Annotated in this window: 50 protein-coding genes, 1 tRNA gene and 4 pseudogenes; 35 read left to right on the top strand and 20 right to left on the bottom strand. The window is 53.7% G+C overall.

The genetic code is table 11. The annotated features are described in order from the left end of the window. The first annotated feature begins 219 nt into the window (after window positions 1–219). Window positions 220–969 (top strand): C40 family peptidase, encoded by a 750-nt coding sequence (locus A7098_RS08455; RefSeq protein ID WP_123056751.1) that lies wholly within the window; start codon window positions 220–222, stop codon window positions 967–969. A 56-nt stretch (window positions 970–1,025) separates the two neighbouring features. On the opposite strand, the gene A7098_RS08460 is transcribed toward A7098_RS08455, so the two are convergent. From A7098_RS08460 to A7098_RS08500, 9 genes and pseudogenes are all read right to left on the bottom strand, one after another. Beyond that, window positions 1,026–1,382, bottom strand: a complete 357-nt coding sequence (locus A7098_RS08460) for a toxin-antitoxin system HicB family antitoxin (RefSeq protein ID WP_001030481.1) — start codon at window positions 1,380–1,382, stop codon at window positions 1,026–1,028. Further along, on the bottom strand, window positions 1,375–1,653 hold the full coding sequence (locus A7098_RS08465; protein ID WP_000598760.1) for a type II toxin-antitoxin system HicA family toxin: 279 nt from the start codon (window positions 1,651–1,653) through the stop codon (window positions 1,375–1,377). Before A7098_RS08465 ends, A7098_RS08460 begins: the two co-directional genes overlap by 8 nt. 104 nt (window positions 1,654–1,757) lie before the next feature. After that, window positions 1,758–3,852: pseudogene (gene flhA, locus A7098_RS08470) on the bottom strand (flagellar biosynthesis protein FlhA). Continuing rightward, entirely contained in the window at window positions 3,836–4,975 is a 1,140-nt protein-coding gene (flhB, locus tag A7098_RS08475) for a flagellar type III secretion system protein FlhB (RefSeq protein ID WP_105280643.1), read from the bottom strand. Before flhB ends, flhA begins: the two are co-directional and overlap by 17 nt. After that, complete coding sequence (gene fliR / locus A7098_RS08480) at window positions 4,965–5,747, bottom strand: flagellar biosynthetic protein FliR (protein ID WP_085460376.1); 783 nt, start codon at window positions 5,745–5,747, stop codon at window positions 4,965–4,967. The genes flhB and fliR overlap by 11 nt, the downstream gene beginning before the upstream one ends. A gap of 1 nt (window position 5,748) precedes the next feature. Further along, entirely contained in the window at window positions 5,749–6,021 is a 273-nt protein-coding gene (locus A7098_RS08485; RefSeq protein WP_000958542.1) for a flagellar biosynthetic protein FliQ, read from the bottom strand. A 2-nt stretch (window positions 6,022–6,023) separates the two neighbouring features. Further along, complete coding sequence (gene fliP / locus A7098_RS08490; protein WP_085460377.1) at window positions 6,024–6,776, bottom strand: flagellar type III secretion system pore protein FliP; 753 nt, start codon at window positions 6,774–6,776, stop codon at window positions 6,024–6,026. Then, window positions 6,773–7,144 (bottom strand): FliM/FliN family flagellar motor switch protein, encoded by a 372-nt coding sequence (locus tag A7098_RS08495; protein WP_105280644.1) that lies wholly within the window; start codon window positions 7,142–7,144, stop codon window positions 6,773–6,775. The genes fliP and A7098_RS08495 overlap by 4 nt, the downstream gene beginning before the upstream one ends. Further along, the gene (locus A7098_RS08500) at window positions 7,137–7,988 is read right to left on the bottom strand and encodes a FliM/FliN family flagellar motor switch protein (RefSeq protein WP_000922510.1); all 852 of its coding nucleotides are present in this window, start codon (window positions 7,986–7,988) and stop codon (window positions 7,137–7,139) included. The genes A7098_RS08495 and A7098_RS08500 overlap by 8 nt, the downstream gene beginning before the upstream one ends. Before the next feature lie 372 nt (window positions 7,989–8,360). Between A7098_RS08500 and A7098_RS08505 the strand changes: the two genes are divergently transcribed. Genes A7098_RS08505 through A7098_RS08540 form a run of 8 tightly spaced genes read left to right on the top strand, consistent with a single transcriptional unit; the run spans window position 8,361 to window position 15,230 of the window. Beyond that, the gene (locus A7098_RS08505; protein ID WP_105280645.1) at window positions 8,361–9,347 is read left to right on the top strand and encodes a sigma-54 dependent transcriptional regulator; all 987 of its coding nucleotides are present in this window, start codon (window positions 8,361–8,363) and stop codon (window positions 9,345–9,347) included. Window positions 9,348–9,361: 14 nt separating this feature from the next. Next, on the top strand, window positions 9,362–9,703 hold the full coding sequence (locus tag A7098_RS08510; RefSeq protein ID WP_089521203.1) for a flagellar hook-basal body complex protein FliE: 342 nt from the start codon (window positions 9,362–9,364) through the stop codon (window positions 9,701–9,703). 4 nt (window positions 9,704–9,707) lie between these two features. Next, complete coding sequence (gene fliF / locus A7098_RS08515; RefSeq protein ID WP_105280646.1) at window positions 9,708–11,354, top strand: flagellar basal-body MS-ring/collar protein FliF; 1,647 nt, start codon at window positions 9,708–9,710, stop codon at window positions 11,352–11,354. Then, window positions 11,332–12,342, top strand: coding sequence for a flagellar motor switch protein FliG (locus A7098_RS08520; protein ID WP_105280647.1), 1,011 nt, complete (start codon window positions 11,332–11,334; stop codon window positions 12,340–12,342). Before fliF ends, A7098_RS08520 begins: the two co-directional genes overlap by 23 nt. A gap of 3 nt (window positions 12,343–12,345) precedes the next feature. After that, window positions 12,346–13,056, top strand: a complete 711-nt coding sequence (gene fliH, locus A7098_RS08525; protein WP_105280648.1) for a flagellar assembly protein FliH — start codon at window positions 12,346–12,348, stop codon at window positions 13,054–13,056. Further along, entirely contained in the window at window positions 13,049–14,386 is a 1,338-nt protein-coding gene (gene fliI / locus A7098_RS08530) for a flagellar protein export ATPase FliI (RefSeq protein WP_105280649.1), read from the top strand. The genes fliH and fliI overlap by 8 nt, the downstream gene beginning before the upstream one ends. A gap of 2 nt (window positions 14,387–14,388) precedes the next feature. Beyond that, window positions 14,389–14,823, top strand: a complete 435-nt coding sequence (gene fliJ, locus A7098_RS08535; RefSeq protein WP_085460384.1) for a flagellar export protein FliJ — start codon at window positions 14,389–14,391, stop codon at window positions 14,821–14,823. Window positions 14,824–14,825: 2 nt separating this feature from the next. Then, complete coding sequence (locus tag A7098_RS08540) at window positions 14,826–15,230, top strand: adenylyltransferase/cytidyltransferase family protein (RefSeq protein WP_105280650.1); 405 nt, start codon at window positions 14,826–14,828, stop codon at window positions 15,228–15,230. 143 nt (window positions 15,231–15,373) lie between these two features. Here A7098_RS08540 and A7098_RS08550 read toward each other — a convergent pair whose 3' ends face one another. The 5 genes from A7098_RS08550 to flgA form a co-directional block, all read right to left on the bottom strand. Continuing rightward, complete coding sequence (locus A7098_RS08550) at window positions 15,374–17,845, bottom strand: glycosyltransferase (RefSeq protein ID WP_123056755.1); 2,472 nt, start codon at window positions 17,843–17,845, stop codon at window positions 15,374–15,376. Between the two features lie 178 nt (window positions 17,846–18,023). Then, complete coding sequence (locus A7098_RS08555) at window positions 18,024–18,953, bottom strand: lysine-N-methylase (RefSeq protein ID WP_105280653.1); 930 nt, start codon at window positions 18,951–18,953, stop codon at window positions 18,024–18,026. A 127-nt stretch (window positions 18,954–19,080) separates the two neighbouring features. Then, window positions 19,081–19,509 (bottom strand): flagella synthesis protein FlgN, encoded by a 429-nt coding sequence (locus A7098_RS08560; RefSeq protein WP_085460386.1) that lies wholly within the window; start codon window positions 19,507–19,509, stop codon window positions 19,081–19,083. Window positions 19,510–19,521: 12 nt separating this feature from the next. Then, window positions 19,522–19,800 (bottom strand): flagellar biosynthesis anti-sigma factor FlgM, encoded by a 279-nt coding sequence (flgM, locus tag A7098_RS08565; RefSeq protein ID WP_085460387.1) that lies wholly within the window; start codon window positions 19,798–19,800, stop codon window positions 19,522–19,524. An 80-nt stretch (window positions 19,801–19,880) separates the two neighbouring features. Next, a complete protein-coding gene (gene flgA, locus A7098_RS08570; protein ID WP_105280654.1) occupies window positions 19,881–20,618 on the bottom strand; it encodes a flagellar basal body P-ring formation chaperone FlgA in 738 nt (245 codons plus the stop codon). 81 nt (window positions 20,619–20,699) lie between these two features. Here flgA and A7098_RS08575 point away from each other — a divergent pair, with 81 nt between their 5' ends. The 12 genes from A7098_RS08575 (at window position 20,700) to A7098_RS08630 (ending at window position 31,010) form a co-directional block, all read left to right on the top strand. Next, window positions 20,700–21,035, top strand: coding sequence for a flagellar basal body protein (locus A7098_RS08575; protein WP_065228186.1), 336 nt, complete (start codon window positions 20,700–20,702; stop codon window positions 21,033–21,035). A 2-nt stretch (window positions 21,036–21,037) separates the two neighbouring features. Continuing rightward, a complete protein-coding gene (flgC, locus tag A7098_RS08580) occupies window positions 21,038–21,469 on the top strand; it encodes a flagellar basal body rod protein FlgC (protein ID WP_000010949.1) in 432 nt (143 codons plus the stop codon). After that, window positions 21,469–22,245 carry a flagellar hook capping FlgD N-terminal domain-containing protein gene (locus A7098_RS08585; protein ID WP_105280655.1) on the top strand — a complete coding sequence of 259 codons (777 nt, stop codon included), beginning with the start codon at window positions 21,469–21,471 and terminating at the stop codon, window positions 22,243–22,245. Before flgC ends, A7098_RS08585 begins: the two co-directional genes overlap by 1 nt. 159 nt (window positions 22,246–22,404) lie before the next feature. Beyond that, window positions 22,405–23,607: a flagellar hook protein FlgE gene (flgE, locus tag A7098_RS08590; RefSeq protein WP_105280656.1), complete on the top strand. Its 1,203-nt coding sequence runs from the start codon at window positions 22,405–22,407 to the stop codon at window positions 23,605–23,607. Further along, a complete protein-coding gene (locus A7098_RS08595) occupies window positions 23,607–24,344 on the top strand; it encodes a flagellar basal body rod protein FlgF (RefSeq protein ID WP_105280657.1) in 738 nt (245 codons plus the stop codon). The genes flgE and A7098_RS08595 overlap by 1 nt, the downstream gene beginning before the upstream one ends. Before the next feature lie 78 nt (window positions 24,345–24,422). Then, the gene (flgG, locus tag A7098_RS08600) at window positions 24,423–25,208 is read left to right on the top strand and encodes a flagellar basal-body rod protein FlgG (protein ID WP_105280658.1); all 786 of its coding nucleotides are present in this window, start codon (window positions 24,423–24,425) and stop codon (window positions 25,206–25,208) included. Window positions 25,209–25,411: 203 nt separating this feature from the next. Then, entirely contained in the window at window positions 25,412–26,077 is a 666-nt protein-coding gene (gene flgH, locus A7098_RS08605; RefSeq protein WP_085460393.1) for a flagellar basal body L-ring protein FlgH, read from the top strand. Window positions 26,078–26,091: 14 nt separating this feature from the next. Then, the gene (locus tag A7098_RS08610) at window positions 26,092–27,192 is read left to right on the top strand and encodes a flagellar basal body P-ring protein FlgI (RefSeq protein ID WP_123056752.1); all 1,101 of its coding nucleotides are present in this window, start codon (window positions 26,092–26,094) and stop codon (window positions 27,190–27,192) included. After that, a complete protein-coding gene (locus A7098_RS08615) occupies window positions 27,192–27,491 on the top strand; it encodes a rod-binding protein (protein WP_085460395.1) in 300 nt (99 codons plus the stop codon). Before A7098_RS08610 ends, A7098_RS08615 begins: the two co-directional genes overlap by 1 nt. A gap of 204 nt (window positions 27,492–27,695) precedes the next feature. After that, complete coding sequence (gene flgK, locus A7098_RS08620) at window positions 27,696–29,072, top strand: flagellar hook-associated protein FlgK (RefSeq protein ID WP_105280660.1); 1,377 nt, start codon at window positions 27,696–27,698, stop codon at window positions 29,070–29,072. Window positions 29,073–29,086: 14 nt separating this feature from the next. Beyond that, entirely contained in the window at window positions 29,087–30,016 is a 930-nt protein-coding gene (gene flgL, locus A7098_RS08625) for a flagellar hook-associated protein FlgL (protein WP_105280661.1), read from the top strand. Between the two features lie 16 nt (window positions 30,017–30,032). Beyond that, window positions 30,033–31,010 carry a flagellar hook-associated protein gene (locus tag A7098_RS08630; protein ID WP_105280662.1) on the top strand — a complete coding sequence of 326 codons (978 nt, stop codon included), beginning with the start codon at window positions 30,033–30,035 and terminating at the stop codon, window positions 31,008–31,010. A gap of 52 nt (window positions 31,011–31,062) precedes the next feature. Here A7098_RS08630 and A7098_RS08635 read toward each other — a convergent pair whose 3' ends face one another. Continuing rightward, window positions 31,063–31,905, bottom strand: a complete 843-nt coding sequence (locus A7098_RS08635; protein WP_123056753.1) for a winged helix-turn-helix domain-containing protein — start codon at window positions 31,903–31,905, stop codon at window positions 31,063–31,065. A 484-nt stretch (window positions 31,906–32,389) separates the two neighbouring features. Here A7098_RS08635 and lafA point away from each other — a divergent pair, with 484 nt between their 5' ends. The 13 genes and pseudogenes from lafA to A7098_RS08710 all read left to right on the top strand — a co-directional run. Continuing rightward, window positions 32,390–33,304 carry a lateral flagellin LafA gene (lafA, locus tag A7098_RS08640; protein ID WP_105280664.1) on the top strand — a complete coding sequence of 305 codons (915 nt, stop codon included), beginning with the start codon at window positions 32,390–32,392 and terminating at the stop codon, window positions 33,302–33,304. 265 nt (window positions 33,305–33,569) lie between these two features. After that, window positions 33,570–34,886, top strand: coding sequence for a flagellar filament capping protein FliD (fliD, locus tag A7098_RS08650; protein ID WP_105280665.1), 1,317 nt, complete (start codon window positions 33,570–33,572; stop codon window positions 34,884–34,886). A gap of 22 nt (window positions 34,887–34,908) precedes the next feature. Continuing rightward, on the top strand, window positions 34,909–35,301 hold the full coding sequence (gene fliS / locus A7098_RS08655) for a flagellar export chaperone FliS (RefSeq protein WP_085460402.1): 393 nt from the start codon (window positions 34,909–34,911) through the stop codon (window positions 35,299–35,301). A gap of 4 nt (window positions 35,302–35,305) precedes the next feature. Then, window positions 35,306–35,617, top strand: coding sequence for a flagellar protein FliT (locus A7098_RS08660; protein WP_085460403.1), 312 nt, complete (start codon window positions 35,306–35,308; stop codon window positions 35,615–35,617). Next, a pseudogene (locus A7098_RS08665) lies at window positions 35,614–36,680 on the top strand (flagellar hook-length control protein FliK). The gene A7098_RS08660 and the pseudogene A7098_RS08665 overlap by 4 nt, the downstream one beginning before the upstream one ends. A gap of 7 nt (window positions 36,681–36,687) precedes the next feature. Further along, window positions 36,688–37,155, top strand: a complete 468-nt coding sequence (locus A7098_RS08670) for a flagellar basal body-associated FliL family protein (protein ID WP_105280666.1) — start codon at window positions 36,688–36,690, stop codon at window positions 37,153–37,155. 19 nt (window positions 37,156–37,174) lie between these two features. Next, entirely contained in the window at window positions 37,175–37,891 is a 717-nt protein-coding gene (locus A7098_RS08675; protein WP_105280667.1) for a FliA/WhiG family RNA polymerase sigma factor, read from the top strand. A gap of 15 nt (window positions 37,892–37,906) precedes the next feature. After that, window positions 37,907–38,770, top strand: a complete 864-nt coding sequence (gene motA / locus A7098_RS08680; RefSeq protein ID WP_001169518.1) for a flagellar motor stator protein MotA — start codon at window positions 37,907–37,909, stop codon at window positions 38,768–38,770. 2 nt (window positions 38,771–38,772) lie between these two features. Then, window positions 38,773–39,696, top strand: a complete 924-nt coding sequence (gene lafU / locus A7098_RS08685; RefSeq protein ID WP_105280668.1) for a putative lateral flagellar export/assembly protein LafU — start codon at window positions 38,773–38,775, stop codon at window positions 39,694–39,696. A gap of 70 nt (window positions 39,697–39,766) precedes the next feature. Further along, a complete protein-coding gene (gene dinB, locus A7098_RS08690) occupies window positions 39,767–40,822 on the top strand; it encodes a DNA polymerase IV (protein ID WP_001226214.1) in 1,056 nt (351 codons plus the stop codon). Further along, window positions 40,819–41,271: a GNAT family N-acetyltransferase gene (locus A7098_RS08695; protein ID WP_105280669.1), complete on the top strand. Its 453-nt coding sequence runs from the start codon at window positions 40,819–40,821 to the stop codon at window positions 41,269–41,271. Before dinB ends, A7098_RS08695 begins: the two co-directional genes overlap by 4 nt. Window positions 41,272–41,587: 316 nt before the next feature. Next, window positions 41,588–42,301 (top strand): annotated as a pseudogene (locus A7098_RS08705) (RNA ligase RtcB family protein); the annotation flags it as partial. Window positions 42,302–42,321: 20 nt separating this feature from the next. Beyond that, window positions 42,322–42,816, top strand: a pseudogene (locus tag A7098_RS08710) (site-specific integrase); the annotation flags it as partial. Between the two features lie 14 nt (window positions 42,817–42,830). On the opposite strand, the gene A7098_RS08715 reads toward A7098_RS08710, so the two are convergent. From A7098_RS08715 to proB, 3 genes are all read right to left on the bottom strand, one after another. Next, window positions 42,831–42,906: transfer RNA gene (locus A7098_RS08715), tRNA-Thr, on the bottom strand. A 114-nt stretch (window positions 42,907–43,020) separates the two neighbouring features. Continuing rightward, entirely contained in the window at window positions 43,021–44,274 is a 1,254-nt protein-coding gene (gene proA / locus A7098_RS08720; RefSeq protein ID WP_105280671.1) for a glutamate-5-semialdehyde dehydrogenase, read from the bottom strand. An 11-nt stretch (window positions 44,275–44,285) separates the two neighbouring features. Beyond that, window positions 44,286–45,389: a glutamate 5-kinase gene (proB, locus tag A7098_RS08725; protein WP_032224567.1), complete on the bottom strand. Its 1,104-nt coding sequence runs from the start codon at window positions 45,387–45,389 to the stop codon at window positions 44,286–44,288. A 287-nt stretch (window positions 45,390–45,676) separates the two neighbouring features. Between proB and phoE the strand changes: the two genes are divergently transcribed. Then, window positions 45,677–46,732, top strand: coding sequence for a phosphoporin PhoE (gene phoE, locus A7098_RS08730; protein WP_105280672.1), 1,056 nt, complete (start codon window positions 45,677–45,679; stop codon window positions 46,730–46,732). Between the two features lie 99 nt (window positions 46,733–46,831). Here the strand turns inward: phoE and crl are convergent, their stop codons facing one another. After that, window positions 46,832–47,233, bottom strand: coding sequence for a sigma factor-binding protein Crl (gene crl, locus A7098_RS08735; RefSeq protein WP_000174686.1), 402 nt, complete (start codon window positions 47,231–47,233; stop codon window positions 46,832–46,834). Window positions 47,234–47,290: 57 nt separating this feature from the next. Continuing rightward, the coding region (locus A7098_RS08740; RefSeq protein ID WP_123056754.1) for an alpha/beta hydrolase at window positions 47,291–47,521 on the bottom strand (231 nt) is incomplete at its 5' end.

Genomic DNA, 47,521 nt, shown 5'->3' on the forward strand with positions numbered 1-47,521 from the left:
ATCAGAACGATTGTTCTGGAAAAACTCTAAAGCTGTGGCCAGTTTTTGTTGACCACTACAATTTTCAAAAGTCCGAAAAGCGTATGTATCGCGGATTAATTACTTATTTCCTAAGATTATGAAACCCCAATATTAATATGCAAATAAGCAATTAATAATCCCGTTTACTCCCTCGGTCTTTTAAAATTCTCACCTTCATTCAGCCGGTTTATGTCCTTCATGTCTTCGTTCTTTCACGGCAGATTTCTGCATCCAGGCGTGTTTTCGTTATGCGTTTTGCTTCCTGTACTCGCCAGCGCCACCACATCACACATCTCTTTCAGCTACGCCGCCCGCCAGCGGATGCAAAACCGTGCGCGTTTATTAAAACAGTACCAAACCCATCTGAAAAAACAGGTCAGCTATATTGTGGAAGGCAATGCCGAAAGCAGAAAGGCGCTGCGCCAGCATAACCGCGAACAGATAAAACAGCATCCTGAATGGTTTCCTGCGCCACTCAAGGCGAGTGACAGACGCTGGCAGGCACTGGCAGAGAACAACCATTTCTTAAGCAGCAATCATCTGCACAACATTACCGAAGTAGCGATCCACCGCCTGGAGCTGCAGCTTGGTAAGCCCTACGTCTGGGGCGGCACGCGGCCCGATAAAGGCTTCGACTGTAGCGGGTTAGTTTTTTATGCCTACAACAAGATCCTCGAGGCGAAACTTCCGCGCACGGCGAATGAGATGTATCACTACCATCGGGCGACGATTGTGGCGAACAACGACCTGCGCCGGGGGGATTTGCTGTTTTTCCATATTCATAGCCGTGAGATAGCTGACCATATGGGCGTGTATCTGGGCGATGGACAGTTTATCGAGTCGCCACGCACCGGGGAAACCATTCGGATAAGTCGCTTAGCCGAACCTTTCTGGCAGGATCATTTTTTGGGCGCGCGACGGATTTTGACGGAAGAGACAATTTTGTAAATGGGTAATATTGACGATCAGGCAAAGGGTCGGATGCCATGCGGCATCCGGCCTGTTTACATCTGGGCTGAAAACTCACGTTCTAAGACATCAACAATGAGCTGGTTTTTTGAAATGGAATGTTGCCTGGCGACGATGGTCAGCCGTGAATCGATGTGATGAGGAACGCGCAGCGTCAGGCGTTTTTGCTCTTCTTCTTCACGAAAAGGGGCAATGCCGTCCTCTTCACAATCTGCAATCCACTCATCCAGCGCGCTTTCACCTTCACGGTACAATGCTTCAATGCTTGTGGCCACAAAGTCGCAATAACCATTTACATTAAGGAATTTGCCGCGAAATGCGTTGATATCAGCTTCAAATGTCACTGCGGCTGGTTGACCTTTAATCGTAATAATGTTCGATGCTTTATTCATAATCTACCCCTACACAGTTAACAAACCACTCCTTAAGACCTGCTACTGCGCCTTTATCCATCACATTTTTTGGATGTGGCTCATGTGTACTGAATTTGGTCGTTCCAATCTGAAATTTCCGTCTGGAACCATTGTTATTTTTTATTGTTCCACCCACGGCTTTAATGAGTGCAACAACATCATCCCATTTAATTCCAGATTTTGGCGGCTCCGTCATAACATCGTCGAATGTTTTTCTATGGCGAGAGCCTAACGCGCTGACCTTAATCATACTATCAATCCATGACGTCATTGTATGGTGTCATCGTAGTCCGATTATAATATGACGTCAACTAATGGTGTCAGATTCTGCAAAGGGTGAAATAATCCCCCCAATCAACTCAACGCCCCCATAATCTTCAACTCCAGCTCATCCGGCACTTCGTTATACGACAGCACATGCAGCCCCGGCGCAAACAATCTCGCATAGCGCGCCAGCAAAGGACGTAACTGCGGCGGCACCAGCAACACCGGGTCTTTCCCCGCCGCTTTCATCTGCTCTTTCACCTGCGGCATCGTGCTCTGGAACTGGTTGAGCATATTCGGGTCGACCGGCACGCTGTCGAGCATCACTTTGCCGCCCTGCTGTGCCTGATTCACCACGTTGGTCAGCAGATTTTCCAGCTCATTGTTCAGCGTATACACCGTCAGCTCCTGCTTGCGCACGAACGGATGGGTAATGCTGCGCCGCAACGCCAGGCGCACATCAGCTGCCAGCAGAATATGATCTTTGGTCACCGTGCTACTGGCGACCAGCACGGTGGCGATGGTGACGATATCGCGCAGGGAAACGCCCTCGGTCAGCAGCGCCCGGTACACTTTCAGCAACTGGCTGTAATTCAGCGCCGCGCTTAAATCTTCCGCCAGGCGCGGCGCCATCGACGACAAACGGTTATGTAACTGCGTAATATCGTCATAGTTAAACAAATCAGGGATATAGCTGCGCACAATCTTGTTCACATGGGTGGCAATCACGCTGGCGCTGTCGATCACCTGATACCCCATATTCAGCGCCTTCGCTTTCTGCGCAGGCTGGATCCAGGTCACCGGCATCCCATACGCCGGGTCATTCCCCAGCACGCCGTCTATCTCGCCGTAAGTTTCGCTGGAGGGCAGGGCCATCAGTTTATCCGCCGGAATATCCGCTTCATCAGCCTTAATGCCGTTGATGAAAATAGCGTACTGGCTGGGCTTGAGGCGGAAGTTTTCCCGAATACGGATCTCCGGCAGCAGCACGCCGTTGCCGTCGGAAATCACCTGCCGCACGCCGCGAATTCGCTGGGTGAGCGGGTTGCCCTGCGCTTTATCCACCAGCGCCACCAGCTTATAACCGAGGCTTAAACTGATGGGTTCGATCAGCGGGATGGTCTCCCAACTGACCTGTTGCTCGCTGGTTTCGGTGATAGTGCGGGTCAGCGTTTCGAGGCTTTTCTCTTCCGCCTCCGCCGCCTGCGGGCGTTTGCTCATCCGCCAGCCGGTAAAGCCAAGCAGGGCGCTGAACAGCAAAAACGGCAGGTGCGGCATTCCCGGCACCACCGCCAGCACAAACATGATCCCGGTGGCGGTGTAGAGCACCGGCGGGCTTGCCAGCAACTGGTGGCGGACGTCGTGGGCGATATCGCCGTTATCGCTGACGCGGGTGACAATAATCGCCGCCGCAGTGGAGAGGAGCAGGGAAGGGATCTGCGCCACCAGCCCGTCACCGATGGTCATCAGCACATATTGCTGGAAGGCGGCGTCGGCGCTCAGGTTGTATTTGAAAATCCCGATACAGACGCCGCCAATCAGGTTGATCGCCAGAATCATCATCCCGGCGATGGCATCCCCGCGTACAAACTTCGATGCCCCGTCCATCGCGCCGTAGAAATCGGCCTCGCTGGCAACATCTTTACGCCGGGTTTGCGCCTGCGCCTGGTTGATCAATCCCGGCGTTAAGATCGGCGTCAATCGCCATCTGCTTACCGGGCATCGCGTCCAGGGTAAAGCGGGCAGAAACCTCGGAAATACGCTCGGCTCCTTTGGTGACGACGATAAAGTTGATGATCATCAGAATGATAAACACCACGAAACCGACAACAAAGTTGCCGCCAATCACCACCTGACCAAATGACTCAATCACCTTACCCGCCGCACCTGCGCCGAGATGGCCGTGCAGCAACACCACGCGCGTAGAGGCGACGTTGAGCGTCAGGCGCATTAAAGTGGTTATTAGCAAAATGGTCGGGAACAGGCTGAATTCCAGCGGCCTTTTCGCCGACACCGCCACCAGCAGCACCATCACCGCCAGCACAATGTTGAAGGTGAACAGAATATCCAGCAGCGCAGGCGGCAGCGGCAGAATAACCATCGCCAGAATACACAGGATCACCAGCGGTACGCCGAGATTGCCGCCGCGCAGCAGCGCGAGGAACGATTTAGTTGTTTTCGCCATCCAGTTTAAGCACCTCTTTGGGAATGGAAATATGTCTGTTCAGAGCCGGACGCGGCTGTGCGCCGTCGCGCCAGTGTTTCATTTGCAGGACGTAGGTCAGAACGTGGGCGATGGCCCGGTAAAGCTGAAACGGAATTTGCTGATTCACCTGGGTGGTGTAGTAAACCGAGCGCGCCAGTCGCGGGAACTCGACCACTTCCACCTGATTTTCAGTAGCGACCTGGCGAATATAGAGGGCGATTTCATCGGTGCCTTTCGCCACCACAAACGGCGCGGCGGCACGCGACGAGTCATACTGCAACGCAACGGCGTAGTGGGTCGGGTTGGTGATCACCACGTTGGCTTTCGGCACCACTTTGCGGATTTGCCCCATCGCCAGTTGCCGTTGCAGACGCCGCACTCGCGCCTTCACCTCCGGCTTACCTTCCTGATTTTTGTACTCTTCTTTCAGCTCCTGTTTGGTCATCTTCAGACCTTTAGTGAACAGGGCTTTTGCCAGCGGCACGTCGACAAGCGCAAAGAAAATAAACAGGATGACAAAGTTGCGCATCACGCTGGCGTAGAGCGACAAACCATCGTTAATTGCCAGTTTGAACGGTAGCGCCTGCAGGCCGAGAAAGGCGGTAAAGTTATTGCGCAGGCTAATCCACAACATCACCAGCACCACCACCGACTTCACCGTCATCTTCCCCGTTTCCGCCAGATGTTCACTGGAGAACAGCCGCCCAATGCCTTTTAACGGGCTGATTTTGCTGAAATCCGGGAGAATTTTTTTCGGCAGAAATAGCCAGCCGCCCGGCACCAGCGAAGAGAGCAGCGCGGCGGCGGGCATCGGCAGCAAGGTGAGAATAAACTTGCCGAGAATTAACAGATGATGGCGCAGAAACTGGCCGATAACGTCCGGGTTATTAATCTCCTGCGCGTACTGATGCACGCTGATAAAACTCTCGCGCACAAAATCGGCGTACCACGGAAAACTACTGGAGATCACCACAAACGCCGCAAACAGGCTCGCCGCGAGCCCCATATCCTTCGAGCGCGGCAGTTGCCCCTCTTCGCGCGCTTTACGCAGCTTTTGCGCCGAGGGCTTTTCTGTTTTTTCTTCGCTGCTGCTATCCGCCATAGTGACCTTTCAGCGCGTCGAGTTGCTGCAATACAAAATTCGCCAGATGCAGATAGTGATCCGGCAGGTTGTAGAGCAGGGTGGCAAAGCAGACCAGCCCCGCCAGCATGTTGATGGGAAAGCCGAGCGAAAAGAGATTTAGCGGCGGCGCAATGCGGTTGAGCAGGCCAAAGCAGCCCTGCACAATCAGCATGATAAAAGTGGTCGGCAGCGCCAGCAGCGATGCGGACGCCAGCACCCAGCTAAAGGCCAGCGCGATGGTGCGCAGAGTTTGCGGATGCAGCGCGTTGCCAATCGGCCAGTAGGTGAAGCCCTTGTACAATACGCTCACCAGCAGTAGATGCCCGTCCATGGCGAAAAACAGCAGGATCGCGTAGACGTTGATAAGCTCCGCCAGCACGGTGGTCGATGCGCCGCTGCTTGGGTCGTTCATCACCGCCATGCTCATCCCCATATTGAACGAGAGAATTTGCCCGGCCAGTTGCAGCGCCAGAAACAGAAACTGAAACATCAGCCCGAACAACATGCCCCATAAAATTTGCTCCACCGTCAGGATCAGGCTGTTGAGCGATAGCAGGTCGTGGGGAATGGGATGCGGAATTAACGGTGTGATGATGATCGCCAGCGCCAGCGCCATAATAATCCGCACGCGCACGGTCAGGGCGCTGTTATCCAGCACCGGCACATAGCGCAGAAACGCCATAATGCGCACGAAGGGAAACCACAGCCCCAGCGCCAGATCCATCAATTGCGTCACGTCGCTTGTGCGCATCTCAATGAACCAGCAACGCGGCCTGGGTAAACAGGTGAATGCACAGATCGTGCAACTGGATAATCATCCATTTGCCGCACACCCCCAGCACCACCAGCGTGACAATCAGTCTCGGCAAAAAGCTCAGAGTCTGTTCGTTAATCTGCGTTACCGCCTGGAACACGCTCACCAGCAGGCCGACCAGCAGGCTCGGCACCACCAGTACGGAAACCAGCAAAATCACCACTTTTATGCCGCTGGCGACAATGTCGGCGGCTACGTCTACGGTCAACATAATCAGCCCAGCCCCAGCCCGCGAATGCTGGTGGTGAGCGTGCCGATGGTCAGCGACCAGCCGTCGATCAGTACAAACAGCATCAGCTTAAAGGGCAGCGAAACAATCAGCGGCGACAGCATCATCATCCCCATCGCCATCAGTACGCTGGCGACAATCAGGTCGATAACCAGAAACGGGATGTAAATCATAAAGCCAATCTGGAAAGCGGTTTTCAGCTCGCTCAACACATAGGCGGGCACCACGATCGAGAGATCCTGATCGGCAGCATTGCCCTTCGCGCCGCCGATGGTCATGATTTGCGCCATCGCTTTTTTGTCAGTCTGCGCCAGCATAAAGCGTTTCAGCGGCGTAGCGGCGGTGCTCAACGCATCGGTCAGGGTAATCCGATCGTTTTCGAACGGCACCACCGCATGGTCGTAAATATTGAGCCAGACAGGGCGCATCACCAGCATGGTCAGCGCCAGGGCAATACCAATCAGAATGCGGTTCGGCGGCGTTTGTTGCAGCCCCAGCGCCTGGCGCAGCAGCGACAGCACGATAATAAAGCGCGTAAAGCAGGTCATCATCAGCACCATCGTCGGCAACAAACCGACGAGAGTCATCAGAATCAACACCTGAATTTTGACGCTGTATTCCTGGGTGTTGCCGTGGGTCACCACGTTAAGCAGCGCAATATCTCCGCCCTGAGCCAGTGCCAGCGGCGCGAGCGTCAGTAACGCCAGACCCAGCGTCAGTTGAGTGCGGCGTTTCATGGCGCCAGATCGTTGATGTCGCGGGTGTTAAACTCCAGCACGCGCAGGCCGTACTTTTCGTTGACCACCACCACTTCCGCTTTGCCCAGCAGGATATTGTTCACTTTAATATCCAGCGGCTCCCCGGCGAGTTTATCCAGTTCAATCACCGTGTCGTCGTCGATGTTAAGCAGGTCGGCTAACATAATTTCCACCGACGACACCTCCAGCGTTAAGGTCACCGGAATGCGTTTCAGCAGCGTCATCGAGTCGGAAAAGCGGTCTTCCAGGCGGGTGACCAGCGTTTCGGCGTCGGGGGATTTCGAGACAGGCACAACTTCATCAGTGAGGCCAAAATCCCCGGCTAAAATATCTTCTTGCTTACTCATGGCTATTCTCATTTTTGCCCGCCAGCTCCGACAAAAACAGTTTGTCTTTGTCTTCCACAATCAGGGCGCTAAATAATTCAGATTGCCCAATCGCCACCGGGAACGTTTCTCCCAGTGATATGGGTAAAATATCCCCGGCTTTTATCTGCGCCAGATCGGCGACATTCATCGATAGCTCGGCGATTTTGACGTTCAGGGTCAGCGGCAGGGAGCGGATGATTTCTTTAATCAGGGCCGGTTTATTAACGGATTTCGCCACCTGCTGCGGTTTACTGTGCTCGCTGTGGCGGATCAGATTCAAAATAAAATCGGTGTGGGCGTCGTCGAGCAAAATACGAAAGCTGCTCTCTTCGTCGCCCGCAAGGGTAAAGGTTAATTGATATGCCCAGTGGGTAATAACCGTGCTGCTGTCCAGCTTTAATTTCAGCGCAATACCGGAGGTTTGCAGATTAAAAATCAGGGTGCAGATATCCAGCGCCAGACGGTTCTTTAAACGCGTTTCGGTTTTGGTTGGCAGCCCGTTGTGCGCTTTCGCCTCTTCGAGAGATGATTCCAGACCATAAAAATTGCCCAGCAGCATTAATAGCAAGGAGCGATCAATATCAAACGCCAGATGCCCGACCTGGGAAACCATCAGTTCAGCGTTTTTATTAATAATATCCATTTCGCAGCCAATCTTTTTTAAGGTGATATTGCTGCGATGCTTTTTGAGAAAATAGCTGCCCAGATGTGAATCAATCACATCAAAATTCCCCGTAAACAGGGTCGGCAGGCGATGGTAGGGGCGTCCGAGCCGATTACCTTCTAATTTAAAGATGCCTGGCGTTTTACTGTACTTCAGCATGGCTTACTTTCTCTGCTGTAATGGTATGGGTGTTTCTGTGTCCGCAAGTCCGGCAGTGACACAAGGTGAGGTATTAAATAGAGGGAGCGATAAAGGGGCAAATTATTAATCGGGTGAAAAAATAATTAATCGATTAATTGCTTAATGGGAGTGATTTTCGCCAATCAGTCTGCGGTCTGTCCCCTCGCCCCATCCGGGGAGAGGGGTAGGGTGAGGGGGCGTCACAGATGTCGCAATTAGCAGTATTAATATCTAACTCATTGTTTAAACTAAAATAATATTTTTATTATCGTTTAATTCAAACTTATTAATCCTGCCGGTGATACGCTTCAGAACATCCTGATTATTGTCGCTACTGATATCGTTCACCCTATGTCTGAACTTATTGCAACTGCCGCTTCCAGCATTAACGCTTTTACTCTGGCAAAGCGTGTCGCCGCCTTTAACGTGCCGGTCCTGATTCAGGGCGAAACCGGCGCGGGCAAAGAGTGCGTGGCAAAATATATTCACACCGTGGCCTTTGGTGAAAATGAAAACGCGCCCTATATCGGCGTGAACTGCGCGGCGATCCCAGAAAACATGCTGGAATCCACCTTATTTGGCTACGATAAAGGCGCATTTACCGGTGCCATTGCCAGCGTGCCGGGGAAAATGGAACTGGCGAATAATGGCACCTTATTACTCGATGAAATTGGTGAAATGCCGCTGGCATTACAGGCCAAAATATTACGCGTGTTGCAGGAACAACAGGTCGAGCGATTAGGCAGCAACCGACAAATTAAACTCAATTTTCGCCTGATTGCTTGTACCAATAAAAATCTTGAGCAGGAAGTGGCTGCCGGGCGTTTTCGTGAAGATCTCTATTATCGTCTGGCGGTTATTCCCATTACCATGCCGCCGCTGCGTGAACGCCTGAACGATATTATTCCGCTGGCAGAGTCATTTATTAAAAAATACTCAACGGTGCTGGTGAAAAACATCACCCTTTCAGAATCTACCCGCCGGGCGCTGCTGAATTACCGCTGGCCCGGCAACGTTCGTCAACTGGAAAACGCCATTCAGCGGGGAATGATTTTAAATCGCGACGGCGTGATTTTCCCGGACGCATTAGGTCTGCCAGAAACAGATGTAACCGAAAAGACAGAATTGCAATGGCCTGTTCAGCCCACCGCACACATTGCCGAAACCCGCGATTTAGGTCAGCACGGGCGTAGCGCACAATATCAATATATCGCCGACCTGATGCGTAAATATCAGGGCAACCGCAGCAAAATTGCCGACCTGTTAGGCATTACCCCGCGCGCACTGCGCTATCGACTGGCCTCCATGCGCAAGCAAGGTATCGAAGTTTTCTCCTGACCCGGAAGTTAAAAATGAGCATTACCACAATCAACAGCACCATGCAGGCGCAAATCATGCAGGATGTGCAGCGGATGCAGGCCAACGCCCAGGCACCGGTGCTGCCCGCCATGACCTTCAGTTCCACCGACCCAGACGTTTCATTTAACCGCATTATGTACGGCGCGCTCGGTCACGTTGACCAGTTCCAGCAGGTGGCGGAGCAGCAGCAAACGGCTATCGACACGGGCAAAAGTGATGATTTGGCAGGTGCGATGATCGCCAGCCAGCAGGCGTCGCTCTCTTTCTCCGCGCTGGTGCAGGTGCGCAACAAAATCGCCACCGGATTTAACGATCTGATGAGTATGTCGATCTAACACTATGAATGAACTGATCAAAAAGTTAACCCAGGCGTTTCCGGCGTTTCGACTGCGTTTCGCAGATAACAAACGCTGGGCATTGATGGCGGGAGTGGGGCTTGCCGTTGCGGCAACGGCGATTATCGTCAGCGTGCTGTGGACTGCTAATCGCGGCTACGTCTCGCTCTACGGACGCCAGGAAAATCTGCCCGTGTCGCAGATTGTCACCGTGCTGGACGGCGAAAAACTCAACTACCGCATCGACCCGCAAAGCGGGCAAATTCTGGTGCCGGAAGATGAATTGTCGAAAGCGCGCATGACCCTTGCCGCGAAAGGCGTGCAGGCGATATTGCCCAGCGGCTACGAGCTGATGGACAAAGACGAAGTGCTCGGCAGCAGCCAGTTCGTGCAGAACGTGCGCTATAAACGCAGCCTCGAAGGGGAGCTGGCGCAGAGCATCATGTCGCTGGATGCGGTGGAGAGCGCGCGGGTGCATCTGGCGCTCAACGAAGAAAGCTCGTTTGTGGTCAGTGATGAGCCGCAAAATAGCGCCTCGGTGGTGGTGCGTCTGCACTACGGCGCGAAGCTGAATATGGACCAGGTGAACGCCATTGTGCATCTGGTTTCCGGCAGCATTCCGGGGCTGCATGCCAGCAAAGTCAGCGTCGTCGATCAGGCGGGAAATCTGCTGACCGACGGCATCGGCGCGGGCGAGGCGGTCTCTGCCGCTACCCGTAAACGCGATCAGATCCTGAAAGATATTCAGGACAAAACCCGCGCCAGCGTGGCGAACGTGCTGGATTCGCTGGTCGGTACGGGAAATTACCGCGTCAGCGTGATGCCGGATCTCGATCTCAGCACTATCGACGAAACCCAGGAACACTACGGCGACGCACCGAAAATCAACCGTGAAGAGAGCGTACTGGACAGCGACACCAATCAGGTGGCGATGGGCGTGCCCGGTTCGCTCAGCAACCGTCCGCCGATTGCGGCGAATCAGATGACCAACGGTGCGGAAGAAAATCGCTCGCCGGAAGCGTTATCCAAACACAGCGAAAGCAAGCGTGACTATTCATACGACCGCAGCGTCCAGCATATTCAGCATCCCGGCTTTGCGGTGAAACGCCTCAACGTGGCGGTGGTGCTCAATCAAAACGCCCCGGCGCTGAAAAACTGGAAGCCGGAGCAGACCACACAGCTTACTGCGCTGCTGAACAATGCCGCCGGTATTGATGCCCAGCGTGGTGACAATCTCTCGTTATCGCTTCTCAACTTTGTGCCGCAGGCAGTGCCGGTCGAGCCAGTCATTCCGCTGTGGAAAGATGACAGCGTGCTGGACTGGGTGCGGCTGATTGGCTGCGGCCTGCTGGCACTGTTGCTACTGCTCTTCGTGGTGCGTCCGCTGATGAAACGCCTGACGGCAGTACGTGCGCCGGTTATCACACCAGAACCGGAAGCCGTCAGCGAACCATGGATCGCCATGCCGGAAGAGGAGCGTAAAAACGTCGACCTGCCTTCGCTGCCCGGCGATGACAGTCTGCCGTCCCAGAGTTCTGGCCTCGAAGTGAAGCTGGAGTTCCTGCAAAAACTGGCCATGAGCGACACCGATCGCGTTGCCGAAGTTCTCAGACAATGGATTACCAGCAATGAGCGAATTGACAATAAATAAGAGCAACAGCTACCTGGAACAGGCGGCGATCCTGCTGCTGTGTCTGGGTGAAGAAGCGGTGGCGACGGTGATGCAAAAACTCAGCCGCGAAGAAGTGGTGCGCCTGAGCGAAAACATGGCGCGGCTTTCCGGCGTCAAAACCAGCATGGCGCGCAAAGTGATCAACAACTTTTTTGATGAGTTCCGCGAACAGAGCGGGATTAACGGCGCATCGCGCTCTATGTTGCAGGGCATTCTTAATAAAGCTCTCGGAACGGAAATTGCCAGCAGCGTGATCAACGGCATTTATGGCGATGAGATCCGCTCGCGGATGGCGCGCCTGCAATGGGTGGAACCGCGCCAACTGGCGATGCTGATCTCCGAAGAGCATCTGCAATTGCAGGCGGTGTTCCTCGCGTTTCTGACACCGGAAATCTCGGCGGCGGTGCTTTCATATCTCAACGAATCGGTACAAAACGAAATTCTCTATCGGGTGGCGAAACTCAACGACGTCAACCGCGACGTGGTGGATGAACTGGACCGCCTGATCGAACGCGGCCTGTCGGTGCTTTCGGAGCACGGCTCGAAGGTGAAAGGCATCAAACAGGCGGCGGATATCGTCAACCGCTTTCAGGGCAACCAGCAGGTGATCCTCGACCAGATGCGCGAGCGCGACGAAGACGTGCTGGAACAGCTTCAGGATGAGATGTACGACTTCTTTATCCTCAGCCGCCAGAACGAAGAGGTGCGCCGACGCCTGCTCGACGAAGTGCCGATGGAAGACTGGGCGGTGGCGCTGAAAGGTACTGAAGCTCTGCTGCGCCGTTCCATTTACGCGGTAATGCCAAAACGTCAGGCTCAGCAACTGGAAGCGATCACCGCGCGCCTGGGGCCGGTGCCGGTCAGCCGTATCGAACAGATCCGCCGCGAAATCATGGGCATTGCCCGTGAGCTGGAAGAGGCGGGCGAAATTCAGCTACAGCTCTTTGTGGAACAGACGGCGGAGTAACCCATGACCATTGAAACACTGCGCGGGCGCTATCGTCTGCACCGTTTTCCGCCGCGCCAGCGAGCTATGGCGAGTGAACCACTGACCGCAGGGATCAGCGCCGCCGACTACCAGCGCCAGTTAAAAGACGGTTTTCAGGAAGGGCTGCAAAAAGGCTTTGAGCAGGGGATGACCGAAGGGATCGACCAGGGATTTCTTGAAGGTCATCAAAAAGGGTTTGAAGATGGGCGACGTCAGGGCTACACCGAAGGCAGCCTCGCCGGGCAGCAGGAAGGGCGCAAACAGTATGTCGAGGCGGCGCAGCCGCTGGAAGCCATTACCTGTAAAGTAAACGACTTCCTCGCCCATATCGAACGTAAACAGCGGGAAGATTTGCTGCAACTGGTGGAAAAAGTCACCCGCCAGGTGATCCGCTGTGAACTGGCGCTGCAACCGACGCAATTGCTGGCGCTGGTGGAAGAGGCGCTGGCGGCGTTCCCGTCCATGCCGGAAACCCTGCAAGTGATGATGAGTGCGGAAGAATTTAACCGCATCCGTGACGCGGTGCCGGAAAAAGTCAACGAATGGGGGCTGATGCCGTCACTCGACTTAGCGCCGGGCGAATGCCGGGTGATCACCGATAAATCAGAACTGGATATCGGCTGCGAGCACCGCCTTGAACAATGCATGACCGCGCTGAAAGAAACGCTGACGCCGGAGTCGCAGGGTGAGTGATTTTTCTGCTTTCGATAATGCGCTGCGCTCGCTGGAGTCGATTCCATTAGCCCGTGTCGCCGGGCGACTGGTGCGCCTTAACGGCATCCTGCTGGAGAGCGTCGGTTGCCCGCTAATGACCGGACAACTGTGCCGCATCGAAAGCGCCAACCACACGCTGATCGACGCGCAGGCCGTGGGATTTAATCGCGACATCACCTACTTAATGCCGTTTAAACAGCCGGTCGGTCTGATGGCTGGCGCGCGCGTCTTCCCGGAAGAAAAAGCCCACGACATCCTGATAGGCGAAAGCTGGTTAGGCCGCGTGGTTAACGGCCTCGGTGAACCGCTGGATGGCAAAGGGCGCCTGAACGGCAACGACCTTCTGCCGCCGCTGCCGCCATCGGTTAATCCCTTAACCCGCCGTTCGGTGGACGAACCGTTAGACGTGGGCGTGAAGGCGATCAACGGCCTGCTGACCATCGGCAAAGGCCAGCGCGTCGGGCTGATGGCGGGAAGTGGCGTGGGGAAAAGCGTACTGCTGGGGATGATCACCCGCCAGACCAAAGCCGACATTGTGGTGGTCGGGCTGATTGGCGAACGCGGGCGCGAAGTGAAAGAGTTTATCGACCACTCGCTGGGCGCGGACGGGCTGGCAAAGTCTATCGTTGTTGTCGCGCCCGCCGATGAATCCCCACTGATGCGCCTGAAAGCCACTGAACTGTGCCACTCTATTGCTGCCTGGTTTCGCGACCGTGGACATCACGTTTTACTGTTGGTGGATTCCCTGACCCGCTATGCGATGGCGCAGCGTGAAATCGCCCTCTCGCTTGGCGAACCACCCGCCACCAAAGGCTATCCACCATCGGCATTCGGCATGATCCCCAAACTGGTCGAAAGCGCAGGCAACAGCGAAAGCGCAGGATCGATGACCGCCATTTACACCGTGCTGGCGGAAGGCGACGACCAGCAAGATCCAATAGTCGATTGCGCCCGCGCGGTGCTGGACGGGCATATCGTGTTAACCCGCAAACTGGCGGAAGCGGGGCACTATCCGGCCATTGATATCGGCCAGTCGATCAGCCGCTGCATGAACCAGGTCACCAGCCTGGAACATCAGCAATCTGCCCGCGCGATGAAACAACACTACGCTGCCTATATGGAGATCAAACCGCTGATCCCGCTCGGCGGCTACGTGGCAGGCGCGGACGCCAGCGTCGACAAGGCGGTAAAAATGTACCCGACCATCGAGCGATTTCTACGTCAGGAGATGCGCGAACCCGCCTCCCTCGAACTGGTGCAAAGCCGCCTGCAAATCCTCTTTCCTGGCGTCAAAAAGGCAGAACAGTAACCATGCGACAAATCATCGACACGCTGGCGCAGTTGCAACGCCTGCGGGATAAATCGGTCAAGGACAAAACCGTCGAGCTGGCAAAGCAAAAACAGATTTGCGCGGGCTATGACAATAATATCAAGGCGTTAGGCTACCTGGTGGAGAAAACCTCTGCAGGCGCGACGGCGTCGGTGGAATCGCTGAAAAATGTCAGCGGCTACAAAGGCACCCTGCGCAAGGTGATCGCCTGGCAGGAGCAGGAAAAAACGCTGGCCAACATCAAAGCTACGCGAATGCAGAAAAACCTGACGGCGGCGGCCTGCGAAGAGAAAGTGGTGGCTTTGACGCTGGACGACAAACGCCGCGAGCAACAAGAAAGCGCCACGGCGAAAGCGCAGAAAGCGGTGGACGATATCGCCGTGCAGTGCTGGCTGCGGCACAAATTAGCGGAGTAGCCATGAAAACGGTCATCACCTTCGGCACCTTCGATGTGTTTCATGTCGGTCATCTGCGCCTTTTACAACGCGCCCGCGCATTGGGCGAGCGGCTGCTGGTCGGCGTGTCGTCCGACGCCCTGAACATCGCCAAAAAAGGCAGAGCACCGGTATACCATCAGGATGACCGCATGGCGATTATCGCCGGGCTGGCGTGCGTGGATGGCGTTTTTCTGGAGGAATCGCTGGAGCAGAAAGCGGAATATTTGCGCCGCTACAGTGCAGATATTTTAGTGATGGGCGATGACTGGGCAGGGAAGTTTGATAGCTTTGCGTATATTTGTGAGGTGGTGTATTTTCCCCGCACGCCGTCGGTGTCGACGACGGGGATTATTGAGGTGATTAGGGGTAAATCAGCCACCTACTGATTTAATTCCCGTAGTGAGAGAAGATGATGCCGTCTGCCGTTTGGCTATGTTAAATATGTTTAAAAAATCGCGTTTTTTCGACATATCCCTAAAACATGTCGATGGCATAAACGTATTCCAACGACATGTTAAAAAATCGAATTTTATCGACATATCCCTGACGATTCCCTGCCCGCCAGCGCCTCCACAATCACCTGTGCCGCCCGTTCCCCCGCCTTGCCATCCATAAACGCATCGCAATAGTGGTGGCGAATCTCCGCCAGCTTCGCCTGCAACGCCTTCCAGTCAAACGCCTCTGACAGCAGATAACGCAGTTCCGCCATATCGTGGGCGACGGGTAATATCGCGCGGATTTGCTGGTCGGCGCTTTCGGGCGAGGAGTAGCTTTTCTCGCCATCGAGCAGTTCCGTCATGCCCGGAAAGTCGAGCAGGATCACCCGCTTATCAACATGGATAGCATCGAAAATAAAACCGCTGTTATCGGTCAGCACATAATCCGCTTTATCCAGCAGTGCCAGCGTGTGCTGAGCAGAGTCGGTGCGCTGTTTTAAATGCCTGCGCGCCAGGGCCAGCGATGCCGCTTCTTCCGGGCGCGAGCGGGTGCCGTGGTGCAGTTTGCAAATCAGGTTCACATCACCGCTTAAGCGTCCCAATTTTTCAGCCCAATGGGGCAGGGAGCTTAATGCGCCAAACGTTGGGGCGTAGAGTACGGAGGGTTTACGCTCGTCCAGTTTGATATTTTCCGGCAACGCACGGTTGAACGTGCCGTTATGCCAGGCGTCAAAGCGCGGATTACCAACCACTTTCGCGCTGCCAAAATGCGCCAGCGCCTGCTGGCTGTAGTGGCTGTAACACAAAATGCGCTGATAAAAACGGTTCCAGTCGGCGTGGTTCCACGTTTCTTTGGCTAAGCCGTACATGGCGCGGACATTCACCGCTGCCAGGCCATTGAGCGCGAGTGTGTGGTAGGGGCTGACCAGGCATTTCACTCGCTGACCGTGTGCCTGCATTTCTGACAGACGCATACCTTTAAGCTGCGGATCGTCGATGCTTTTCAGCGTTTCCAGCATTTCATCAAGAAACGGTTTAAACACGCGGTCGTTAATCACCAGCGTGCAGCCTTGCCCCTGCGCCTGCAGGGCGGTGATGATGGGGCGGTACAGCGCGTAGTGAAAGGAGGTTTCCATAAAAAAGCCGATGGTGTCGGCGATGGGTAACGCAGATGGCTTTGTCGCTACAGGTAACTTATTGAAGTAGTGACTAATGTTGTCAGTTACTTTTTTCTCGATATCACTAAAGCCTGGTCGCTGATAACAAAGGCTCGGATAACAGGCCAGCCATTTGTCGGCGCGCAGCAGCGGCTGCCAGCAGGCTTCCAGCGAGTGCTCATTGTTGCTCATCTGCTGCGCCAGTTGTGGGTAGTAGCGACTGTTCACCAGATAAGCACACACTTTAAGGCAGTCCCGCGCGTGCACCAGCCCCGGCAAACTTTTTAGCATCGTTCCTTGGGTAATTTCGCCGCCGAGGATCATCACCTGCCAGGGGATTTTCGTCAGGCTGGCAAGCAGGGTGTTCAGCACCTGAATATGTTTCTCCTGCTTGAGAATGACCGCATCATCTTCCAGCAACAGATAGTTTTGCCAGCCGTGCTGTTGCGCCAGGCGCAGCGCCTGCAAGTGCGATTGAAGGCGGCCTCGTTGACCGTTTTCATCTTCGCAGGCGGCAATGCGGGTGATCTTCTCGGGCGGAATATGCAGCAGTGCCAGTTCTTCACGGATCTGCTGTAAGCGATCCGGGCGTTTATCCAGATTGATCAATACGACCTGATCGATCGCCTGATGGTTGATCGTCTGGTGATGAGTGGCGTTATGTAGACTCAGATAAGCATTGCGTAGCAGCGGATCGCCGACGATTTCACCCAGTTCGGTATTTACCGGCGCACTGGCTGCGAGAATAAAGTCTTTATCAAAGGTGTTGTGGCTGTGCGAGATACACAGAATGGTGCGCTCGCCGGGCAGTTGTAGCGGGTTAACGCTGAAATTGTCGGTGAAACTTTTCTCTTCGCCAAGGCTGCAATTATCGTCGTAACGGTGCTTTTTCAGGTAGTTACGGTGATAGCAAAAGGTGCCGTTGAGGATGTTATGCGAGCCAAAGCTGCGGCTTTGAAAGATGCGGTTGATATGGCTGTACCAGATCGGTATCTGGTCGGAGCCGGAGATTAACGCCCGGTGTTTTTGCATCATGGCGATGGTGTACGAGATTTTATTTGCCGGGTAGTAGTCATCATCATCCATACAAAGGATGTATTCGCCCGTCGCCAGTTCGTTAAGCATATTGCGTTTTTTGCCCAGCGGCAGTTTTTCCGGGTGATGGATATAGCGGATGTTAAAGGCGTCCGGCGTGTCATTGGTCAGCCGGTCGATGATGTGCTGGTAGCTTTGCGGGGAGTCGTCGAGGATGATGAGTTCGCGGCGGTCTGCCGGGTAATCCTGATAGCGGTACATATACAGCAGGTACGGCAGGAATGCGCTGCGATTCCAGGTTGGCGTGACGACGCTGACAAACGGTTTTTCGCGGTGGGTGGCGAGTGTTTTAATGATGGTTGGTGTTGGCATGGTGTTTGGGTAAGTTAATGGGTGAATGTGATGAATGTGCGCGCTGATGCCCTCACCCCGACCCTCTCCCACAGGGAGAGGGAGAAAACCAGCGCCGATTTTAACACCGTGCTCGATCGGTCCCCTCGCCCCTTTGGGGAGAGGGTTAGGGTGAGGGGCAAAGCGCGCACAGAGCGACTCACGTCAGCAGCGAAAAAGCTGACAGCAGTGGCTCTGCGGCACATAATGACTGAATTTGCTGGCGAATCGCCGCAGCATTTTCACTCACTCGCCAGCGTTCAAACATGGCGAAAAGGGCGAAAATATCCTCTTGTCGCAGTGGAGAATCATCCAGCGTCCACAAACTGATTAACGTGAGGAGGAGATAAAAATCGCACACCAGCGGGAAATAATCCGCCCCGTCTGCCTGCCCGATCGCATCGTGGTAAACGCGGTAGATCAGGTAATTACGCAAAATCCAGGGTGAAGTGGTGAAATGCTGCTGCCAGGTAGTTTGCCACTGTGCCTGAAGCTGCTGATGTAACAGGGCTTCGCTGTTGGCGTCATGCAATGTCAGTAAAGAAACCTGCAACGGCAGCGAGGCTTTGCGCGGGCTTTCCGGCAGAATCGACCAGTCAAACGCAAAACTTCCGAGCAGCGTCACCAGCTGGCGTGCCAGCTGTGGCACAGGTGGCAACTGGGCGAACTGTGCCTGTAGCGTACCTTTTCGCGCATGGTCGGCCAGCGCCTGCGGCAGCGTCGTCAAACGGGCCAGAGTATCGCCATTCTTGCCCGGCATTTTACTGGCGCGGGAGAGCAGGATACCGACGGCATACAGTGACAATTCCGGGGTTAAATCGGCGAGCGTAAGGGTGCTCAAAATGACCTGGTTTAATATCACATCGCGTGCGGAAAGCTCACCGGCACTCTCTTCCATAGACCGATAGGTGAGCTGTAATTCAAACGCACTGGCGTCGTTGAGCACCGCTTCGCAGCTTTCTGGCTCTGTAAGCATCAGACTCAGGCGAATTTCATTTTTCCATACCTTGCGGACATACAAAGGCGAACCAGGATGTTGTGCAATAAATTTGCGCACAAATTCAGGTTCGTAACATTCAATAAAACTCATAGGAGGCTTCCAGTCTTTAATGCTGAACAGGAATTGCAATTACCGTGCCGGAAAATTTTTTAATATAAAACAAAGAATTGTTTTTCAGGCGGAAAATCCATTTCCGCTATGGGGGAAGGAATGGTCATTATTCCTGATAAATAAAATCCGCTTCGCTGCCTAAAAAAGACTGAATAAATTCATACTGACGAATCAACAATTCACCGTTTTTATCGTTATACGCCTTACAGCGTTCGGCTTTTTGTTCAAGTCGTTGCCACAAGCGTTGTGCCGCCTCTTTTTGTACGGCGGGTAACCAGTTAAAAATCTGCTCTAAACCTTCCCGATTGACACTGACGCCGAGAAATTTCAGCAGGCTGTGGCGTTGTTGGCTGTGGCTGTTTAACTGATCGTAGTGATGCGTTATCTCATCATTCACCGCCAGTAATTCCTCACTCGCGCGGCGAATCATGCAGATCCGCTGGCGCTGGAGAAGTTCGCGCAGGGAATCATACAGCGCGTCATCGTCGCGAATGCCCTGTAGCAGCGCCTTTACCTGTTGCAACCGAATACTCACTTTATCGGCCTCTTAGTTCTGGAAAAAACTCAGCATGTCGCTGGCTAATTGTTCGGTGTCCACTTGCAGACTGCCAGAGGCCAGCATCGCCTGCATTTGCGCCACTTTGTCGCTGTCGATATCGCTCTCTTGCTGGTCGTTCAGCGTTTGCTGGGCAGACTGCAATCCTGCCTGGGTAATGTCGTCGGCGCTCAGCGTGGTAGTGGTGGCCGCCGTGCTTTTGCTGGTCTGGCGGGTGCCAGCAGCGGTAGCAATTGGGCGATTGCCAGGCATAGTCGGGGTGATTTTCATCGCAACCTCGTCTCTGTTTGAAGGTGTGTTACTCCGGTAAAGCGGTGAATGTGGGGCAAAACTTTAATCGCCTGCGCAAATTACTCTGCGGTCACTGTCGTCACCACGCCGCTTTCCGCCACCATCGCGCTGATGACCCGCTGGCTGCTGGCGTTACGTACTTTCACCATCTCCCCTTTGCGACCATTTTTCAGCGCCACGCCGGGCATCGACGCGGTGATCCCCACGCTCTGGTAAACAATCATCACCGGTTGATCGCGCCCGACCAGCACCGGAGAAACCAGTTCTTCTTTGGTGATGGGTTTACCCGGTTGCAGCGCGTGTTTACTGCTCAAACCAATCGCGTCATCAAGAGCCATCAGCACATCCCGTCGCTGGGCGCTGACGTTGTAGGGCTTCAACTCCACATCATTCGCCGTAAGCGGCGTATCGCGGGCAATCACTGACTTTGCCATTACCACCGGCACCCGCACATCCGGGCGCACCGCCACGTTCATCTGCCAGCTTTGCGGGCAACTGACGGTGAAGTTCATCCGGTTGAGGGCTATGTCAGTTGGCGAAGTCAGCGTGACGGCGGGTGTAGTCGCACAGGGCGCGGCAGTCGCAATCTGTGAGGGAATGTAGACGTTAAAGGTGTAGCGATAGTCATGCCACTGCCGCTGCTGTGCCAGTGATTCAATCTGCTGGCTGGCGGCGCTCAGCACCTGGGCGTTGATCTGTTCCCGCGCGCTGTGTTGCACGGGATGGATGGCGGCGTAGCCCGGTAAGGCCAGCGCCAGGAGGAAGAACATCTTCCGCCCGCAAAATTGAAAACTCATAAACCCTTTCTCATCAGTTACTTAAAAATTGGCACGGCGATTGCTTAGCGTATGCGGATTGAAGCAGGAGTGACGCAAGAAATGGGGATCAGTTTTCAACAGGCATTGGGAGTACATCCGCAGGCAGTGAAGTTACGTCTTGAGAGGACCGAGCTACTGACTGCGAATCTGGCGAACGTTGATACGCCAAATTTCAAGGCTAAAGATATTGATTTTGCCAGGGAGATGCAACGGGCAAATAACGTGGCGGTGGATGTCCAGTACCGCGTGCCGATGCAGCCGTCGGAAGATGGCAACACCGTGGAACTGAACAGCGAACAGGCGCGGTTTTCACAAAATAGTATGGATTATCAAAGCAGTCTGACCTTTCTGAATCTGCAAATCAGCGGCATCAGAGAGGCCATTGAAGGGAAATAAGCATGTCATTTACTGATATCTATCAGATTTCCGGCTCGGCAATGACGGCGCAAACGCTGCGTCTGAATACCGTCGCCAGTAACCTGGCGAATGCCAATGCGCCCGCCAGCAGCGAGGCGCAGGCGTATAAAGCGCGCAGCCCGGTGTTTGCGGCGGTGTATCACCACAGCTTGCTGGCGGGAACACATCGTCATGCCATTGACGGCGCCAGCGTGCAGGTGCAGGACGTGCTGCAAACCGGCGGGGCGGTGAAACGCTATGAACCGCATTCGCCGCTCGCCGATGCTAACGGGGATGTCTGGTATCCCGACGTCAACGTGGTGGAACAGATGGCGGACATGATGTCGGCTTCGCGCGATTTTGAAACCAACGTCGATGTGCTCAACAACGTGAAAAGTATGCAGCAAAGCCTGCTGAAACTGGGAGAAGCCTGATGAATACCCTGGCGCTGAATGCGCAACCACAGGCGCACTCTTCCTCTGTGGGAAGTAGTGCGGTGGCGCAAAACAATGTGGGAGCGACCCCGCAGAGCAGTAATGTGGGCGATAGCGCGGCTACCACCGATACCAGTAGTACGACAACGTCCACAGATTCGTCGCCCGTCGATACCTTCCTGACGCTGTTTGTCGCCGAGATCCAAAACCAGGACCCGACCGACCCAACTGACGCCACCGAATATATCGACCAGCTTTCGTCGATGGCGCAGGTGGCGATGATGGAGGAGATGAGCGTGCAGGCCAACACCAACGCGGTGCTGATGAGCAACATTCAGGTGATGGCGCTCGGCAACCTGGTGGGCGACGACATTATGGTACAGACCTCCGCCTTGCAGGTAAGCGACCAGACCATTAACGGTCGCGCCACGCTGGACGATGCCTGTACCACTGCCGATCTCCACTTTACCGATGCCGCAGGCGATGACTACACCGTCTCGCTAATCCCGGAAGGCAGTTCTTCCGTGGGGCCAGGGCAGGTCGATTTTTCGATTAACCCTGCCGATTACGGCATCCCGCCTGGCGATTACGACGTTTCGGTGGTGACCAACACCGGGGAAGAAGAGGTGCCGATTGAAGTCTCCGGCGAAGTGGAAGATGTGCGCATCCCGCTCGACGGTAGCTCTCCGGTGCTCAACGTGGCAGGCGTGGGTGAAGTGCCATTCACCATGATTAGCCAGTTTGGCGTACCCGATACCGACAGTGATGTGGCGTGATGACCGGTGCCAAATTGCCTGATGCGCTTCGCTTATCAGGCCTACATGAAACAGCAATGTATTGAATCTGCATGGTTTTGTAGGCCGGATAAGGCGTTCACGCCGCATCCGGCAAAACAACGGGCACGCTGCCAAAATCTGAATTAACAGGAAGACACAATGAGTTATGAAATTGCCGCGACGGGGCTGAATGCCGTTAACGAACAACTGGACGGGATCAGTAACAACATCGCCAACGCCGGAACGGTGGGCTATAAGTCGATGACCACCCAGTTTTCAGCGATGTATGCCGGAAGTCAGGCGATGGGCGTCAGCGTGGCAGGCACGGCGCAAAGTATTTCCCGTGGCGGCTCGCTGGTATCCACCGGCAACGCGCTGGATCTGGCGATTAACAACGACGGCTTTTTTGTTACCTGCGACAGCGCGGGCAACATTTCTTATACCCGTGCCGGTTCGTTTGAAACCGACAAAGACGGCTATATCGTCAATGCCTCGGGCGCTTATTTGCAGGGCTATCCGGTCGATGACAGCGGCACTCTGCAAACGGGTACGGTCACCGATATTCAGATCAAAACCGGCAATATTCCGGCGCAGGCCAGCAGCAGCCTGACCTTTACCGCCAACTTCGATGCCAGCGACGCGGCTATCGATCGCACATCCGTGCCGTTCGACCCGGCCAACAGCAGTTCATACACCGACAGCTACACCACCACGGTATATGATTCATTAGGCAACGAACACTCGGTATGCCAGTACTTCACCAAAACCAGCGATAACACCTGGGAAGTGCAGTACACCTTCGACGGTCAGCAGCAGACCGGCGTTCCGGCGACCACCTTAACCTTCGATCCGAATACCGGGAAACTGACCTCGCCAACCACGCCGCAGACCATTGAGTTTCAGACCGACGCCGCCGCACCCATCGATTTAACCGTCAATTACTCCACCTGTACGCAATATGGCTCTGACTTTTCAGTCACCACTAACTCCGCCAACGGCTATGCCTCCGCTACGCAAAACGGTGTGCAGGTCGATGATGATGGCAAAGTTTACGCCACCTACAGCAACGGCGAGCGCATGTTGCAGGGGCAGGTGGTGCTGGCGACCTTCCCGAATGAAAACGGCCTCGAAGCGGTGAGCGGCACCGCGTGGGTACAAACGGGGGAATCCGGCACTCCGCTGATTGGCGTTCCCGGCTCCGGCACCTGCGGCACGCTCACGTCCGGCGTGCTTGAAAGCTCTAACGTCGATATCACCAGCGAACTGGTCAACCTGATGACCGCTCAGCGTAACTATCAGGCCAACACCAAAGTGATCGCCACCAGCACGCAGCTCGATGACGCGCTGTTCCAGGCAATGTAATGGATCGCCTGATTTATACCGCCCTGAGCGGGGCTTCTCAGACGTTGTACGAGCAGCAAATTAGCGCCAACAACCTTGCGAACGTCAACACCAACGGTTTTCGCGCCGATATGGCGATGGCGACCAACAACAAGGTGAAAGGCGGCGGCTTCGATACGCGCTATATGGCGCAGGAAGGAGCCAGCGGCGTGAACGACAGCACTGGCGTGGCGGAGAAAACCGAGCGCCCGCTGGACGTGGCGATTCAGGGCGCGGGTTACATTGCAGTGCAGGATAAAAACGGCAACGAAGTCTATACCCGCAACGGCAACATTCAGCAGGACGATCAGGGGCAACTGACCATCAATGGCAATCTGGTGTTGGGGGATAACGGGCCGATCATTCTGCCGCCGAACGCGATTGCCTCGTTTGGCAGCGACGGCACGCTCTCGGTGACGCCCGATGACGGCGACGTGACCGCGACGATGGATATCGACCGCCTGAAGCTGGTGGATATTCCGGTCGCTGACCTGGCGAAAAACGGCGAAGGGATGCTGATAACGGCAGACGGCGTTCCGGCTCAGCGCGATGAAAACATCAAAGTTAGCGGCGGTTTTCTGGAGGGCAGTAACGTCTCGGCGGTGAGTGAGATGATGTCGTCCATCGCCATGAATCGTCAGTTCGAAGCGCAGATCAAGATGATGAAAACCGCCGAAGATATCAGCGACGCGGGCAACCGCTTATTGCGCGGCTCGTAACCGTACATCGTAGGCCGGATAAGGCGTTTACGCCGCATCCGGCAATCGGCGGCAAAAAACAACACGGAATTTACCACCATGAACGCAGCACTATGGATTAGCAAAACCGGCCTCTCGGCGCAGGATGCTGAAATGAGCGCGATTGCCAACAACATCGCCAACGTTAACACCACCGGCTTCAAGCGCGACCGGGTGATGTTTCAGGATCTGTTCTACCAGACCCAGGAAGCGCCGGGCGCGATGCTTGACCAGAACAACATCATGCCGACCGGGCTGCAATTTGGCAGCGGCGTGCGCATTGTCGGCACCCAGAAAACCTTCACCGAAGGCAACGTTGAAACCACCGACAACGCGATGAATGTCGCCATTATGGGGCAGGGATTTTTACAGGTGCAAAAGGCTAATGGCGATATTGCCTATACCCGCGACGGCAATTTGCAGGTGAACGCCGACGGCGTGCTGACTAACTCGCAGGGCTTGCCGTTGCAGCCGGAAATCGACGTTCCGGCGGGGACGACCAACGTTGCGTTTGGTGAGGATGGCACGGTGACGGCGATCTTACCCGGCGACAGCGATGTGACCGAGTTAGGGCAACTGACGCTGGTCAACTTCGCTAATCCGGCAGGGCTTTCCGCCGAGGGTGACAACCTCTATCTGGAAACTGCCGCCAGCGGTCAGCCGACCGAGGGTGTGCCGGGCGAAGATGGGCTGGGCACCTTGCAGGACAACGCGCTGGAAGGCTCGAACGTGGATATCGTCAACGAAATGGTGGCGATGATTACGGTGCAACGCGCTTATGAGATGAACGCCAAAATGGTGTCGGCTGCGGACGATATGTTGCAGTACATCAGCCAGACGCTGTAAGACGGTGGGCAGCGTGCGGTCTGATGCCCTCGCCCCAACCCTCTCCCACAGGGAGAGGGAGCAGACTGGCGCCGTATTCAACATCGCACTCGATCAGTCCCCTCGCCCCTTTGGGGAGAGGGTTAGGGTGAGGGGAATAAACAGCTCCAAACCCACCAAACAACCGGCCACCCCCGTGGCCTGCAACACTAAACAGGCAGAACGTGAAAAATTATCTCTGGCTGGTGGCGCTGCTTCCCCTGCTTAGCGGGTGTGAATCGCAGGCCATTCTGGTCAAAAAAGACGACGCATACTTTGCGCCACCGAAAACCGAAGCGCCGCCTCCGGCAGACGGGCGTGCCGGAGGCGTGTTTGAAACTGGCTACAACTGGTCGCTCACCGCCGACCGACGAGCTTACCGTGTGGGCGATATCCTGACGGTGATTCTCGAAGAATCGACCCAGTCGAGCAAACAGGCGAAAACCAATTTCGGCAAGAGCAACAGCGTCGATATCACCGCGCCAACGGTGTTCGGTCACACCAAAGATAAGCTTTCCGGCTCCATCGACGCCAACCGCGACTTTGACGGCAGCGCCACCTCCCAGCAGCAGAATAGCCTGCGCGGGGAGATCACCGTTTCCGTCCATGCGGTGCAGCCCAACGGCATCCTGGAAATTCGCGGCGAGAAATGGCTCACCCTCAACCAGGGTGATGAGTACATCCGCTTGAGCGGCCTGGTACGCGCCGATGATATCCAGAACGACAACTCGGTTTCCTCCCAGCGGATCGCCGATGCCCGCATCTCCTATGCCGGACGCGGCGCGTTAAGCGACGCCAACGCCGCAGGTTGGCTGACGCGGCTGTTTAACCATCCTCTGTTCCCGATTTGATGCCGGAGAGTGCAATGCAAAACTGGATAAAAATGGTGGTGGTAGCCGTAAGCCTGGCGCTGCCCGGCGTGGCGCTGGCGCAACCGCTGGAGTCGCTGGTCAACGTACAGGGCGTGCGTGAAAACCAACTGGTCGGCTATAGCCTGGTGGTCGGCCTTGACGGCACTGGCGATAAAAACCAGGTCAAATTCACTAACCAGACCATCACCAATATGCTGCGCCAGTTTGGCGTGCAACTGCCGAATAAAATCGACCCGAAGGTGAAAAACGTGGCGGCGGTGGCGGTGAGCGCCACGCTGCCGCCGATGTACTCACGCGGGCAAACCATTGACGTCACCGTCTCGTCGATTGGCGATGCCAAAAGTATTCGCGGCGGCACTTTGCTGCTGACCCAACTGCACGGCGCAGATGGAGAAGTTTACGCGCTGGCGCAGGGTAGCGTGGTGGTGGGCGGGATGAATGCCACCGGGGCCAGCGGCTCAAGCGTAACGGTTAACAAGCCGACCGCCGGGTTAATTCCCAACGGCGCGACGGTGGAGCGTGAGATCCCCAGCGATTTTCAGATGGGCGATACCATCACCCTCAACCTGAAACGCCCGTCGTTTAAAGATGCCAACAACATTGCGGCGGCGATCAACGCCTCGTTTGGCGGCATCGCCACCGCGCAGAGTTCCACCAACGTTACCGTGCGTGCCCCCACCAGCCCCGGCGCGCGGGTGGCGTTTATGTCGCAACTGGATGATGTGCAGGTTCAGGCGGAGAAAATCCGCGCCCGCGTGGTGTTTAACTCACGCACTGGCACGGTGGTAATGGGTGACGGTATCGCGTTGCATGCGGCGGCGGTGTCGCACGGCAGTCTTACTGTCTCGATTAACGAAACCAGCAACGTCAGCCAGCCGAATGCCTTTGCCGGTGGGCGCACGGCGGTGACGCCGCAGAGCAATATCGCGGTGAATCATGCGCGCCCGGGCGTGGTGAGTTTGCCGGAGTCGAGCAGCCTGAAAACGCTGGTGAATGCGCTGAACAGTTTAGGCGCAACGCCGGACGACATTATGTCGATTTTGCAGGCGCTGCATGAAGCGGGCGCGCTGGATGCCGACCTGGAGGTGATCTGATGAAAATCAACGGTAGCGGTGGGATTGACGGCAGCGACGCATTAATGGGGCCGAAAGTTCAGGCCAATGATATCAGGCAGGCCGCCGAACAGTTCGAGGCGATTTTTTTACGCAACATGCTCAAAGAGATGCGTAAAACCAACGAATTGTTTGATTCGAAAGATAACCCGTTTAACAGCGATTCGGTGCGCATGATGCAGGGGTTTTATGACGATGAGTTGTGTAACACCCTGGCGCAGCAGCACGGGATCGGGATTGCGGCGATGATTGTGAAGCAGTTGTCGCCGAAGCATAGGTGAGGTGCGCGCTGATGCCCTCACCCCGGCCCTCTCCCACAGGGAGAGGGAGAAAACCGGCGCCCTGTTTAATACCGTGCTCGATCGGTCCCCTCTCCCTGAGGGAGAGGGTTAGGGTGAGGGGGCAATGCGCGCACCATCACCCACTTAAGAATCCCCAACCTAACGCCGCTTTTAACCGGCACGATTTACCGGTAAGGATCCAACATGGACATGATTAACATCGGCTACAGCGGCGCCTCAACCGCGCAGGTGGAGCTGAACGTCACGGCGCAAAACACCGCTAATGCCATGACCACAGGCTACACCCGCCAGGTGGCGGAAATCAGCACCATCGGTGCCAGCGGCGGTTCGCCGAACAGCGCCGGTAACGGCGTACAGGTGGACAGCATTCGCCGCGTCTCTAACCAGTATCAGGTGAATCAGGTGTGGTATGCCGCCAGCGATTACGGCTATTACAGCACCCAGCAAGGCTATCTCACACAACTGGAAGCGGTACTGAGCGATGATAACAGCAGCCTGAGCGGCGGCTTCGATAACTTCTTCGCCGCCCTTAACGAAGCGACCACCAGCCCCGATGATTCCGCCCTGCGCGAGCAGGTGATCAGCGAAGCCAGGGCGCTGTCGTTGCGTATTGATAACACGCTGGATTACGTCGACTCGCAAAGCACGGAAATCATCAGCCAGCAGCAGGCGATGGTGTCGCAAATCAATACGCTCACCAGCGGCATCGCCAGCTATAACCAGCAAATCGCCCAGGCCGAAGCCAACGGCGATAACGCCTCCGCGCTGTATGACGCGCGCGATAAGATGGTGGAAGAACTGAGCGGAATGATGGATGTGCAGGTCAATATCGATGACCAGGGCAACTACAACGTCACGCTGAAAAACGGTCAGCCGCTGGTGAGCGGGCAGCAAAGTTCGACCATCGCGCTGGAAACCAATGCCGATGGCACGCCGACCATGTCGCTGACCTTCGCCGGAACCACCTCGACGATGACTACCGACACCGGCGGTTCTTTAGGCGCACTGTTTGATTATCAAAACGATGTGCTGACGCCGCTGACCGACACCATCAACAGCATGGCGTCGCAGTTCGCCGATGCGGTCAACAACCAACTGGCGCAGGGCTACGATCTCAACGGTAATCCCGGCGAGCCGCTGTTTATTTATGACGCCAGCAACGCCGATGGCCCGCTGACCGTTAACCCTGATATCACTGCCGACGAACTGGCGTTTTCCAGTTCGCCGGATGAAAGCGGCAACAGCGACAACCTGCAGGCTCTGATCAATATCTCCACCGAACCGCTGGAGATAGCCAACCTTGGCAGCGTGACGGTCGGGCAGGCGTGCTCGTCAATTATCAGCAATATCGGCATTTACACACAGCAAAACCAGACTGAAGTCGATGCCGCGTCCAATGTCTATTCCGAAGCGCAAAACCAGCAGAGCAGCGTCAGCGGCGTCAGCATGGACGAAGAAGCGGTGAACCTGATCACCTATCAACAAATTTATGAAGCCAATCTGAAAGTCATTTCCGCTGGCGCCGAGATTTTCGATTCGGTGCTGGAAATGTGCAGCTAAGCGGGAGCGCGAGAATGCGAGTAACTACCCAACAAACCTACGTCTCGATGACGCAAAGTTTTAATAATCTCTCTGGCGACCTGGCGCACGTGGTCGAGCAGATGGCAACCGGCAAGCAGATTTTGCAGCCGTCGGATGATCCTATCGCCGCTACGCGCATTACCCAGTTGAACCGCCAGCAGTCAGCGATTGAGCAGTATCAGAGCAATATCGACTCTGCGTCGGCGGGGCTTAGTCAGCAGGAATCGATTCTTGATGGCGTCAACAATAGCCTGCTGGCGGTACGCGACGACCTGCTGGAAGCGGCGAACGGCACCAATACCGCCGATTCGCTCGCAAGCCTCGGGCAGGATATTGAGTCGCTGACCGAATCGATGGTGGCGGCGCTTAACTATCAGGATGAAGACGGGCATTACGTGTTTGGCGGCACCATCAACGATCAGCCGCCGATTGTTGCGGTGGACGATGACGGCGATGGTGTCACCGACAGCTACAGCTATCAGGGCAACAGCGACCATCGCCAGACCACCGTGTCGAACGGCGTGGAAGTGGATACCAACGTGGCGGCGAGCGATTTCTTTGGCAGCAATTTAGACGTGCTCAACACGCTCAATTCGCTCTCTCAGGAGTTGCAAGACCCCAACGTTGACCCCGCCGATCCGCAGGTGCAGAGCGATATTCAGAACGCCGTTGATGTGGTGGACACCGCCTCGAACGACCTCAACGCCTCCATTGCGTCGCTTGGCGAGACGCAGAACACCATGTCGATGTTGAGCGATGCGCAGACCGATATATCCACTTCTAATGATGAGTTGATTGGTTCATTACAGGATCTCGATTACGGCCCGGCGTCGATCACCTTTACCGGACTGGAAGTGGCAATGGAAGCTACCCTCAAGACTTACTCGAAAGTGAGTGAGTTAAATTTGTTCAGCGTTCTCTAACTCTTTCAGGATCAGTATGCAGGTCGGACTTACTTCTTCGTCACTCGCTACCGGTGGGGCGCATAGCTCTGCGGTATCGTCGTCAACCGTTGCGCCCACTCAGGCGGTGCGGCAAAAACTCCCGGCGACGGCGAGTGAATATCCGGCCTCGCCGCTGATTACCACTCGCCCGCAGCGTTACAGCGTGCAGCTTAACGATCAGCTCACCACCTTGCAGCAGGCAGACCATTATCTTGGGCAACTGGAACAGCAGTTGCTCGATTATCGTCATAGCCAGCGCAAAGGCGGGCAGGTGCAGAGCTCGGTGCTCATGCAGATGCTGGACAAACGCGCCGCGCTTTCCGGCGGCGCGGTGAACCGCCAGTTGCAGCCGGTGTTGCAGGGCGAAGCGCGGGTAACCTTTCACTCGCCGGATCTGGCGAATCTGGTGCACAACCCTACGCCGGGAACGCGGATGTTCAGCGTTTCTGACGGGCGTCAGACCCAGCTTGCAGCGGTGATGTTATCTGATGATGATAGCGCCGGGCAGTATCAGACACGGCTGACCAACGCGCTGCGCCGCGTGGGGGTGCAGATGCATCAACACGCCGATGGCATCAGTTTCTCCACGTCAGAAAAACAGTGGCCCCATATCGAAAGCACCTTAAGCGTGCGCGCCGATGGCGATAAGTCGACGTTTACGCCGCTAAAAACCTTTGCCGAGCCGTCGCAGGTCGACCGTTTAGTACAAAGTTTGCAACAGGGCGGGGCGGGGATTTCTCAGACGTTAGAAAGTATTAGTCAGCAACGTGCGCAAATGGCGGTGCAGCAGGAGAAGGCGCGGCAGTTGATCGACAGCATGTCCCGCTTCCCGGATGCGGAGAATGCGGTGCAGGCATCGGAAAACCTCGGCGGGGTGCTGGACAGCGCCAATCATAATTATCAGGTGTTATTACAGGCGGTGAACGGTCAGGCACGGATTTCCAGCCAGACGGTGAGGAATTTATTGGGCTAATTATATGAATGCCGGATAAGAAAACGTCGCATCCGGCATATGTTGGCGCGCATCAGGATTTCTGCACAGTATTTAACAACTTCTCTAAGTTCTGATACATCGCGCTACTAATATCGCTATTCTGCCGGCTTTCCACATTAAAGGTTAATTGCCAGCTACCGTTGCACTGGTTACGCAGAACGATATCACTCTCCAGTCGGTTACGAACATATTTATAATAGGTTGTCATGGTCATATTATGCGCTGACAATAAATTATCGAATTTGTCTTTTCCTGGTGCGAGAGTTTGTGACAGTAATGGTAAGGAATTATTTTCTTTTCCAGAGCCAAGATGAAATATTTTTATTCTTGGACTGTTAATTGATTCTTTTACCAGTTGCGGGGCATCAGGTGTACTTTTTAAGTGTGGATAACCCACGGTCAAGCCAACGAATATAACAGCAGCGGTTAACGCCAGCCCCATCATTCCTTTATGTTTTTTTCTAACAGGCACAGGCGGTGTTGTCGAAGATATCTCTTCTGGCACAGTTTCCTGTACCTGATTGGTAATAATCAGCGCCTCCGCAGGCGATGATTCCGGAAAAGCTACATACTCTTTATTGCACAAGTAACCTTTTTTCGGAATGGTTTTAATAATGTTCTGTTGTTTACCATCATCGTCAATGGCAACACGCAAGGCGTGGATCGCCGTCGGCAAGCTGTTACCGCCGACAATGCGATTTTTCCACACCTCGGCACATAAATAAGATCGCGATAAAACTGTCTCGGCATTTTTTGCTAATGTTTCCAGCAAAATAAAATGGTATTCGCCAAGACGACGTGTTTCACCCGTTTCACAATGAATTAAGGCATTAAGCGACGGGTCCATCCGCCAGTTATTGATAATAATACTCATGGTTGAGTTTACCTTAGCAAGGGATAAATGTTTCCTGATAGTCCGCTGCATTAAGCAGAGTCTTATACATCCTTGAGAAGATGGTTTTACCGCGTAATAATTAATATTTAATGGTAATAGGATTATTCTTAATCTGTATATGGCGTGAGAATGTAACGAAATGGATGACGAGTCACAATAGTAAAATGTGTGTTATTTGCAACGCAATGTAAATTTTGGCATCAGTTCGTTGGGTAATAATCAATTTTTCTGATAGTAATCTGAATGATAACAAGCATTTGAGGCTGACATTTTTTGTCACCTGGCCATGTGGCATATATTGCTAATAATCTTTTTATCTGAATTTGATTCTGTTTTTTTTAGCTAAAAGTGGCATCCGATAAAAGAGACGGAAAAATTTTTAATAGTCATTTTAAGTTTGCTCGTGGGGTGTCGTTTTTACAGGGTATCGAAACGAACACGATTAATCCCAAGGAGCAGTATCATGTTATCTATGAATACCAATAACGCATCAATGGCCGCCGTTAACGCAATCAGCAAAAGTAGCGCGTCTCTTTCTACTTCTATGGAACGCCTTGCGACTGGTAACCGTATTAACTCTTCAGCAGATGATGCGGCGGGCAAACAGATTGCTAACCGTTTAACTGCACAGTCCAGCGGTATGGGCGTGGCGCTGAGCAACATTAACGATGCCACCGCGATGCTGCAAACGGCCGACAGCATGTTCGACGAAATGTCTGATGTACTGGGTCGTATGAAAGACCTCTCCACTCAGGCAGCGAACGGCACCTACAGCGACGACGACCTGCAGGCGATGCAGGATGAATACGACGAACTGGGTCAGCAGATGTCTGACATGCTGCAAAACACCACCTACGGCGGCACCAACCTGTTCGGTGTTTCCGGCACCAGCAACACCGGTACTGACGGCCTGTTCCAGAGCGCGGTAACTTTCCAGGTGGGTGCGGAATCTTCTGACACCATGACCGTGAATATTTCAAGCCAACTGAATACGCTGGTGACAGACCTTTCTGCGATCAGCAACTCCTTTAGCGCGGATCAGGCAGACACCACGGGCACAGCAGGCGTTTCTGGCGGTACTGAACTGACCGCGTCTGGCTCGGCTAACCAGATGATCACCAGCATTTCTACCGCGATGGATGATGTTTCTCAGATCCAGTCCAAGCTGGGTGCGTCTATCAACCGTCTGAACGATACCGCCAACAACCTGACCAGTATGCAGGACAACACCGAAGTCGCTATCGGTAACATCATGGATACCGACTACGCGACGGAAGCGTCCAACATGACCAAACAGCAGGTGTTGATGCAGACCGGCATCACCATGCTGAAACAGTCCAACAGCATGTCCAGCATGGTTTCTAGCCTGCTGCAGTAAGTTCGGATTGTCCTCTTGACCTTTTGGGGAGAGGGTTAGAGTGAGGGGCTGTGCGGGCTTTAACCCTCACCCCGGCCCTCTCCCTGGAAGGGCGAGGGGGAAAAAAGACACCGCCTGCGGGCGGTGTTGTCCTTTCTGCGGCAGGCACTCTTCCGCCAGACCGGAAACGGCCTTTCCGCCTCGTTTTTCAATCTATTGATTATTCACATAAAAAATATTGGCACGCCTTTTGCTAATAACCTGACATCGTTATCTGGAGTCATCAATGATTAACCCAAGAACCATTGCGCAAGAAATCGCTTATGCCGATGTCGCCACTCAGGCGACAAATTTGCAGGAGAAGCAGAGTGAGCTGGATGCTGAAAGCAGCGGCCTGGACTCGCTCAGCTCGGCGTTGAGCGATTTCCAGAGCGCCGTTGACGCGCTGAACAGCGATACCGACGGCCCGGTGACCTTCGCCGCTTCCAGTAATAATGACTCGGCGACCGTTTCCGCTAACTCGCAGGCGCAGGCGGGGAGCTACTCATTTTTCGTTGAACAACTGGCGCAGGGACAGCAGACCACTTTCAGTATGGGCGACGACGCCTTTTCCGCCACCGGCACCTTCGAAATGACAATGGGCGACAGCACCATGGATATCGATCTGGCGGCGGCGGATCAGAATGGTGACGGCGACGGTTTTATCGACGCCAGCGAACTGGTGAACGCGATTAACGACTCCGATGATAATCCAGGCGTTTCGGCGGCGTTGGTGAAAACCGACGGCACCACCACCATCATGCTGACATCAGACAGCACCGGCGCGCAAAGCGCGTTTTCGTTCAGCGTAACGGGGCATGATGCCACGAACGACAGCGCCAGCGCGCCCATTCCCACGGATGTTTCCTCCGCTCAGGACGCAATTATTCATCTTGGCAGCGCCACCGGACCCGCCATTACCAATAGCAGCAACACCTTTGATGATGTGATCCCCGGCGTCACCATGACCTTTACCGAGGTTAGCGATTCTGACAGCGATCTCACCACTTTTAACATCAGCGAAGATTCCAGTGCCAGCCAGGAGAAAGTACAGACCTTCGTTGATGCCTATAACTCGCTGATTGATACGGTTGATTCGCTGACCACCCACGGTGATGACAGTAGCAGCGCCGGGGTATTTGCGGGCGATGCCGGGCTAAGTTCACTGGCGAACCAGCTCGATGACATCGCCCATGCCAGCTACAACGGCGTGTCGATTGTTGACTATGGCATCACCCTCGATTCTCACGGTCATTTGCAGATCGACTCTGACCAGTTCAACGACGAAATGGCGAAAAATCCCGACGGTCTGACCTCTATTTTCGTCGGCGATAACAGCATGGTGGCGAAGATGGATGACCTGATCGACACCTATACGGACTCCAGCAACGGCATCATTACCCTGCGTCAGCAGAACATTGACGATCAGATGAGCAAAATTCAGGACGAAGGCGACCAGCTTACTGACACCTATAACGCTAACTACGATCGCTATCTTGAGGAGTACACCAACACGCTGGTCGAGGTGTACACCATGAAAGCCAGCATGGCGGCATTCGCGTAATTAACAAGGAATATCCCTAAAGATGTACGAAGTACAGGACGGCTATTCGCAATATAAAGAGGTTGACCTTGCGGCTCGCACGGCAGCGGCGTCACCTCTGGAACTGGTACTGGTGCTGTTTTCCGGCCTGATGGATGAGCTGGAACGCGCCAAAAGCCATATCGCGGCGAAGCGATTCGAAAAGAAAGCTCAGAGCATCAACAAATGCATCGACATTCTCAACGCGCTCACTAGCTCGCTGGAGTTTGAAACCGGCGGCGAGCTGGTGGTGAATCTTTCGCGTCTCTATGACCATTGCGTCTGGCGTTTATATGAAGCCAGCGGTGAATTGTCGGCGGAAAAAATCGATGAAGTGATGCTCATCTTAAGCAACCTGCGTGAAGGCTGGGAAGGGCTTTCGGGCAAGCTGGGTTAAGACGATGGAAAAACAACGCAGGCAACTTTTCGCGCTGGTTGAGGCGATGAATGAGGCGCTGGATAAACAACGCTGGCGACGCCTTCCGGCGCTGCATCAGCAGTTGATGCGCCAGTTTCACGACTACGCGGTGGCAGAAACCGATGCGGCACAGTTGGATGCGGTGAAGGCGCAACTGTACGGCGCGTTTAACGCCCTGATTAAACGGCGCGAGCAGCGCGCAGATGTGTTAAAGGCGCGCATGGAACAGCATCAGCGGCATCAGGAAGGCGTACTGGCCTACTCAATTGTTAATTTATTCTCGGAGAAGTCATGAATCCGGCATTGCTTGCCACGCTCGGAACGCTTGCAGAAACGGCATCGCTGAAAACGGACATCTTACCGCCGGTGAGCGCGGAAAACGCGCCTGCGTTTACGCTGCCGAAAATGGCCGTCGCGGCGGTGGCAGAGCGTGTGCATAGTGCTAAAACCCCCCAACAGCAGGCGACGCGTGCGCAGGAATACGATCCGGCGGCGATGCAGGCCTTGATGGCGCTGTTACTTCCGCAATCTGCCCGCCTCAAGCGCAACAGGCAGCCGTGCAGCCGTCGCTGACGGTGGCTGCATCGCCGGTGATGCAGCATCTGGCTAAGGCGATCGTACAACATGCGTCGCAGCAAACCCTTGCGCCAACAACGCAGGAACTGCCGCCACAGTTGCAGGAGGCTCTCGCCCAGTTGCCGCAGGCAAAACCCGAACAGCAGGCCAGACTGGCGACTTACGCCAGCGAAGATTTACGCGCCATTGCACCCTCGCAGCCACGCGTATCAACACAGCCCGCTCGCCAGAAACCTGAGACAAACCGCGTGACCGTGCGCCCGCAGGTCGAGCGTAAAGCAGAAAAAGTACCGGACAGCGAGCCGGTGATGCCGCGCGCGGTGTTGCATGTTAAGACGCCGGAGCTGGTCAGCGATCCTCATGAGATCGCCGCCAGACCTGCCACGCTCTCGATGGATGAACTGGGCGAAAAACTGACAACCTTGCTGAAAGATCAGATCCACTTTCAGCTCAATAAACAGCAGCAGATCTCCACCATCCGCCTTGATCCGCCGTCGCTTGGCAAACTCGAGATTGCCGTACAGCTCGACAACGGCAAACTGACGGTGCACATCGGTGCGAACCAAAGTGAGGTCTGCCGCGCGTTACAGCAGTTTAGCGACGATCTTCGACAACATCTGACGGCGCAAAATTTTATGGAGGTGAACGTACAGGTCTCCTCCGAAGGGCAGTCGCAGCAGCAACAACAGTCGGGCCATCAGCAGGAGGAGGTGAGTGCAGCCTTACTTCTCGACGATGCGCCTCAATTTCAACAGAACGAATCCGTTTTGATCAAAGTGTAAAGGCAATATGAAGAAAATCGTGGTGGCGGGCGTGGTCAGCGCCGTTTTGGCGCTGGTGGTCGGTGCCGGGGCTGGATGGGGAGTCTGGCATCATTATGCCGGAAAAGGAAAACCGATTGCCGCTGCGCGGGCGGAATCGGTGGAAACGATGGATGAAAGCAAAAGCGTATTTGTGACCTTGCCGGAAACCATTGTCACGCTGCATGACAATAACGGCGCTGACCATTATTTGTCGGCAGAATTAGTGATGGTGGTCGCCAGTGACAAAGAAGCGGAAAAAATAAAACATCAGGAGCCGCTGTATCAAAGTATTGCGGTTGAATGCTTGACGGAAATGAAATTTGAAGATTTGCGCGGCATGAAAATATCTGCCATCCGCAAACTGATTTCTGACGCGTTAAAGAAAGATCTTCAGCGTCGCAAAATGAGCGCACCGTATAAGGATTTGCTGGTGAAAAAAGTGGTCTTCCAGTAATCACCAGGCGGATATAAACATGCTACAGGACGTATTCGAGTCAGAAGAATTTGCTGCCGCGCCGGTATTAACCCCGCAGCAGGAGAGTCATTATTTGCAGGCCTATTTACCACTGGTGCGTAAAGTGGTGCGGCAACTTGCTCCGCAGTGTAACTGCATTATTGACCGTCAGGATATGGAGCAGACGGCGTTAATGGGGTTGCTTAACGCCATTCGCCGATACGGGCTGCCGGATGAAGGCTTTGCGGGCTACGCCGTGCACCGTATTCGCGGCGCGATCCTTGATGAGCTGCGCGCACTCGACTGGCGACCGCGCCAGCTGCGGCAGAAATATCACCAGATGAAAGACCTGATTCGTGAAACGCGGAAAAAACTGGGGCACGAACCGGAGTGGTCAGAACTGGCCGGGGAAGGGATCTCGCATGAAGACTACCTCGAATATCAGCAACTGGAAGGGGCGGAAACCCTCGCCAGTCTTGATGAGTTGCTCAACGGAGAAGGTTCAGGCATTCCGCTTGCGGGCAGAGAACTGGAAGAGCAGTTTGTCACCCAGAAAATGCTGCAATACGCGCTGGCGCAATTAAGTGAAAAAGAGCAACTGATCCTTTCAATGTATTACCAGCATGAGATGAATCTAAAAGAGATTGCGCTGGTATTAGGGCTGACTGAAGCCAGAATTTGTCAACTGAATAAACAGATCGCACAGAAAATTCGTGATTGTGTCTGTCCGAATTAATGTGAAGAGGAAATCATGCAAAAGATTTTAGGCTTGTTGGTGGTGCTCGGCTGCGTATTTGGCGGCTATTTTGAAGCAGGCGGGCAATTAGTGGCTATCTGGCAACCGGCGGAAATGATCATTATTTTAGGCGCCGGTTTCGGGGCGATGATTATTGGTAACCCGAAACATGTGCTGAAAGAGATAGCCCATCAAATTAAAGGTGTGATCAGTAAAAAACAGCTCGGGCCGGAATTTCAGCGTCAGCTTTTAATGTGCCTGTATGAGTTGCTCGAAATGGTGCAAAACGGCGGCCTGCGGATGCTTGATCAACATATTGAGCAACCGGAAGAGAGCACTATTTTCCAGAAATATCCGCTGGTGTTAACCCAGAAGCGGCTGGTTACCTTTATTGCCGATAACTTTCGCCTGATGGCGATGGGCAAAATCGACGCCCATGAGCTGGAAGGCATTCTCGATCAGGAGCTGGACACCGCCGAAGAGTCACTGTTAACGCCGTCACGCTCGCTGCAACGTACCGCCGAAGCGATGCCGGGATTTGGCATTTGTGCGGCGGTGCTGGGCATTATCATCACCATGCAGTCAATCGATGGCTCTATTGCTCTGATTGGCCTGAAAGTGGCGGCGGCGCTGGTGGGTACGTTTTTAGGCGTGTTTATCTGCTACTGCCTGATGGATCCGCTCGCCAACGCCATGGAACAGCAGGCACGGGCGGAACATTCGCTGCTGGAGTGCGTGCGTACCGTGCTGGTAGCCCAGGCGGGCGGCAAACCGACGCTGCTGGCGGTGGACGCCGGGCGTAAGCTGCTGCATCTGGCGTCCAAACCGACCTTCGCCAATCTCGATGCGTGGGTGAATGCGATGCTGGAGCAAGAATAAGCATGAGAAAGACGGGCAACCGCCGCGAGCGTGGGGCTAAAACCACCATCGTCCGGCGGCAGATCAAAAAGAATCATGCCGGGCATCACGGCGGCGCGTGGAAGGTGGCATTCGCCGACTTTACCCTGGCGATGATGGCGCTGTTTATGACCCTGTGGATTGTGAACAGCGTTAGTAAATCCGAGCGTGAAAGCATTATGGCGGCGCTGCATGGGCAGTCGATCTTCAACGGTGGCGGGCTGTCGCCGTTAAATAAAATAAGCCCGCCTCATCCGCCGAAACCGACTACCGTGGCGGTGCCGGAAGAAACCGAGAAAAAAGCACGTGATGTGAACGAGAAAACGGCGCTGCTGAAGAAGAAATCCGCCACTGAACTGGGCGAGCTGGCGACCAATATCAATACCATCGCCCGTAATGCGCATATGGAAGCGAATCTGGAGATGGAGATTGTCCCCCAAGGATTACGCGTGCTGATTAAAGATGACCAGAACCGCAATATGTTTGAACGCGGCAGCGCGAAGATTATGCCGTTTTTTAAAACACTGCTGGTGGAGCTCGCGCCGGTATTCGACTCGCTCGACAACAAAATTATTATTACCGGGCATACCGATGCGATGGCCTATAAAAACAATGTATACAACAACTGGAACCTTTCGGGCGACCGCGCGCTTTCCGCTCGCTGCGTGCTGGAAGAGGCCGGAATGCCGGAAGATAAAGTGATGCAGGTGAGCGCAATGGCGGACCAGATGCTGCTGGATGCCAAAAACCCGCTAAGCGCAGGCAACCGGCGCATTGAGATTATGGTGCTAACCAAAAGCGCCTCGGACACGCTGTATCAATATTTTGGTCAGCATGGAGATAAGGTGGTGCAGCCGTTGGTGCAAAAACTGGATAAGCAGCAGGCGCTTTCGCAGCGAACGCGTTAAATGCTGAATCTTTACGCATTTCTCAAACCCTGAAATCACTGTATACTTTACCAGTATTGAGAGGTGAGCGATGCGTAAAATCATTCATGTGGATATGGACTGCTTTTTCGCAGCGGTGGAGATGCGTGATAATCCCGCCCTGCGCGATATCCCTGTTGCTATTGGCGGTAGCCGCGAACGTCGGGGGGTGATCAGCACCGCCAATTATCCCGCGCGTAAATTTGGTGTACGCAGCGCAATGCCGACCGGCATGGCGCTCAAATTATGCCCGCACCTCACCTTGCTTCCGGGGCGCTTTGACGCCTACAAAGAAGCCTCAAATCATATCCGCGAAATCTTCTCGCGTTACACTTCGCGCATTGAGCCGTTGTCGCTGGATGAGGCCTATCTCGATGTCACCGACAGCGTGCATTGCCACGGTTCTGCGACTCTCATCGCCCAGGAAATCCGTCAGACGATCTTTAACGAGTTGCACTTGACGGCTTCTGCGGGCGTGGCGCCGGTTAAATTTCTCGCCAAAATCGCCTCTGACATGAACAAACCCAACGGTCAGTTTGTGATTACACCTGCTGACGTTCCTGCATTTCTGGAAACGTTGCCGCTGGCGAAGATTCCTGGTGTCGGCAAAGTATCAGCGGCAAAACTAGAGGCGATGGGGCTGCGCACCTGTGGTGATGTACAAAAGTGTGATCTGGTGACCTTGCTCAAACGCTTTGGCAAATTTGGCCGCATTTTGTGGGAGCGTAGCCAGGGTATCGACGAGCGCGATGTTAACAGTGAACGGCTGCGTAAATCCGTCGGTGTGGAACGCACGATGGCGGAAGATATCCATCACTGGTCTGAATGTGAAGCGATTATTGAGCGGCTTTATCCTGAACTGGAGCGCCGTCTGGCAAAGGTGAAGCCTGATTTACTGATCGCCCGCCAGGGAGTGAAATTAAAGTTCGATGATTTTCAGCAAACCACTCAGGAGCATGTCTGGCCGCGTTTGAATAAAGCTGACCTAATCGCCACTGCGCGTAAAACCTGGGATGAACGTCGCGGCGGACGCGGTGTACGGTTGGTGGGGCTGCATGTGACGTTGCTTGATCCGCAAATGGAAAGACAGTTGGTGCTGGGATTATGAATAACATACAAATAAGAGACTATCAGCCTGGCGATTTTCAGCAACTATGCGCTATTTTCATTAGAGCGGTTACGATGACTGCCAGTCAGCATTATTCACCGCAACAAATTGCCGCCTGGGCGCAGATTGATGAATCTCGCTGGAAGGAGAAACTCGTGCAATCACAAGTGCGGGTTGCGGTCATTAATGCACAACTGGTCGGCTATATTACCTGCATTGAACACTATATCGATATGCTATTTGTTGATCCGGAATACACCCGCTGTGGTGTCGCCAGTGCCTTGTTAAAACCTTTTATTAAGTCTGAATCCGAACTTACGGTGGATGCCAGCATAACTGCAAAACCCTTTTTTGAACGTTATGGTTTTCAGGTGGTTAAGCAACAACGCGTTGAATGTCGGGGGGCGTGGTTTACTAATTTTTATATGCGATATAAACAGCAACATTAAATCCAGCTTGCAATGAAAATAACGCCCGCCTAATATGTGGCGTTTTTTTATTCCACAAACTGCAAGGAGGTAAATCATGACAAATCCTTTATCAATGACTCTTTGCAGACCTTTCCAGGATTAATTCTTTTTTTCTTGCCCTGGATTCGTCTGCCATTTTCTGATTTTTATATTTATATACTCTAAATAATTCGAGTTGCAGGAAGGCGACAAGCGAGTGAATCCCCTGGAGCTTACTAAAGTAAGTGACTGGGGTGAACGAACGCAGTCGCAGTACATGCAACTTGAAGTATGACGAGTATAAATGGAATGGTACATGGGCAAATATATTCGTCCCTTATCCGATGCGGTATTTACCATCGCATCTGATGACCTGTGGATCGAGAGTTCAGCGATCCAACAATTACACACCACGGCAAATTTACCCAACATGCAACGCGTAGTTGGGATGCCAGATTTACACCCCGGACGCGGCTATCCGATTGGCGCAGTGTTCTTCTCCGTTGGTCGTTTTTACCCGGCACTGGTCGGCAATGATATCGGCTGCGGCATGGCGCTATGGCAAACAGATATTCTCGCTCGCAAATACAACGCCAATAAGTTTGAAAAGCGATTATCAGCTTTGGATGACGTTGCTGAAGAAAGCTGGCTGGAGGAAAACCTGCCGTCAGCGTTTGCACAGCATTCGTGGCGCAGCGCGCTTGGCTCTATCGGTGGCGGAAACCACTTCGCAGAACTGCAACAAGTTGATCAAATTATCGACGCGGAACTGTTTGCACTGGCTGGTCTGGATGCGCAGCATCTGCAACTGCTGGTTCATAGCGGCTCGCGGGGTTTGGGGCAGTCTATTTTACAGCGACATATTGCCTCGTTTTCGCATCATGGTTTGCCTGAAGGCAGTGATGACGCGCTACGGTATATTGCGGAACATGACGATGCGCTGGCGTTTGCGCGTATTAATCGCCAGCTGATCGCTCTGCGCATAATGCAACAGGTGAAAGCCAGCGGAAGTCCGGTTCTGGATGTGGCGCTGTAGTGGTCAACAAAAACTGGCAACAAATAGACATGCAGCGCCGGGTGGCATGGATAAACCCGGAAGAGAGTAAATCAAACCGCGCAATTGGCGTTGCGCTGAATGATACTGCATGTCGCGTATTGAAAAAACAAATAGGGAATCATCACCGTTGGGTATTTGTTTATAAGGAAAGCTGTACCAAACCAGACGGAACGAAAGCGCCAACAGTAAGGAAGATGCGGTATGACGCAAACACAGCCTGGAAAGCGGCTCTGAGACGAGCTGGTATTGATGATTTCAGATTTCACGACTTGAGACACACCTGGGCAAGTTGGCTGGTTCAAGCCGGAGTCCCGTTGTCAGTGTTACAGGAAATGGGTGGCTGGGAGTCTATCGAAATGGTTCGTCGATATGCTCACCTCGCGCCTAATCACCTTACCGAACACGCACGGCAAATAGACTCGATTCTGAACCCATCGGTCCCAAATTTGTCCCAGTCAAAAAATAAGGAAGGCACTAATGATGTGTAACTTATTGATTTAAATGGTGCCGATAATAGGAGTCGAACCTACGACCTTCGCATTACGAATGCGCTGCTCTACCAACTGAGCTATATCGGCCCTGAAAGGACATGTTCACGAACGTGAATCACGGTGGACAAGGTTAAAACTAACCGGGCGATGCGTCAATGGCCTTGTGAATCAAACGGCTACTTTTGCATCACCCGGTTTTGTTTACGCACGAATGGTGTAATCACCAATGCCGATCCACTTGTAAGTGGTCAGTGCTTCCAGCCCCATCGGGCCGCGCGCGTGGAGTTTTTGTGTGCTTACCGCCACTTCCGCGCCAAGACCAAACTGGCCGCCGTCGGTAAAACGTGTAGAGGCGTTGACGTAAACAGCGGAAGAATCCACTTCGTTAACAAAACGCTGGGTATTGCGCATATCACGTGTCAGGATCGCATCGGAGTGCTGGGTGCCGTGTTCACGAATATGCGCGATGGCATCGTCAAGATCGCTGACGATTTTAACGTTCAAATCTAATGACAGAAACTCATCGTCATACTCTTCGGCTTTAACAGCCACCACCTTCGCAGGGCCTGCCTGTAGCTGCGCCAGCGTAGCTACATCTGCGTGTAACGTCACGCCGCTTTCCGCCATTTGCTTGCTTAATGCGGGCAGGAAGCTATCAGCGATGTTTTTATTTACCAGCAACGTTTCTACCGTATTACATGTGCTCGGACGCTGAGTTTTCGCGTTGATAATTACTTTCAGGGCTTCAGCTATCTCTGCACTTTCATCAACATAAATATGGCAGACGCCAATACCGCCGGTGATCACCGGGATCGTTGACTGCTCGCGGCACAGCTTATGCAAACCAGCGCCACCGCGCGGGATCAGCATGTCGATGTATTTATCCATACGCAGCATTTCACTCACCAATGCGCGATCCGGATTATCAATCGCCTGCACAGCGCTTGCCGGTAAACCGCAGGATTGCAGGGCGTCCTGAATCACCGCCACCGTTGCAGCGTTGGTGCGGCAGGTTTCTTTACCACCGCGCAGGATCACCGCGTTACCGGTTTTCAGGCACAGGGAAGCGACATCAACCGTCACGTTCGGGCGCGCTTCATAAATCACCCCAATCACGCCAAGTGGGACGCGACGACGCTCCAGACGCAGACCGCTGTCCAGCACACCACCATCAATCACCTGCCCCACCGGATCGGCGAGATTACATACCTGGCGCACATCGTCGGCAATGCCTTTCAGTCGCGCGGGCGTCAGTGCCAGACGGTCAAGCATCGCTTCGCTAAGGCCATTGGCACGCGCGTCAGCAACATCCAGGGCGTTAGCGTTGAGGATATTTTCGCTTTGTGCTTCCAGTTCATCGGCGATCTTTTCCAGCACGCGATTTTTTTCGCGGCTGGAGAGTTGCGCTAATTTATACGAGGCTTGCTTCGCGGCAATGCCCATTTGTTCCAGCATCGGCCTGCTCCTTAACGGGTAATCATGTCATCACGGTGAACGGCAACCGGGCCATATTCATATCCCAGTATTGCATCAATTTCTTGCGAGTGGTGTCCGGCAATGCGACGCAATGCATCGCTGTTGTAACGGCTGACGCCGTGGGCAATATCGCGACCTTCGAGGTTGCAAATACGAATGACTTCACCACGCGAGAAGTTGCCGCTCACGCTTTTAATACCTTTCGGCAACAGGGAGCTGCCGCGTTCAAGAATAGCGGCGGTCGCCCCTTCATCAACGGTAATTTCACCCGCAGGTGGCGCGCCAAAAATCCAGCGTTTACGATTTTCTAAAGGCGTTGCCTGGGCATGGAACAGCGTACCGACAGGAGTACCTTCCATCACATCACCAATGACGCCCGGCTTGTTACCTGCGGCAATAATGGTGTCGATCCCCGCACGGCAAGCCACGTCCGCCGCCTGCAATTTGGTGCCCATGCCGCCGGTTCCAAGACCTGAAACACTGTCACCGGCAATCGCCCGCAGTGCGTCATCAATGCCGTAAACATCTTTAATCAGTTCCGCCTGCGGATTGCTGCGCGGGTCAGCGGTATACAAACCTTTTTGATCGGTCAGCAGCAACAGTTTATCGGCACCCGCCAGAATCGCCGCCAGCGCAGAAAGGTTGTCGTTATCGCCGACTTTAATCTCTGCCGTAGCAACAGCATCGTTCTCATTAATTACCGGAACGATGTTGTTATCGAGCAGCGCACGCAGCGTATCGCGGGCATTCAGGAAGCGTTCACGGTCTTCCATATCGGCACGGGTCAGTAACATCTGCCCGACGTGAATGCCGTAAATTGCAAAGAGTTGTTCCCACAGTTGAATCAGTCGACTCTGCCCTACCGCCGCCAATAGTTGCTTCGAGGCGATAGTCGCTGGCAGTTCCGGGTAACCCAGGTGCTCACGTCCGGCGGCAATCGCGCCCGACGTCACAATGACTATCCGATGCCCGGCGGCATGTAACTGCGCGCACTGGCGAACAAGTTCTACGATATGGGCACGGTTCAGACGGCGCGATCCGCCTGTTAGCACACTGGTGCCGAGTTTTACCACCAGCGTCTGGCTGTCACTCATGATTCTCTGCCATTCAATTTTAGGAAAAATGATATCAAACGAACGTTTTAGCAGGACTGTCGCCGGTTGCCAACCATCTGCGAGCAAAGCATAGCGTTTTGTTGCGCGGGATCAGCAAGCGTAGCGGCAGTTGTTTACGTTTTTATTACAGATTTAATAAATTACCACATTTTAAGAATATTATTAATCTGTAATATATCTTTAACAATCTCAGGTTAAAAACTTTCCTGTTTTCAACGGGTCTCTCCCGCTGAATATTCGCGCGTTAATTAAAATCAGGAATGAAAATGAAAAAGAGCTCTCTGGCATTAGTGGTGATGGGTATTGTGGCATCTGCATCCGTACAGGCCGCAGAAATATATAACAAAGACGGTAATAAACTGGATGTCTATGGCAAAGTTAAAGCCATGCATTATATGAGTGATAACGACAGTAAAGATGGCGACCAGAGTTATATCCGTTTTGGTTTTAAAGGCGAAACACAAATTAACGATCAACTGACTGGTTATGGTCGTTGGGAAGCAGAGTTTGCCGGTAATAAAGCAGAGAGTGATACTGCACAGCAAAAAACACGTCTCGCTTTTGCCGGGTTGAAATATAAAGATTTGGGTTCTTTCGATTATGGTCGTAACCTGGGCGCGTTGTATGACGTGGAAGCCTGGACCGATATGTTCCCGGAATTTGGTGGCGACTCCTCGGCGCAGACCGACAACTTCATGACCAAACGCGCCAGCGGTCTGGCGACGTATCGGAACACCGACTTCTTCGGCGTTATCGATGGCCTGAACTTAACCCTGCAATATCAAGGGAAAAACGAAAACCGCGACGTTAAAAAGCAAAACGGCGATGGCTTCGGCACGTCATTGACATATGACTTTGGCGGCAGCGATTTCGCCATTAGTGGGGCCTATACCAACTCAGATCGCACCAACGAGCAGAATCTGCAAAGCCGTGGCACAGGCAAGCGTGCAGAAGCATGGGCAACAGGTCTGAAATACGATGCCAATAATATTTATCTGGCAACTTTCTATTCTGAAACACGCAAAATGACGCCAATAACTGGCGGCTTTGCCAATAAGACACAGAACTTTGAAGCGGTCGCTCAATATCAGTTTGACTTTGGTCTGCGTCCATCGCTGGGTTATGTCTTATCGAAAGGGAAAGATATTGAAGGTATTGGTGATGAAGATCTGGTCAATTATATCGACGTCGGTGCTACATATTATTTCAACAAAAATATGTCAGCGTTTGTTGATTATAAAATCAACCAACTGGATAGCGATAATAAGTTGAATATTAATAATGATGATATTGTCGCGATAGGAATGACATATCAGTTTTAATAATATTGCCGGATGCGACGTGAACGCCTTATCCGGCCTACGAAAACCACTATTTCAGGCCGGAAGAGATGCTCAAACATCACATCCGGCACTTTTCACTCATGCCGTTAACTTCACCGGCTCATCACGAAAATCATCCGCCGGTTCCAGCTTCAGATTCAGCGTCGCCAGCAGTTCACGCAGCTTTTCATGAAACTCTCGCAGGGTGTGCTCCAGCCGCTCAACCACTTCCGCATCTTTTACCTGAACATGCGTCCAGTCGCCTGCTTTATCGAACAGACCAAACCGGTAACTGTAGGTAAAACGGGATTCCTGCGCTTCCAGTTCCATCCACCAGCCCCAGAACTCACGCACTTCCGGCGCCGGTTTCACATTGACGCATACAGCCAGACAATCGAAAAAGAATCGATTATCTTCGCACTTACCTTCACGAATATACGGGCCTAGTGCGGTAAATTTTTTGATCAATCTGCTTTTCGGGTGTCCACTCGGTAACGTCATTGCGATCTCCTGTTGTGAAGCAACTGTTTTACCAAATTGGCAAAATTTAGCAAATTTTTAACACAATCGCTTTTCGAGCCAGTTAGTAATTTCCTGGAGTGCTTTGTCAAAATTCCGATACACCGGATTAAATGGAATTTCTAACAATTTACCGTCAGCAGATGACGAAGTGATTAATCGTGAATCCTCTTCCGGGCTGAACGGATCGTTCTTCCAGAAGCCTGATAACATTGGCGTTGGGCAGCGACGCCCCAGCAACCCTTGCACTTTCAATGAATAGCGATTCAA

The sequence above is a fragment of the Escherichia sp. MOD1-EC7011 genome, assembly GCF_002965005.1.
GTDB lineage: Bacteria > Pseudomonadota > Gammaproteobacteria > Enterobacterales > Enterobacteriaceae > Escherichia > Escherichia ruysiae.

Excerpts from the sequence above, each read along its gene's own strand:
- A7098_RS08455 (WP_123056751.1), top strand. The coding sequence starts at position 220 with ATGTCTTCGTTCTTTCACGGCAGATTTCTGCATCCAGGCGTGTTTTCG.
- A7098_RS08460 (WP_001030481.1), bottom strand. The coding sequence starts at position 1,382 with ATGAATAAAGCATCGAACATTATTACGATTAAAGGTCAACCAGCCGCA.
- A7098_RS08465 (WP_000598760.1), bottom strand. The coding sequence starts at position 1,653 with ATGATTAAGGTCAGCGCGTTAGGCTCTCGCCATAGAAAAACATTCGAC.
- flhB (WP_105280643.1), bottom strand. The coding sequence starts at position 4,975 with ATGGCGGATAGCAGCAGCGAAGAAAAAACAGAAAAGCCCTCGGCGCAA.
- fliR (WP_085460376.1), bottom strand. The coding sequence starts at position 5,747 with ATGCGCACAAGCGACGTGACGCAATTGATGGATCTGGCGCTGGGGCTG.
- A7098_RS08485 (WP_000958542.1), bottom strand. The coding sequence starts at position 6,021 with ATGTTGACCGTAGACGTAGCCGCCGACATTGTCGCCAGCGGCATAAAA.
- fliP (WP_085460377.1), bottom strand. The coding sequence starts at position 6,776 with ATGAAACGCCGCACTCAACTGACGCTGGGTCTGGCGTTACTGACGCTC.
- A7098_RS08495 (WP_105280644.1), bottom strand. The coding sequence starts at position 7,144 with ATGAGTAAGCAAGAAGATATTTTAGCCGGGGATTTTGGCCTCACTGAT.
- A7098_RS08500 (WP_000922510.1), bottom strand. The coding sequence starts at position 7,988 with ATGCTGAAGTACAGTAAAACGCCAGGCATCTTTAAATTAGAAGGTAAT.
- A7098_RS08505 (WP_105280645.1), top strand. The coding sequence starts at position 8,361 with ATGTCTGAACTTATTGCAACTGCCGCTTCCAGCATTAACGCTTTTACT.
- A7098_RS08510 (WP_089521203.1), top strand. The coding sequence starts at position 9,362 with ATGAGCATTACCACAATCAACAGCACCATGCAGGCGCAAATCATGCAG.
- fliF (WP_105280646.1), top strand. The coding sequence starts at position 9,708 with ATGAATGAACTGATCAAAAAGTTAACCCAGGCGTTTCCGGCGTTTCGA.
- A7098_RS08520 (WP_105280647.1), top strand. The coding sequence starts at position 11,332 with ATGAGCGAATTGACAATAAATAAGAGCAACAGCTACCTGGAACAGGCG.
- fliH (WP_105280648.1), top strand. The coding sequence starts at position 12,346 with ATGACCATTGAAACACTGCGCGGGCGCTATCGTCTGCACCGTTTTCCG.
- fliJ (WP_085460384.1), top strand. The coding sequence starts at position 14,389 with ATGCGACAAATCATCGACACGCTGGCGCAGTTGCAACGCCTGCGGGAT.
- A7098_RS08540 (WP_105280650.1), top strand. The coding sequence starts at position 14,826 with ATGAAAACGGTCATCACCTTCGGCACCTTCGATGTGTTTCATGTCGGT.
- A7098_RS08550 (WP_123056755.1), bottom strand. The coding sequence starts at position 17,845 with ATGCCAACACCAACCATCATTAAAACACTCGCCACCCACCGCGAAAAA.
- A7098_RS08555 (WP_105280653.1), bottom strand. The coding sequence starts at position 18,953 with ATGAGTTTTATTGAATGTTACGAACCTGAATTTGTGCGCAAATTTATT.
- flgM (WP_085460387.1), bottom strand. The coding sequence starts at position 19,800 with ATGAAAATCACCCCGACTATGCCTGGCAATCGCCCAATTGCTACCGCT.
- flgA (WP_105280654.1), bottom strand. The coding sequence starts at position 20,618 with ATGAGTTTTCAATTTTGCGGGCGGAAGATGTTCTTCCTCCTGGCGCTG.
- A7098_RS08575 (WP_065228186.1), top strand. The coding sequence starts at position 20,700 with ATGGGGATCAGTTTTCAACAGGCATTGGGAGTACATCCGCAGGCAGTG.
- flgC (WP_000010949.1), top strand. The coding sequence starts at position 21,038 with ATGTCATTTACTGATATCTATCAGATTTCCGGCTCGGCAATGACGGCG.
- A7098_RS08585 (WP_105280655.1), top strand. The coding sequence starts at position 21,469 with ATGAATACCCTGGCGCTGAATGCGCAACCACAGGCGCACTCTTCCTCT.
- flgE (WP_105280656.1), top strand. The coding sequence starts at position 22,405 with ATGAGTTATGAAATTGCCGCGACGGGGCTGAATGCCGTTAACGAACAA.
- A7098_RS08595 (WP_105280657.1), top strand. The coding sequence starts at position 23,607 with ATGGATCGCCTGATTTATACCGCCCTGAGCGGGGCTTCTCAGACGTTG.
- flgG (WP_105280658.1), top strand. The coding sequence starts at position 24,423 with ATGAACGCAGCACTATGGATTAGCAAAACCGGCCTCTCGGCGCAGGAT.
- A7098_RS08610 (WP_123056752.1), top strand. The coding sequence starts at position 26,092 with ATGCAAAACTGGATAAAAATGGTGGTGGTAGCCGTAAGCCTGGCGCTG.
- A7098_RS08615 (WP_085460395.1), top strand. The coding sequence starts at position 27,192 with ATGAAAATCAACGGTAGCGGTGGGATTGACGGCAGCGACGCATTAATG.
- flgK (WP_105280660.1), top strand. The coding sequence starts at position 27,696 with ATGGACATGATTAACATCGGCTACAGCGGCGCCTCAACCGCGCAGGTG.
- flgL (WP_105280661.1), top strand. The coding sequence starts at position 29,087 with ATGCGAGTAACTACCCAACAAACCTACGTCTCGATGACGCAAAGTTTT.
- A7098_RS08630 (WP_105280662.1), top strand. The coding sequence starts at position 30,033 with ATGCAGGTCGGACTTACTTCTTCGTCACTCGCTACCGGTGGGGCGCAT.
- A7098_RS08635 (WP_123056753.1), bottom strand. The coding sequence starts at position 31,905 with ATGAGTATTATTATCAATAACTGGCGGATGGACCCGTCGCTTAATGCC.
- lafA (WP_105280664.1), top strand. The coding sequence starts at position 32,390 with ATGTTATCTATGAATACCAATAACGCATCAATGGCCGCCGTTAACGCA.
- fliD (WP_105280665.1), top strand. The coding sequence starts at position 33,570 with ATGATTAACCCAAGAACCATTGCGCAAGAAATCGCTTATGCCGATGTC.
- fliS (WP_085460402.1), top strand. The coding sequence starts at position 34,909 with ATGTACGAAGTACAGGACGGCTATTCGCAATATAAAGAGGTTGACCTT.
- A7098_RS08660 (WP_085460403.1), top strand. The coding sequence starts at position 35,306 with ATGGAAAAACAACGCAGGCAACTTTTCGCGCTGGTTGAGGCGATGAAT.
- A7098_RS08670 (WP_105280666.1), top strand. The coding sequence starts at position 36,688 with ATGAAGAAAATCGTGGTGGCGGGCGTGGTCAGCGCCGTTTTGGCGCTG.
- A7098_RS08675 (WP_105280667.1), top strand. The coding sequence starts at position 37,175 with ATGCTACAGGACGTATTCGAGTCAGAAGAATTTGCTGCCGCGCCGGTA.
- motA (WP_001169518.1), top strand. The coding sequence starts at position 37,907 with ATGCAAAAGATTTTAGGCTTGTTGGTGGTGCTCGGCTGCGTATTTGGC.
- lafU (WP_105280668.1), top strand. The coding sequence starts at position 38,773 with ATGAGAAAGACGGGCAACCGCCGCGAGCGTGGGGCTAAAACCACCATC.
- dinB (WP_001226214.1), top strand. The coding sequence starts at position 39,767 with ATGCGTAAAATCATTCATGTGGATATGGACTGCTTTTTCGCAGCGGTG.
- A7098_RS08695 (WP_105280669.1), top strand. The coding sequence starts at position 40,819 with ATGAATAACATACAAATAAGAGACTATCAGCCTGGCGATTTTCAGCAA.
- proA (WP_105280671.1), bottom strand. The coding sequence starts at position 44,274 with ATGCTGGAACAAATGGGCATTGCCGCGAAGCAAGCCTCGTATAAATTA.
- proB (WP_032224567.1), bottom strand. The coding sequence starts at position 45,389 with ATGAGTGACAGCCAGACGCTGGTGGTAAAACTCGGCACCAGTGTGCTA.
- phoE (WP_105280672.1), top strand. The coding sequence starts at position 45,677 with ATGAAAAAGAGCTCTCTGGCATTAGTGGTGATGGGTATTGTGGCATCT.
- crl (WP_000174686.1), bottom strand. The coding sequence starts at position 47,233 with ATGACGTTACCGAGTGGACACCCGAAAAGCAGATTGATCAAAAAATTT.